This window comes from Uliginosibacterium flavum, assembly GCF_040566545.1.
GTDB lineage: Bacteria > Pseudomonadota > Gammaproteobacteria > Burkholderiales > Rhodocyclaceae > Uliginosibacterium > Uliginosibacterium flavum.
The window spans coordinates 1-56,485 of the sequence record NZ_JBEWZI010000015.1 but is presented as its reverse complement, the minus strand read 5'-3'; the positions used below and the strand labels follow the sequence as shown (position 1 = coordinate 56,485).

60 protein-coding genes and 4 tRNA genes (1 of these 64 cut by a window edge) are annotated in these 56,485 nt (G+C 57.0%); 13 read left to right on the top strand and 51 right to left on the bottom strand.

Annotated elements, in window-relative coordinates; translation table 11 throughout:
• Positions 1–121 carry the 5' end (the start) of a cache domain-containing protein gene (locus ABXR19_RS14040; protein ID WP_354601765.1) on the bottom strand. It extends 1,244 nt beyond the left edge of the window, so only the first 121 of its 1,365 coding nucleotides appear in the window; the start codon lies at positions 119–121; its stop codon lies off the left edge, out of view.
• A 515-nt stretch (positions 122–636) separates the two neighbouring features.
• Between ABXR19_RS14040 and ABXR19_RS14035 the strand changes: the two genes are divergently transcribed.
• The 3 genes from ABXR19_RS14035 to ABXR19_RS14025 all read left to right on the top strand — a co-directional run bounded on the left by ABXR19_RS14035 (position 637) and on the right by ABXR19_RS14025 (position 4,059).
• A complete protein-coding gene (locus ABXR19_RS14035) occupies positions 637–2,703 on the top strand; it encodes a carbon starvation CstA family protein (protein ID WP_354601764.1) in 2,067 nt (688 codons plus the stop codon).
• A gap of 116 nt (positions 2,704–2,819) precedes the next feature.
• Entirely contained in the window at positions 2,820–3,014 is a 195-nt protein-coding gene (locus ABXR19_RS14030; RefSeq protein ID WP_354601763.1) for a YbdD/YjiX family protein, read from the top strand.
• A 1-nt stretch (position 3,015) separates the two neighbouring features.
• A complete protein-coding gene (locus ABXR19_RS14025) occupies positions 3,016–4,059 on the top strand; it encodes a CobW family GTP-binding protein (RefSeq protein ID WP_354601762.1) in 1,044 nt (347 codons plus the stop codon).
• A gap of 161 nt (positions 4,060–4,220) precedes the next feature.
• Here the strand turns inward: ABXR19_RS14025 and ABXR19_RS14020 are convergent, their stop codons facing one another.
• Positions 4,221–4,850, bottom strand: coding sequence for a response regulator (locus tag ABXR19_RS14020; protein ID WP_354601761.1), 630 nt, complete (start codon positions 4,848–4,850; stop codon positions 4,221–4,223).
• 176 nt (positions 4,851–5,026) lie between these two features.
• Positions 5,027–5,533: a single-stranded DNA-binding protein gene (ssb, locus tag ABXR19_RS14015; RefSeq protein ID WP_354601760.1), complete on the bottom strand. Its 507-nt coding sequence runs from the start codon at positions 5,531–5,533 to the stop codon at positions 5,027–5,029.
• Between the two features lie 241 nt (positions 5,534–5,774).
• On the opposite strand from ssb, the gene uvrA reads away from it, so the two are divergent.
• Positions 5,775–8,597, top strand: a complete 2,823-nt coding sequence (gene uvrA, locus ABXR19_RS14010; protein ID WP_354601759.1) for an excinuclease ABC subunit UvrA — start codon at positions 5,775–5,777, stop codon at positions 8,595–8,597.
• Between the two features lie 252 nt (positions 8,598–8,849).
• Here the strand turns inward: uvrA and rplQ are convergent, their stop codons facing one another.
• The 45 genes from rplQ to ABXR19_RS13785 all read right to left on the bottom strand — a co-directional run bounded on the left by rplQ (position 8,850) and on the right by ABXR19_RS13785 (position 40,840).
• Positions 8,850–9,236: a 50S ribosomal protein L17 gene (gene rplQ / locus ABXR19_RS14005; RefSeq protein ID WP_354601758.1), complete on the bottom strand. Its 387-nt coding sequence runs from the start codon at positions 9,234–9,236 to the stop codon at positions 8,850–8,852.
• A 25-nt stretch (positions 9,237–9,261) separates the two neighbouring features.
• Positions 9,262–10,242, bottom strand: coding sequence for a DNA-directed RNA polymerase subunit alpha (locus tag ABXR19_RS14000; RefSeq protein WP_354601757.1), 981 nt, complete (start codon positions 10,240–10,242; stop codon positions 9,262–9,264).
• A gap of 39 nt (positions 10,243–10,281) precedes the next feature.
• Complete coding sequence (gene rpsD / locus ABXR19_RS13995) at positions 10,282–10,911, bottom strand: 30S ribosomal protein S4 (protein ID WP_354601756.1); 630 nt, start codon at positions 10,909–10,911, stop codon at positions 10,282–10,284.
• Positions 10,912–10,926: 15 nt separating this feature from the next.
• Entirely contained in the window at positions 10,927–11,316 is a 390-nt protein-coding gene (gene rpsK, locus ABXR19_RS13990; RefSeq protein ID WP_101941749.1) for a 30S ribosomal protein S11, read from the bottom strand.
• Between the two features lie 13 nt (positions 11,317–11,329).
• Entirely contained in the window at positions 11,330–11,692 is a 363-nt protein-coding gene (gene rpsM / locus ABXR19_RS13985) for a 30S ribosomal protein S13 (RefSeq protein ID WP_354601755.1), read from the bottom strand.
• Between the two features lie 62 nt (positions 11,693–11,754).
• Entirely contained in the window at positions 11,755–11,868 is a 114-nt protein-coding gene (gene rpmJ / locus ABXR19_RS13980; protein ID WP_305978316.1) for a 50S ribosomal protein L36, read from the bottom strand.
• Positions 11,869–12,077: 209 nt separating this feature from the next.
• A complete protein-coding gene (gene secY / locus ABXR19_RS13975) occupies positions 12,078–13,400 on the bottom strand; it encodes a preprotein translocase subunit SecY (protein ID WP_354601797.1) in 1,323 nt (440 codons plus the stop codon).
• A gap of 19 nt (positions 13,401–13,419) precedes the next feature.
• Positions 13,420–13,854, bottom strand: coding sequence for a 50S ribosomal protein L15 (gene rplO, locus ABXR19_RS13970; RefSeq protein WP_354601754.1), 435 nt, complete (start codon positions 13,852–13,854; stop codon positions 13,420–13,422).
• Positions 13,855–14,037 carry a 50S ribosomal protein L30 gene (gene rpmD, locus ABXR19_RS13965; RefSeq protein ID WP_354601753.1) on the bottom strand — a complete coding sequence of 61 codons (183 nt, stop codon included), beginning with the start codon at positions 14,035–14,037 and terminating at the stop codon, positions 13,855–13,857.
• 2 nt (positions 14,038–14,039) lie between these two features.
• Positions 14,040–14,564 (bottom strand): 30S ribosomal protein S5, encoded by a 525-nt coding sequence (gene rpsE / locus ABXR19_RS13960; RefSeq protein ID WP_354601752.1) that lies wholly within the window; start codon positions 14,562–14,564, stop codon positions 14,040–14,042.
• Between the two features lie 11 nt (positions 14,565–14,575).
• Positions 14,576–14,929: a 50S ribosomal protein L18 gene (gene rplR / locus ABXR19_RS13955; RefSeq protein WP_354601751.1), complete on the bottom strand. Its 354-nt coding sequence runs from the start codon at positions 14,927–14,929 to the stop codon at positions 14,576–14,578.
• A 12-nt stretch (positions 14,930–14,941) separates the two neighbouring features.
• Complete coding sequence (gene rplF / locus ABXR19_RS13950) at positions 14,942–15,475, bottom strand: 50S ribosomal protein L6 (RefSeq protein WP_354601750.1); 534 nt, start codon at positions 15,473–15,475, stop codon at positions 14,942–14,944.
• A gap of 12 nt (positions 15,476–15,487) precedes the next feature.
• A complete protein-coding gene (gene rpsH, locus ABXR19_RS13945; protein ID WP_354601749.1) occupies positions 15,488–15,883 on the bottom strand; it encodes a 30S ribosomal protein S8 in 396 nt (131 codons plus the stop codon).
• A 10-nt stretch (positions 15,884–15,893) separates the two neighbouring features.
• The gene (rpsN, locus tag ABXR19_RS13940) at positions 15,894–16,199 is read right to left on the bottom strand and encodes a 30S ribosomal protein S14 (protein ID WP_354601748.1); all 306 of its coding nucleotides are present in this window, start codon (positions 16,197–16,199) and stop codon (positions 15,894–15,896) included.
• Between the two features lie 7 nt (positions 16,200–16,206).
• Positions 16,207–16,746, bottom strand: a complete 540-nt coding sequence (gene rplE, locus ABXR19_RS13935; protein ID WP_354601747.1) for a 50S ribosomal protein L5 — start codon at positions 16,744–16,746, stop codon at positions 16,207–16,209.
• 9 nt (positions 16,747–16,755) lie between these two features.
• Positions 16,756–17,073 (bottom strand): 50S ribosomal protein L24, encoded by a 318-nt coding sequence (rplX, locus tag ABXR19_RS13930; RefSeq protein ID WP_354601746.1) that lies wholly within the window; start codon positions 17,071–17,073, stop codon positions 16,756–16,758.
• A gap of 9 nt (positions 17,074–17,082) precedes the next feature.
• Positions 17,083–17,451: a 50S ribosomal protein L14 gene (gene rplN, locus ABXR19_RS13925; RefSeq protein ID WP_354601745.1), complete on the bottom strand. Its 369-nt coding sequence runs from the start codon at positions 17,449–17,451 to the stop codon at positions 17,083–17,085.
• Positions 17,452–17,595: 144 nt separating this feature from the next.
• A complete protein-coding gene (gene rpsQ, locus ABXR19_RS13920; RefSeq protein WP_354601744.1) occupies positions 17,596–17,862 on the bottom strand; it encodes a 30S ribosomal protein S17 in 267 nt (88 codons plus the stop codon).
• Complete coding sequence (gene rpmC, locus ABXR19_RS13915) at positions 17,862–18,053, bottom strand: 50S ribosomal protein L29 (RefSeq protein WP_354601743.1); 192 nt, start codon at positions 18,051–18,053, stop codon at positions 17,862–17,864. The genes rpsQ and rpmC overlap by 1 nt, the downstream gene beginning before the upstream one ends.
• A gap of 5 nt (positions 18,054–18,058) precedes the next feature.
• Entirely contained in the window at positions 18,059–18,472 is a 414-nt protein-coding gene (rplP, locus tag ABXR19_RS13910) for a 50S ribosomal protein L16 (RefSeq protein ID WP_354601742.1), read from the bottom strand.
• Positions 18,456–19,244, bottom strand: coding sequence for a 30S ribosomal protein S3 (gene rpsC, locus ABXR19_RS13905; RefSeq protein ID WP_354601741.1), 789 nt, complete (start codon positions 19,242–19,244; stop codon positions 18,456–18,458). Before rpsC ends, rplP begins: the two co-directional genes overlap by 17 nt.
• A 1-nt stretch (position 19,245) precedes the next feature.
• Entirely contained in the window at positions 19,246–19,575 is a 330-nt protein-coding gene (gene rplV, locus ABXR19_RS13900) for a 50S ribosomal protein L22 (protein ID WP_354601740.1), read from the bottom strand.
• A 9-nt stretch (positions 19,576–19,584) separates the two neighbouring features.
• On the bottom strand, positions 19,585–19,860 hold the full coding sequence (gene rpsS, locus ABXR19_RS13895) for a 30S ribosomal protein S19 (RefSeq protein ID WP_354601739.1): 276 nt from the start codon (positions 19,858–19,860) through the stop codon (positions 19,585–19,587).
• Positions 19,861–19,869: 9 nt separating this feature from the next.
• Positions 19,870–20,694 carry a 50S ribosomal protein L2 gene (gene rplB / locus ABXR19_RS13890; protein WP_354601738.1) on the bottom strand — a complete coding sequence of 275 codons (825 nt, stop codon included), beginning with the start codon at positions 20,692–20,694 and terminating at the stop codon, positions 19,870–19,872.
• Positions 20,694–21,002 carry a 50S ribosomal protein L23 gene (rplW, locus tag ABXR19_RS13885; protein ID WP_354601737.1) on the bottom strand — a complete coding sequence of 103 codons (309 nt, stop codon included), beginning with the start codon at positions 21,000–21,002 and terminating at the stop codon, positions 20,694–20,696. Before rplW ends, rplB begins: the two co-directional genes overlap by 1 nt.
• The gene (gene rplD, locus ABXR19_RS13880) at positions 20,999–21,619 is read right to left on the bottom strand and encodes a 50S ribosomal protein L4 (protein WP_354601736.1); all 621 of its coding nucleotides are present in this window, start codon (positions 21,617–21,619) and stop codon (positions 20,999–21,001) included. The genes rplW and rplD overlap by 4 nt, the downstream gene beginning before the upstream one ends.
• 11 nt (positions 21,620–21,630) lie before the next feature.
• Entirely contained in the window at positions 21,631–22,272 is a 642-nt protein-coding gene (rplC, locus tag ABXR19_RS13875; RefSeq protein ID WP_354601735.1) for a 50S ribosomal protein L3, read from the bottom strand.
• A 126-nt stretch (positions 22,273–22,398) separates the two neighbouring features.
• The gene (rpsJ, locus tag ABXR19_RS13870; RefSeq protein WP_305978338.1) at positions 22,399–22,710 is read right to left on the bottom strand and encodes a 30S ribosomal protein S10; all 312 of its coding nucleotides are present in this window, start codon (positions 22,708–22,710) and stop codon (positions 22,399–22,401) included.
• 65 nt (positions 22,711–22,775) lie between these two features.
• The gene (gene tuf / locus ABXR19_RS13865; protein WP_354601723.1) at positions 22,776–23,966 is read right to left on the bottom strand and encodes an elongation factor Tu; all 1,191 of its coding nucleotides are present in this window, start codon (positions 23,964–23,966) and stop codon (positions 22,776–22,778) included.
• A 25-nt stretch (positions 23,967–23,991) separates the two neighbouring features.
• Entirely contained in the window at positions 23,992–26,088 is a 2,097-nt protein-coding gene (fusA, locus tag ABXR19_RS13860; protein ID WP_354601734.1) for an elongation factor G, read from the bottom strand.
• A 119-nt stretch (positions 26,089–26,207) separates the two neighbouring features.
• Positions 26,208–26,678: a 30S ribosomal protein S7 gene (rpsG, locus tag ABXR19_RS13855; protein WP_354601733.1), complete on the bottom strand. Its 471-nt coding sequence runs from the start codon at positions 26,676–26,678 to the stop codon at positions 26,208–26,210.
• A 22-nt stretch (positions 26,679–26,700) separates the two neighbouring features.
• Positions 26,701–27,078: a 30S ribosomal protein S12 gene (gene rpsL, locus ABXR19_RS13850; protein WP_354601732.1), complete on the bottom strand. Its 378-nt coding sequence runs from the start codon at positions 27,076–27,078 to the stop codon at positions 26,701–26,703.
• A 127-nt stretch (positions 27,079–27,205) separates the two neighbouring features.
• Positions 27,206–31,420: a DNA-directed RNA polymerase subunit beta' gene (rpoC, locus tag ABXR19_RS13845; RefSeq protein WP_354601731.1), complete on the bottom strand. Its 4,215-nt coding sequence runs from the start codon at positions 31,418–31,420 to the stop codon at positions 27,206–27,208.
• Between the two features lie 28 nt (positions 31,421–31,448).
• Positions 31,449–35,582 (bottom strand): DNA-directed RNA polymerase subunit beta, encoded by a 4,134-nt coding sequence (rpoB, locus tag ABXR19_RS13840; RefSeq protein ID WP_354601730.1) that lies wholly within the window; start codon positions 35,580–35,582, stop codon positions 31,449–31,451.
• A 185-nt stretch (positions 35,583–35,767) separates the two neighbouring features.
• Positions 35,768–36,139 carry a 50S ribosomal protein L7/L12 gene (gene rplL / locus ABXR19_RS13835; protein ID WP_354601729.1) on the bottom strand — a complete coding sequence of 124 codons (372 nt, stop codon included), beginning with the start codon at positions 36,137–36,139 and terminating at the stop codon, positions 35,768–35,770.
• 45 nt (positions 36,140–36,184) lie between these two features.
• The gene (gene rplJ / locus ABXR19_RS13830) at positions 36,185–36,685 is read right to left on the bottom strand and encodes a 50S ribosomal protein L10 (RefSeq protein ID WP_354601728.1); all 501 of its coding nucleotides are present in this window, start codon (positions 36,683–36,685) and stop codon (positions 36,185–36,187) included.
• A 291-nt stretch (positions 36,686–36,976) separates the two neighbouring features.
• A complete protein-coding gene (rplA, locus tag ABXR19_RS13825; protein ID WP_354601727.1) occupies positions 36,977–37,675 on the bottom strand; it encodes a 50S ribosomal protein L1 in 699 nt (232 codons plus the stop codon).
• Between the two features lies 1 nt (position 37,676).
• The gene (gene rplK, locus ABXR19_RS13820; RefSeq protein WP_354601726.1) at positions 37,677–38,108 is read right to left on the bottom strand and encodes a 50S ribosomal protein L11; all 432 of its coding nucleotides are present in this window, start codon (positions 38,106–38,108) and stop codon (positions 37,677–37,679) included.
• 93 nt (positions 38,109–38,201) lie between these two features.
• Entirely contained in the window at positions 38,202–38,735 is a 534-nt protein-coding gene (gene nusG / locus ABXR19_RS13815) for a transcription termination/antitermination protein NusG (protein WP_354601725.1), read from the bottom strand.
• Positions 38,732–39,079, bottom strand: a complete 348-nt coding sequence (gene secE, locus ABXR19_RS13810; RefSeq protein WP_354601724.1) for a preprotein translocase subunit SecE — start codon at positions 39,077–39,079, stop codon at positions 38,732–38,734. The genes nusG and secE overlap by 4 nt, the downstream gene beginning before the upstream one ends.
• A gap of 22 nt (positions 39,080–39,101) precedes the next feature.
• Positions 39,102–39,177 (bottom strand) — tRNA-Trp (locus ABXR19_RS13805).
• A gap of 88 nt (positions 39,178–39,265) precedes the next feature.
• The gene (tuf, locus tag ABXR19_RS13800; RefSeq protein ID WP_354601723.1) at positions 39,266–40,456 is read right to left on the bottom strand and encodes an elongation factor Tu; all 1,191 of its coding nucleotides are present in this window, start codon (positions 40,454–40,456) and stop codon (positions 39,266–39,268) included.
• A 48-nt stretch (positions 40,457–40,504) separates the two neighbouring features.
• Positions 40,505–40,579, bottom strand: a tRNA-Thr gene (locus tag ABXR19_RS13795).
• A gap of 10 nt (positions 40,580–40,589) precedes the next feature.
• Positions 40,590–40,663, bottom strand: a tRNA-Gly gene (locus ABXR19_RS13790).
• A gap of 91 nt (positions 40,664–40,754) precedes the next feature.
• A tRNA-Tyr gene (locus ABXR19_RS13785) sits at positions 40,755–40,840 on the bottom strand.
• Between the two features lie 263 nt (positions 40,841–41,103).
• Here ABXR19_RS13785 and ABXR19_RS13780 point away from each other — a divergent pair.
• Complete coding sequence (locus tag ABXR19_RS13780; RefSeq protein WP_354601722.1) at positions 41,104–41,811, top strand: class I SAM-dependent methyltransferase; 708 nt, start codon at positions 41,104–41,106, stop codon at positions 41,809–41,811.
• 46 nt (positions 41,812–41,857) lie between these two features.
• Here ABXR19_RS13780 and ABXR19_RS13775 read toward each other — a convergent pair whose 3' ends face one another.
• Positions 41,858–42,511, bottom strand: coding sequence for a response regulator transcription factor (locus ABXR19_RS13775; protein WP_354601721.1), 654 nt, complete (start codon positions 42,509–42,511; stop codon positions 41,858–41,860).
• A 293-nt stretch (positions 42,512–42,804) separates the two neighbouring features.
• Here ABXR19_RS13775 and ABXR19_RS13770 point away from each other — a divergent pair, with 293 nt between their 5' ends.
• The 5 genes from ABXR19_RS13770 (at position 42,805) to ABXR19_RS13750 (ending at position 48,751) form a co-directional block, all read left to right on the top strand.
• Positions 42,805–43,653, top strand: coding sequence for an ABC transporter substrate-binding protein (locus tag ABXR19_RS13770; RefSeq protein ID WP_354601720.1), 849 nt, complete (start codon positions 42,805–42,807; stop codon positions 43,651–43,653).
• Positions 43,650–45,569: a hybrid sensor histidine kinase/response regulator gene (locus ABXR19_RS13765; protein ID WP_354601719.1), complete on the top strand. Its 1,920-nt coding sequence runs from the start codon at positions 43,650–43,652 to the stop codon at positions 45,567–45,569. Before ABXR19_RS13770 ends, ABXR19_RS13765 begins: the two co-directional genes overlap by 4 nt.
• Before the next feature lie 33 nt (positions 45,570–45,602).
• Positions 45,603–46,034 carry a PhaM family polyhydroxyalkanoate granule multifunctional regulatory protein gene (locus ABXR19_RS13760; protein ID WP_354601718.1) on the top strand — a complete coding sequence of 144 codons (432 nt, stop codon included), beginning with the start codon at positions 45,603–45,605 and terminating at the stop codon, positions 46,032–46,034.
• Positions 46,031–47,116, top strand: a complete 1,086-nt coding sequence (locus ABXR19_RS13755; RefSeq protein WP_354601717.1) for an FIST signal transduction protein — start codon at positions 46,031–46,033, stop codon at positions 47,114–47,116. Before ABXR19_RS13760 ends, ABXR19_RS13755 begins: the two co-directional genes overlap by 4 nt.
• Positions 47,117–47,377: 261 nt before the next feature.
• Entirely contained in the window at positions 47,378–48,751 is a 1,374-nt protein-coding gene (locus tag ABXR19_RS13750; protein WP_354601716.1) for a phosphomannomutase/phosphoglucomutase, read from the top strand.
• Positions 48,752–49,054: 303 nt separating this feature from the next.
• Here the strand turns inward: ABXR19_RS13750 and ABXR19_RS13745 are convergent, their stop codons facing one another.
• Complete coding sequence (locus tag ABXR19_RS13745; RefSeq protein ID WP_354601715.1) at positions 49,055–49,723, bottom strand: MarC family protein; 669 nt, start codon at positions 49,721–49,723, stop codon at positions 49,055–49,057.
• Between the two features lie 84 nt (positions 49,724–49,807).
• Positions 49,808–53,218: an EAL domain-containing protein gene (locus tag ABXR19_RS13740; RefSeq protein ID WP_354601714.1), complete on the bottom strand. Its 3,411-nt coding sequence runs from the start codon at positions 53,216–53,218 to the stop codon at positions 49,808–49,810.
• A 225-nt stretch (positions 53,219–53,443) separates the two neighbouring features.
• Between ABXR19_RS13740 and ABXR19_RS13735 the strand changes: the two genes are divergently transcribed.
• The 3 genes from ABXR19_RS13735 (at position 53,444) to ABXR19_RS13725 (ending at position 56,092) form a co-directional block, all read left to right on the top strand.
• Positions 53,444–53,773 carry a cupin domain-containing protein gene (locus tag ABXR19_RS13735; RefSeq protein ID WP_354601713.1) on the top strand — a complete coding sequence of 110 codons (330 nt, stop codon included), beginning with the start codon at positions 53,444–53,446 and terminating at the stop codon, positions 53,771–53,773.
• Between the two features lie 152 nt (positions 53,774–53,925).
• Complete coding sequence (locus tag ABXR19_RS13730; protein WP_354601712.1) at positions 53,926–54,147, top strand: rubredoxin; 222 nt, start codon at positions 53,926–53,928, stop codon at positions 54,145–54,147.
• Between the two features lie 10 nt (positions 54,148–54,157).
• Positions 54,158–56,092: a PhoX family protein gene (locus tag ABXR19_RS13725; RefSeq protein WP_354601711.1), complete on the top strand. Its 1,935-nt coding sequence runs from the start codon at positions 54,158–54,160 to the stop codon at positions 56,090–56,092.
• Positions 56,093–56,485: the final 393 nt, after the last annotated feature.

Below are 56,485 nucleotides of genomic sequence, written 5' to 3'. Positions count from 1 at the left end.
CCGCCCGGGTTTCGGCATCGGCAAGCGCACGCGCCTCGATGCGCACCACCGAGGCAATCGCCGCAATCGCCAACAACAAAGGGGCGACGGCCAGCAGAACAACCTTGAGTCGAAGATTCATGGCCGCCATGCTAATCCGCCAGCGGGGCGGCTGGCTATCGGGGAATACGGGCGAAGGACTGGGGACTGGGGACTGGGGACTGGGGACTGGGGACTGGGGACTGGGGACTGGGGACTGGGGAAGTGTGGCCTGAGAGGCTCGCCAGTCAAGCGTCTTCAGCACTCCAGCCTGAAGACGCTTACTGAGCGTGGCTCTGCGAGCAAGCCTCCGAGTTCCCGGTTCCCAGTCCCAAGTTCCGGACGGAGTCAACATTATCGCCATACCCGCGACTTGCGACTTGCGACTTGCGACTTGCGACTTGCGATCAGGGTTCCCCGCTACGTAATCGCACGCATGCAATCTGCGTAGTCATGCTGATGTGCGGCCTGCTGCAGAAAGCCATACTCACGGCACTCCGGCAATGGGCGTATCCGCCTCGCGCCGGGCTAGGGGCGCAACACCGCAGCAAGCTGTGCCAGGCCCACACCACAACCCTTGCGTTCGCACCCCGGTGCGACGACACAGGAGGAGACAAAATGAACAACATCCTGCCCAAACTGGGCTGGGCCGCGCTGGCTGCAATTGGCGCGATTTGCCTGTCCTACGTAGCACTGTCACGCGGTGAAACGATCAATGCCCTTTGGGTCGTGTCGGCCGCCGTGTGCATTTATCTGGTGGCTTACCGTTTTTACGGCAAGTTCATCGCCAACAAGGTGCTCGGCGTGGATCCGACGCGCATGACGCCAGCCGTCAAGAAGAATGACGGCCTGGACTTCGTGCCAACCAACAAGAACGTGCTTTTCGGTCACCACTTCGCCGCCATCGCCGGCGCTGGCCCACTGGTCGGCCCGGTGCTGGCGGCGCAGATGGGCTATCTGCCCGGTCTGCTGTGGATCGTGGCCGGGGTTGTGCTAGCCGGTGCGGTGCAGGATTTCATCGTGCTCTTCGTGTCCACACGGCGCGATGGCCGCTCGCTGGGCGATCTGATCAAATCCGAACTGGGTACGATTCCCGGCGTGATCGCGCTGTTCGGCACCTTCCTGATCATGGTCATCATCCTCGCGGTGCTGGCGATGATCGTGGTGAAAGCGCTGGCCGACTCGCCCTGGGGCACCTTCACGGTGTTTGCGACGATTCCAATCGCCATCTTCATGGGCGTGTACATGCGCTACATCCGTCCGGGCAAAATCGGCGAAATCTCGCTGGTCGGTTTCGTGCTGCTGATCGCTTCGATCCTGCTCGGCGGGCAAGTCGCAGCCAGCCCGACCTGGGCTGCAATGTTTACCTTCACCGGCGTGCAACTGACCTGGATGCTGATCGGCTACGGCTTCGTCGCCGCATCCCTGCCGGTATGGCTGCTGCTGGCACCGCGTGACTATCTGTCGACCTTCCTGAAGATCGGCACCATCCTCGGCCTGGCCATCGGCATCGTCTTCGTCGCCCCGGTCATGCAGATGCCGCATATCACCAGGTTCATCGACGGCAGCGGCCCGGTGTGGGCAGGCAGCATGTTCCCCTTCCTGTTCATCACCATTGCCTGTGGCGCGGTATCCGGCTTCCATGCCCTGATCGCCTCGGGCACCACACCCAAGCTGCTGGATAACGAGAAGCACGCGGCCTTCATCGGCTACGGTGGCATGCTCATGGAGTCTTTCGTGGCAGTGATGGCACTGGTCGCCGCCTCGGTGATTGATCCGGGCGTGTATTTCGCCATGAACAGCCCGGCTGCCGTCCTCGGCAAAACGGCTGTCGAAGCCGCGCAGGTGGTCTCCAACTGGGGCTTCGTGATCACCCCGGATGTGCTGATACAAACCGCGGCAGACGTGGGCGAGAAGACCATCATCTCGCGCGCCGGTGGTGCCCCGACCCTGGCCGTGGGCATGGCTCACATCATCTCGGGTGCGATTGGCGGCAAGGCGATGATGGCCTTCTGGTATCACTTCGCGATCCTGTTCGAAGCTCTCTTCATCCTGACCGCCGTTGATGCAGGCACGCGTGCCGGCCGCTTCATGCTGCAGGATCTGCTGGGAGCGTTCATCCCGAGCTTCAAACGCACCGAAAAACTGGGGCCGAATCTGATCGCCACGGGTCTGTGCGTGGCGGCCTGGGGATACTTCCTGTACCAGGGCGTGGTCGATCCGCTGGGCGGCATCAATACACTGTGGCCACTGTTTGGCGTGGCGAACCAGATGCTCGCCGCCGTGGCGCTGATCTTGTGTACCGTGGTGCTGTTCAAGATGAAACGCGAACGCTATTCATGGGTAACCATCGCCCCGGCCACCTGGCTGCTGATCTGCACCCTCACAGCTGGCTGGCAGAAGATTTTTGACGCCAGCCCGAAGGTGGGCTTCCTGGCACAAGCCGCACGCTTCAGCGCCGCTGCTGATCGTGGCGAGTTGCTCGCCCCGGCCAAGAGCGCGGTACAGATGCAACAGATCATTTTCAACCAGTATCTGGACGCAGCACTGTGCGGCCTCTTCCTGGTGGTGGTGATCTCGGTGCTGGTGTTCGGCATTCGTGCCTGCATGAAGGCCTACGCAAGCAACCATCCGACCTCAAAAGAAACCGCCTATGAGGCAATGCCTGAAAGTTCAGCGGTGTAATCTCTGAACTTGCGGTGGCTGCGTCCTGCGGCCACCGTTCAGGTTTTTCCGGCCTGCTTCCTGCACAGGGAGCACACCAGAAAAATTTGACCCATCACTCATCCCGGATCGCTCGCGTGTTCAACGACCTCGCAAAACTCGGCAAATATCTTGGCGATACCGCCCGCCTCATGGTCGGCCAGCCGGACTATGACGTGTACGTGCAGCACACCCGACTCCAACACCCCGACCTGGAACCCATGAGTTACGAAGAGTTTTTCCGCAATCGTCAGGATGCGCGCTTTGGCGGCGCCGTCGGAAAGTGCTGCTGACATGACGCCTACACCAGTCACCGTCCTCTCCGGCTTTCTCGGCGCCGGCAAAACCACCCTCCTCAACCGCCTGCTTGCAGCGAACCCTGGTGAGCGCATCGCCATCGTCGAAAACGAATTCGGCGCTGCCGGCATCGACGGCCAGTTAATCGCGCCCGGCGCCTCAACCATCATCGAACTCTCCAACGGCTGCATCTGCTGCAGCGTGCGGGGCGAACTCTCCACGGCGCTGATCGAACTGCTGGCCAGACGCACCCGTGGCGAGATTTACTTCAATCGCCTCGTCATCGAAACCACGGGACTGGCCGACCCCGGCCCTGTCGTGCAAACCTTCTTCTGGGAAGAAGCGCTGCGCGAACACTTCCAGCTGGATGCAGTGATCACCCTGATCGACGTCTGCCATGCCAACGAGCAACTGGATCGCGAAGCCGTGGCTGCAGCGCAGGTGGCCTATGCCGACTGGCTGATCCTGACGAAGACTGACATCGCCGACACGGCCAGCCTGCCGGCGCGCCTGCGCACCATCAACGCCCGCGCCGAAATCATCGACGTGCAGGATCTCGATGCGCATTGGCCGCGCCTGTTGAACACGGGTGGCTTCAGCCTGAACGAACACGGCCTGCCGCCGATGCGCCAGACAGGCTGGAAACAAGCGGGGAAAAACACGAATGCGCTGGGCCAGAGCAAACCAGCCCGCTCCTGGGATGACACGATTGAATCGGTGCTGCTGGAGACGGAAGGCACGGTCGATCTGGATGCCATCTCGGGCTTCGTCGAAAGATTGATCGAGACGCACGCCAATGATCTGCTGCGCTACAAAGGCATCCTGGCGATTGAAGGAGACTCGCGCCGGTTGGTCTTTCAGGGCGTGCATCGCATCGCCGGTTTCGACTATGGCCGGGTCTGGGAAATCGACGAAGCACGCAACAGCCGCATAGTGCTGATAGGCCGAGACCTGCCCAGAGAGCAGCTACTGGCGGACTTCTTCAAGGCACTATCGCCAACAAGTCCGGCCAGCAAGGGCCTCAGAGCATCAACTTTGTAGAACGCCACTGCGTGCGGTTCTACAGGCAGCACCCAAAAATGCAAAACGACGACTGTGGTCGCCGTTTGTTCAAAACCGATACGAAATCGGACGCATCTCTACAAGCACCCCTGAAACTCAGTCCTCAGCACTCATTGCTCAGTCCTGCATGCAACGCACGCTCAGGCACGCACGCGGCGCTGCATCTGCATCAGTTTGGCCTGGATATAGCCCTTGAGCTCGCGGAAGGGAATCGGCTTGCCGTAAATCAGCACATCTTCGGGCAAACCACCCTGCTCGTCGATATCCTCGACCGACAAGCCCGTCACGACGATGATATCCATGTGCGCCAACTGCGGATCGGCACGCAGACGACGGATCATGGCGAAGCCATCCAGATCCGGCATCATCAAATCCGCCACGAGCAAATCGGGCGCGCTGCGGCCGATTTCCATCAAGCCTTCGAAGCCGGACGGCACGATCTTGACCTGGATCGGCATATCCCAGGTGGCTACGGTCTTCTCGTAGAGCGCCTGCATCAGGCGATCATCTTCCGCGATCAGAACCCGCAGGATGGTTTGCGGCGGCTGCGCCACTGGCGCGGGAACCCCGGTCTGACGTTTGCGCAGGAAAGATTCGACGGAACTGATACGAATGCGACGATGGCCGCCGGTGGTTTTCCAGGCATCCAACAAGCCGGTTTCCACCATTTGCTGCACGGTACCCAGCGAGACGCCGAGCATTTGCGCTGCATCGCTGGTGCTGCAGAATTCACGATCCGGCTTGGCGCCGGTCTGGACTGCATCGGACATGCAAGAACCCCGTAATTTGAAAACAGATCGCCAGAAATCGGCGCTATGACAGCTCATTCACTACGTCATAATTGTGGCGCATTGTAACGCATGGGCGGCGCGTTCATGCCAACGATTGGCCGGACGGCGGCAAACCCCGGCCTTCTTGGAAAGGCCGGAGCGTGTCACAGGGTTTTTTAAAACGGAATGTCGTCGTCGAAGTCACCGAAACCACTGGAGGCCGGGCTTGATTGTGGCTGAGCCTGTGCGGGCGCTTGTTGTGGACGAGCGCGCGGGGCCTGCTGCGGCGCTTCGCTGCGCGACTGGTTGTAGTCATCACCACCGCGTGCGCCACCGCCCTCGGCGCCATCACGACCACCCAGCATCTGCATTTGATCAGCACGAATCTCGGTCGTGTATTGATCGACGCCTTCCTTGTTGGTCCACTTGCGCGTACGCAGGCTGCCTTCGATATACACCGGGCGACCCTTCTTCAGGTATTGGCCGGCGATCTCGGCCAGACGGCCATTGAAAACGACGCGGTGCCACTCTGTCGCCTCTTTTTTCTCGCCAGTTGCCTTGTCCTTCCACGTATCCGTGGTCGCGACCGTAATTGTGCAAAAAGCGTCACCACTGGGCGCGTAGCGCGTTTCCGGGTCTTTGCCGAGGTTGCCTACGATGATGACTTTATTGACTGATGCCATGCTCTTTGCTCCTTCAATTCTAAAGTTGCGGCCCTGCTCTCAAGATACGTTCAGGGCCGATTCGGGTGGTTTGCCGCCGCATGACGGGCGAAACGGCAAGGCGTGATCCTACCCTGAACCAGAGCCCGAAGGTAGTCGGGATGCGCAACGACTGCCGTCGGCTTGCTGCGGCACAAAAAAGACTTGGCCGAGCCACGCCAGCTCGATATATTGGACCGTTATCTTGCTGGCAGCTCAGGCCATGGAATGGATCCGTATTCGTGGGGCGCGTACCCACAATCTGAAGAACATCAACCTCGATATCCCGCGTAACCGCCTGACGGTGATTACCGGTCTGTCTGGCTCTGGCAAGAGTTCGCTGGCCTTCGATACGCTGTACGCAGAGGGCCAACGCCGCTACGTGGAAAGCCTGTCGGCTTATGCGCGCCAGTTCCTGCAGCTGATGGAAAAGCCAGACGTCGACCTGATTGAGGGCCTCTCGCCCGCCATCTCCATCGAACAAAAAGCCACCAGCCACAATCCGCGCTCCACCGTTGGCACGATTACCGAGATTCACGACTACCTGCGTCTGCTCTTCGCGCGCGCCGGCACGCCGCATTGCCCGGACCACCATCGCCCGCTGGAAGCGCAGACCGTGTCACAAATGGTCGATCACGTGCTGGCACTGCCGGAAGGGACGCCGCTGATGATCCTTGCGCCGATCGTCAGCGAACGCAAAGGCGGCCACGAGGAGCTCGTTGCCGAATTGCGCGCGCAAGGCTTTGTGCGCCTGCGTGTGAATGGCGTAATTTGCGAGATGGACCACGTGCCGGAGCTGGCAAAAACCAGCAAGCACAGCATCGATCTGGTGGTAGACCGCGTCAAGATCCGCCCCGACTCCCGCCAGCGACTCGCCGAGAGCTTCGAAACCGCACTCGCTCACGCTGAAGGGCGCGCCATCGCACTGGAAATGGAGAGCGGCAAGGAACATCCCTTCTCCGCGCGCTATGCCTGCCCGGTGTGCGGCTTCGCCGTCCAGGAGCTTGAGCCGCGCCTGTTCTCGTTCAACAATCCCGCAGGCGCCTGCCCGGGCTGTGATGGTCTGGGCACCCACGACTTCTTCGACCCCGGCCGTGTCGTCGCGCATCCGGAGCTATCTCTGGCTGCCGGCGCGATCAAGGGCTGGGATAAGCGCAACCAGTTCTATTTCCAGATGCTGCAGAGCCTGGCTGCCAGCTACGAATTCGATACCGAGACAACTTTTAACGAACTGCCAAAGGCGATCCGTGAAGTGGTCCTGCACGGCTCCGGCACGCGCACGATCCCGTTCAAGTACATGTCCGAATCCGGGCGCACAGTCAAAAAGGAACACAGCTTCGAAGGCATCATCCCGAACCTGGAACGCCGCTACCGTGAGACCGACTCCATTGCGGTGCGCGAAGAGCTGAGTAAATACCGTTCGGCACGCCCCTGCCCGTCCTGCGGCGGCAGCCGTCTGCGCCGCGAGGCCCGCCATGTGCTGATTGGCGATAAATCCCTGCCTGAAATTGCTGCGCTGCCCATTGGCGACTGCCAGGCCTTCTTCGCCAGCACGAGCCTGAGCGGACAAAAGGCGCTGGTTGCCGAAAAAATAATGAAAGAAGTGGCTACACGACTGCAGTTCCTGATGGATGTCGGTCTGGATTACCTGAGCCTGAACCGCTCCGCCGACACACTGTCGGGGGGAGAGGCGCAGCGCATTCGTCTCGCGTCACAGATCGGCTCCGGCCTGACCGGCGTGATGTACGTGCTGGACGAGCCCTCTATCGGCCTGCATCAACGCGACAATGATCGCCTGCTGGGCACCCTGCGGCGCCTGCGCGATATTGGCAACACCGTAATCGTCGTCGAGCACGACGAAGACGCCGTGCGCATGGCCGACTATGTGGTTGACATGGGCTTGGGTGCCGGCGAACACGGCGGAGAAGTCATCGCGCACGGCACGCCCGCAGAAGTCGCAGCCCATCCGGACTCCATTACGGGAGCCTTTCTGGACGGACGTCGCCAGATAGCCGTGCCGAAGAAGCGCGTCCAGCCTGATTCTTCACGCATACTTAAATTGACAGGCGCGAGCGGCAACAATCTGAAGCACGTCACGCTGGAACTGCCTGTCGGACTGATGAGCTGCATCACGGGGGTCTCCGGCTCAGGGAAATCAACCCTGATCAATGACACGCTCTACGCCATTGCCGCTCACGGCATCCACGGCAGCTCACAGGAACCCGCGCCTTACGAGAGCATTGAGGGATTGCAGCATTTCGACAAGGTCATCAGCGTCGACCAGGCGCCGATCGGGCGCACCCCACGCTCCAATCCGGCCACCTATACCGGTCTGCTGACCCCGATTCGTGAACTGTTTTCCGGCGTACCCGAATCACGGGCTCGCGGCTATGGGCCCGGGCGCTTTTCCTTCAACGTTAAAGGAGGACGCTGCGAGGCTTGCCAGGGTGATGGCATGCTGCGTGTCGAAATGCACTTCCTGCCCGACGTGTTCGTCCCCTGCGATGTCTGCCACGGCAAACGCTATAACCGTGAAACCCTGGAAATCCGCTACAAGGGCAAGAGCATCGCTGACGTGCTTGAAATGCGCGTGGAAGAAGCCCAGCGCTTTTTCGATGCGGTACCTACCGTGGCACGCAAGCTCGACACCCTGATGGAGGTTGGCCTCGGCTATATCCGCCTGGGCCAAAGTGCCACGACACTCTCGGGCGGCGAAGCACAGCGCGTGAAACTATCCCTTGAATTGTCCAAGCGCGACACTGGCCGCACCCTCTACATCCTGGATGAACCGACGACCGGCCTGCATTTTCACGACATCGAAATGCTGCTCAAAGTGTTGCAGCGCCTGCGCGAGCACGGCAACACCATCGTGGTGATCGAGCACAATCTGGATGTGATCAAAACCGCAGACTGGGTCGTTGATCTCGGCCCGGAAGGGGGTGACAAAGGCGGTGAGATTCTGGTCTCGGGCACCCCCGAAACGGTTGCGGCGCACCGGGGAAGTTACACCGGAAAATACCTGCACAATCTTCTGAGTCGGCGCTGAATCGATAAGCCGTCCCAAAAAACCGAATTGAAGCGCGCGGGCAGTAACACTTCCCGCCAGTAGCATCACGCACAGCCTTGCTCGGCCAGGCTCTTCAGACAGCAGCCTGAAGAGCCAAGCTGGGTGAGGCTCTACGGGCAGGCGCAACTCCATTCTGAACAACAATCGGCCGCCATAATCACGGCATCGAAACTCTCAAGCACAAAACAAAAAGCCCGCTAAAAGCGGGCTTTTTGTTTGACTGATTACCGCTTACTCAGCAGCAACAGCTTCAAGACCTTCCGGGCGATCCAGCAGCTCAACAATCGCCATAGGCGCATTGTCACCTACACGGAAACCGCACTTCAGAATACGCAGGTAACCACCTGGACGAGTCTGAAAACGGGGGCCCAGTTCGTTAAACACCTTGAGCACCATTTCGCGATCACGCAGACGGCTGAACGCCAAGCGATGATTTGCCAAAGAAGGCGTCTTGCCCATGGTGATCAAGGGCTCAACCACGCGGCGCAATTCCTTGGCTTTGGGCAGAGTTGTCCTGATGACTTCGTGACGCAGCAAAGCGTTCGAAAGATTCTGCAAAAGCGCCTTGCGGTGGGCGCTGGTGCGATTGAGCTTACGGAGTCCGTTACCGTGACGCATTTTATCTATTCCCTATTCCTGCTGCTCAGCTGATCTTCTCGAGACCTGCGGGCGGCCAGTTTTCCAGTTTCATGCCCAGCGTGAGGCCACGCGAAGCGAGCACATCCTTGATTTCATTCAGCGACTTGCGACCCAGATTCGGGGTCTTGAGCAACTCGGTTTCAGTACGCTGAATCAGATCACCGATGTAATAAATGTTCTCGGCTTTCAGACAATTTGCCGAACGAACCGTCAGCTCCAGGTCATCCACCGGACGCATCAGAATCGGATCAATCTGCGGGAGCTTTGCTTCAATCGCAGCAACCGGAGTACCTTCCAGATCAGCAAAAACAGACAGCTGATCCATCAACACACGGGCAGCAAAGCGGATGGATTCTTCCGGCTCCACAGCACCGTTGGTCTCGATATCAATGACCAAACGATCCAGGTCAGTACGCTGCTCAACGCGAGCGCTTTCAACTTGGTAGCTAACACGACGCACCGGGCTGAACGAAGCGTCGAGCACAATGCGCCCGATCACCTTGTTATCACCATTCAAGGGACGAACATTGCCAGGCACATAGCCACGACCCTGCTCGACCTTGATCTGCATGTCGATTTTTCCACCCGGGGCCAAGTGAGCAATCACGTGGTCCGGATTGATAATCTCTACGTCGTGAGACGTTTCAATATCGCTGGCCTTGACCACGCCTTCGCCCGACTTGGACAGACGCAGAACAGCCTCCGTACGATTGTGCAACTTCAGCACAACGCCCTTCAGGTTCAGCAAAACATCAACCACGTCTTCACGTACGCCATCAAGCGTGGAGTACTCGTGAAGCACGCCGTCAATTGATACTTCGGTGGGGGCACAACCCGGCAACGAAGAGAGCAAAATGCGACGCAATGCATTACCGAGCGTATGCCCATAACCGCGCTCAAACGGCTCCATCACCACAACGGCGTGAACCGGGGAGATGCTCTGGACATCGATAATGCGAGGCTTCAAAAGGCTATTACTCTGCATGTCCTATCCTTGTCACGAGTGATTCTGGTTGATCCCGCATTAACGCGAGTAAAGTTCGACAACCAAGCTCTCGTTAATGGTCGAGGAAAGTTCAGCGCGCTGCGGAAAAGCCTTGAAAATGCCCTTGCCTGCTGCAGCATCCACTTCAATCCATTCCGGGAAGCCGCGGCCAGCAGCAGCAGCCAGAGCCGCCTTGGTACGCAAGTGAGCGCGCGTTGCATCAGTCAATTGCACCACGTCACCAGGACGCAGCGTGTAAGACGGGATATTGACCCGCTTGCCATTGATCAACACACCGTTGTGACGCACAACTTGACGAGCTTCGGCACGCGAACCGCCGAAACCCATGCGGAATGCAACCGTATCCAGACGCCCTTCGAGCAACTGCAGCAGGTTCTCACCTGTCGCGCCCTTACGACGATCTGCTTCGAAATAGGTCTTGCGGAACTGACGCTCAAGAACGCCATAAATACGGCGAATCTTTTGCTTTTCACGCAGTTGCTGGCCATAGCCAGACAAACGCTGACCCGACTTCTGACCATGTTGGCCTGGTGCATATGCACGGCGTTCAATGGCACATTTGTCGGTAAAACACTTTTCAGCCTTCAGGAACAACTTTTCGCCTTCACGGCGGCACTGACGGCACTTCGGATCGAGATTGCGAGCCACGTTCGATACTCCTAATTAGATGCGGCGACGCTTCGGCGGACGACAACCGTTATGCGGCACAGGGGTGATATCGGTAATCGACGTAATCTTGAGGCCCAGTGCATTCAATGCACGCACAGCAGACTCACGACCCGGACCCGGCCCCTTGATACGCACTTCCAGATTCTTCACACCACACTCTTGCGCTGCTTTACCAGCGGCCTCTGCAGCCACCTGCGCAGCGAACGGAGTGCTCTTGCGTGAGCCCTTGAAGCCTGCACCACCCGAAGTTGCCCACGACAGTGCATTGCCCTGACGATCGGTGATCGTCACGATAGTGTTATTAAAGGATGCATGAATATGCGCAATACCTTCAGCAACGTTCTTTTTTACTTTTTTGCGAATCTTCGCAACGGTCTTTGCCATGATCTACCCCAGATTACTTCTTGCCAGCCATGGTCTTACGCGGACCCTTGCGAGTACGGGCATTGGTGCGGGTACGCTGACCACGAACCGGTAGACCACGACGATGACGAACGCCACGATAGCAACCAAGGTCCATGAGACGCTTGATATTCATTGTGATCTCGCGGCGAAGATCACCTTCAACCGTGAACTTACCTACTTCTTCACGCAAACGATCCATCTGAACTTCAGTCAGATCTTTCATCTTGACACTGCGGGCTACGCCAGCAACATCACAGATTTTTTGCGCGCGAGTGCGGCCAATGCCGTAAATCGCGGTGAGAGCGATTTCAGCATGCTTATGATTCGGAATATTGACACCAGCAATACGGGCCATGAACTTACCCTTTTAGCGCGAAAACGCGAAGCGCGAAAGTTTAACGAAAACGGGGCTCAAAATCAACCCTGACGCTGTTTGTGACGCGGATCTTCACAGATCACGCGAACTACGCCTTTGCGGCGAACGATCTTGCATTTGCGGCAGATCGGCTTGACAGAAGCTTGTACTCTCATTTTTTGACTCCTAATTACCGTTCTACATATTTGAGCGGTTTGCGACGCCAATTGCCCCAAAGCACTACAGGCCAAAATGCGTCATTTCAAAGAACATCAATCTTGAAACAGCAAATACACTCAATTTTGACTCTGAATCTGCTCTCGATAGTACCGGCACAATGTGCCTGCAAACCCTGCAGAACCATCACCTTCTTTACTGCAAGTTACTACCGAGCCAAACCAGGACCACCCTTGAAATTCGCCTTCTTCAGGAGTCCTTCGTATTGATGGGACATGACATAAGCCTGAACCTGCGCCATAAAATCCATCGTAACCACAACAATAATCAGCAGTGAAGTGCCGCCAAAGTTAAAAGGCACTTCCCAGCGCAGCCTCAAAAGCTCAGGCACCAAACAAACAAAAGTGATATAGATCGCGCCGATCAAAGTCAAACGCATCAAAATCTTGTCGATATAACGCGCTGTCTGATCACCAGGACGAATCCCAGGCACAAACGCACCACTTTTCTTCAGGTTGTCTGCAGTCTCTTTGGAGTTGAAGACAAGTGCGGTATAGAAGAAACAGAAAAATACGATCGCAGCCGAGTAAGTCAGAATATAAATTGGCTGGCCTGGCGACAACGCATTTGAAAGGTCCTTCAGCCACAACATTCCATCACTCGCCCCAAACCACTGCGCTACAGTGGCAGGAAACAGAATGATTGATGAAGCAAAAATCGGTGGAATCACTCCGGACATATTCAGTTTGAGTGGCAAATGCGAACTTTGACCACCGTACAACTTGTTGCCCACTTGACGCTTGGCGTAATTCACCAGAATCTTGCGCTGGCCACGCTCCACAAAAACAACAAAAGCCGTTACAACCACTACCAATGCAAGGATAAACAATCCTGCTACGGGGTGAATTGATTGTTTGGAAACCAAGTCAAGCAACTGGGTTATTGCGCTAGGCAAGCCCGAGGCAATACCTGCAAAAATCAAAATCGAAATCCCGTTGCCAATCCCGCGTTCAGTAATTTGTTCGCCCAACCACATCATGAACATCGTCCCTGTCACCAAGGTCGAGATTGCAGTCAGGCGAAACATGAACCCCGGATCAATTACCAGGTTCGGTTGCTGCTCAAGCATCATCGAAATCCCGAAAGCCTGAAATAGCGCCAAACCAACGGTTCCGTAGCGAGTGTATTGCGTAATCTTGCGCCTGCCAGCTTCACCCTCCTTTTTAAGGGCTTCCAGCTGAGGTGATGCAATCGCCATTAACTGCATCACGATCGAAGCCGAAATATACGGCATGATACCTAGAGCAAAAATCGTAAACCGCTCCAGCGCGCCGCCAGAAAACAGGTTGAACATGCCAAGAATGCCGCTTTTCTGTTCGGCGAAATTCTTGGCAAGCTCAGCCGGATCAATCCCGGGCACCGGAATGTGTGATCCGATGCGATACACCACCAAAGCCCCAAGAAGGAACCATAGACGACGTTTCAAATCGGCAAACTTGCCGCCATTCCCAAGCACAGGTGCAGTAGCCACGCGGATATCCCGTTTATTGTTACTCGGCGATCGAACCGCCAGCAGCCTCGATTGCAGCACGAGCGCCTTTTGTAGCACCAACGCCACGCAAGATCACCTTGCGATCAATACTGCCGGACAGAATAACCTTGGCCGTAAGCGCTTCAATTGAAACGATGCCAGCCTGCTTCAGCGACAACAAATCAATTTCGTCAATCGGCAAAGCTGCAATTTCGCTGAGACGTACTTCAACGTTGCGACCAGCCGTCAATGACACGAAGCCACGCTTGGGCAAGCGGCGCTGCAAAGGCATCTGACCGCCTTCAAAACCGACTTTGTGAAAACCACCAGCGCGCGATTTCTGACCTTTGTGACCACGGCCACACGTCTTTCCCAGGCCACAACCAATGCCACGACCTACACGGCGACGGGCGGTATTGGAACCCTCAGCGGGTTTAAGCTTATTAAGTTCCATTTATCCCTCGCACTTCAGCAGATACGTAACTTTATTGATCATGCCGCGCACAGCCGGCGTATCTTCCAGTTCGACACAGTGATTGATACGACGCAGACCCAAACCACGCACGGTAGCGCGGTGTGGCTGTTTTGTGCCAATCAGACTCTTGACGAGCGTGACGCGAATCTTCTTGTCAGCCATGATTACCCCAAAATCTCTTCAACGGTCTTGCCACGCTTAGCTGCGATTTGAGCAGCAGTGCTGGTTGCAAACAGGCCATTAAGTGTTGCACGCACGACATTGTAAGGATTGGTGGAGCCAAGACATTTGCAAATTACATCCGTCACACCCATCACTTCAAATACTGCACGCATCGCACCACCGGCAATAATGCCGGTACCGCTAGGCGCTGGCTGCATCAAAACAACTGCAGCGCCATGCTTGCCAACCACTGAGTGCTGCAAGGTTCCCTTGCGCAGATTGACCTTAGCCATCTTCGCACGAGCCTCATTCATTGCCTTTTGAACGGCAACGGGCACTTCACGTGATTTACCTTTACCCATACCGATGCTGCCATCGCCGTCACCAACAACGGTAAGTGCAGCGAAACCGAGAATCCGGCCGCCCTTCACTACCTTGGTGACGCGATTAACCGCAACCATTTTTTCGCGTAGGCCATCATCGCGCTCTTCGGAAGCCTGAACCTTCTTTGCTTGTTGCTTAGCCATGAATATCTCGCTCAGAACTTCAGTCCGCTTTCACGCGCCGCCTCAGCGAGCGCCTTCACGCGACCGTGATACATGTAACCCGCACGATCGAATGCTACCGATTGCACGCCCGCAGCAACTGCACGCTCGGCGATAAGCTTGCCAACCGCGGTAGCCGCGCTGACATTGCCACCGTTAGGCGTAACACCTTTCACCACCGCCTCCGCTGTAGAGGCAGAAGCCACTACGCGCGAACCACACTCGGAAATGATTTGCGCATAGATATGGCAATTCGAACGAAACACCGTCAGCCGAGCAACTTTTTGCTCCGCGATACGAGCCCGGGTTTTGCGAGCTCTGCGCAAACGCGCTTCTTTCTTGTTCATATTCGTCCGCCCTTACTTCTTTTTGGTTTCCTTCAGGAGCACCACTTCATCCGAATAACGAACACCCTTGCCTTTATAAGGCTCTGGTGCGCGATATGCGCGGATTTCAGCGGCCACCTGACCAACCTGCTGCTTATCGACCCCTTTAATGACGACTTCCGTCTGGGTCGGAGTCTCTACCTTTACACCGGCGGGCATCTGATGCACCACAGGATGGGAGAAACCAAGCGTCAGATTCAGCTTGTCACCTTGAGCCTGGGCACGATAACCCACGCCTACCAAGTTGAGCTTGCGCTCAAAGCCCTTGGTGACACCAACAACCATATTATTCAGCAGCGCGCGGGTTGTACCTGACATGGCATTACCATTATCACCACCAACCACAGCAACAGCCTTCAAAGAATCACCTTCACGCTCAAGCGTAACCGACGAATGAAGACGCTGCGTCAAGGAACCCAAAGGCCCTTTGACGGTAAATTCCCCAGCACCAACATCCACCTGAACGCCAGCAGGCAATACGACTGGATTTTTTGCGACGCGTGACATATTTATTCCTCCTTATGCCACGACGCAAAGCACTTCGCCGCCAACCTTGGTAGCACGCGCACGACGATCCGTCATGACACCACCAGGAGTGGAAACGATTGCTACGCCCAAGCCGTTCATAACCTTGGGCAGGTCATCGCAGCCTTTATAAACGCGCAGACCAGGCTTGCTAACCCGCTCAATGCGTTCGATAACCGGACGGCCCGCATAATACTTCAGACTGATCGTCAGCTCGCGGGAAGAACCCTCGCCACGAACCACAAAATCGTCAACATAACCTTCGTCCTTCAACACCTGGGCGATTGCAACCTTTAGCTTCGAAGAGGGCATTGAAACCGCCCCCTTTTGAGCTTGTTGAGCATTGCGAATGCGCGTCAGCATATCGGCAACCGGATCAGACATACTCATCTCGATCTCCTTACCAGCTAGCCTTGGTCATGCCGGGCACTTCGCCCCTGAAAGCCACTTCACGCAGCTTATTACGGCACAGACCAAATTTACGGAACACACCACGGGGACGTCCAGTCAGAGCGCAACGATTGCGTTGACGACTTGGACTAGCATTACGCGGCAGCTTTTGCAGCTTCAGACGCGCTTCCATACGCTCTTCTTCAGAGCTTGAAGCATCGCCAATTACGGACTGGAGAGCAGCGCGCTTGACAGCAAATTTCTCAACTGTCTTGCGGCGTTTTTCTTCGCGATTGATCAAAGCCAATTTCGCCATGTCACCCTCAGTTCTTGAACGGAAATTTGAACGCGACCAGAAGCGCACGCGCCTCATCATCCGTTTTCGCCGTCGTGGTAATACTAATATTCAAACCACGCAACGCATCGATCTTGTCGTACTCGATCTCGGGGAAAATGATTTGCTCTTTCACCCCCAGATTGTAGTTACCCCGACCGTCAAAACCTTTGGCAACCACACCACGAAAATCGCGGATGCGCGGCATTGCCACAGTGATTAAACGATCCAGAAACTCAAACATTTGCGGACCACGCAAAGTCACCATGCAGCCAATTGGATAACCTTCACGAATCTTGAAACCCGCGATAGATTTTTTAGCCTTGGTAATTACCGGCTTCTGACCCGCAATCTTGGTCATATCACCAACAGCATTATCCAAAACTTTTTTGTCGCCAACTGCCTCGCCAACACCCATATTGAGCGTCACCTTGGTAATTCGCGGCACTTCCATGATTGACTTGTAGGCAAAGCGTTGACTCAATTGAGCCACCACATCTGACTTGTAAAACTCTTGAAGACGAGCCATGACTATCCCTTACGCACCGACCAGTTCGCCATTTGACTTGAAGAAGCGAACTTTTTTGCCATCTTCAAGCACCTTGAAACCAACACGATCAGCTTTTTGCGTAGCAGGATTAAAGAGTGCCAGATTCGAAACCTGAATCGGCATTTCTTTTTCAACAATCCCGCCAACCTGACCCTTGATCGGATTCGGCTTGGTGTGTTTCTTAACGCGATTCACACCCTCAACAACCACGCGCTCAACATCAACACGAGTCAGCACAACACCGCGCTTACCCTTATCTTTGCCAGCCAGGACGACCACATCGTCCCCTTTGCGAATCTTATCCATCTTCGCTCCTTAGAGGACCTCAGGGGCCAGCGAAACAATTTTCATGAAACGCTCATTACGCAACTCACGCGTAACCGGCCCAAAAATACGCGTACCGATCGGCTCAAGCTTGGCGTTCAGCAGCACAGCCGCATTCTTGTCAAACTTAATCAAAGAGCCGTCACTACGACGTACACCCTTGGCAGTACGAACCACCACGGCGTTATATACATCGCCTTTTTTGACACGGCCACGAGGAGCCGCATCCTTGATACTTACCTTGATAACATCGCCAATGCCGGCATAGCGGCGTTTGGAACCACCCAAAACCTTGATGCACATAACTGCACGCGCACCGGTATTGTCGGCGACTTCAAGAATCGTCTGCATTTGGATCATTTTTTTACTCCATCCAACTTGAACACACCAAGTGCCCAGTCTTGGATCCCGTCCGGGAAAAGGCCCCGCATGAAGCGGGAAATCGAGCTAAGCAGTATAGCTTAGCTCGAGATCTTGATGCAAGTGTTTACGCAAATATTTCGATCAGGCCTGCGCCTTTTCGAGCACACGCGTCACACGCCATGCCTTAGTCTTTGAAATCGGAGCGCACTCCTCAATCTCAACCAGGTCACCATCAGCGGCTACGCCATTGGCTACATCGGCATGATACTTTTTGGACTGCACCATGATTTTGCCGTAAAGCGGATGCTTGACGCGACGTTCAACCAGAACGGTCACCGTCTTGTCCATCTTGTCGCTTACAACACGGCCGCTCAAAGTGCGACGCACTACAACTTTTTGCTCACTCATTACGCCACCGCCTTTTCACGCAGAAATGTACGAACGCGCGCAATGTCGCGACGCACACGCGGCAACTGGGACGTATTGTTCAGTTGTTGCGTGGCAATCTGCATCCGCAGGGAGAACTGCTCTTTCAGCAGCGCAACCAATTCTTCCTGGAGCTCGGTAGCGCTCTTGGAGCGCAACTCATTCGCCTTCATTTTTCTTACCCCACAAGCCGTGTTACAAACGCGGTCTCAATTGGAAGCTTCGCGGCAGCCAAACGGAAAGCCTCGCGAGCGAGAACTTCGTCAACGCCATCCATCTCATACAGAACTTTGCCCGGCTGAATCTCTGCAACCCAATACTCCGGATTACCTTTACCGTTACCCATTCGAACCTCAGCGGGTTTCTTGGAGATGGGCTTGTCCGGGAAAATCCGAATCCAGATCCGGCCGCCGCGCTTGATGTGTCGCGTCATCGCCCGACGAGCAGCTTCGATCTGACGGGCCGTCAAACGACCACGGCCAATGGCCTTCAGACCAAACTCACCGAAACTTACCTTCGCGCCACGAGTCGCAACGCCGGTATTCCGACCCTTTTGCTCCTTGCGGTACTTCCTTCTATTCGGCTGCAGCATCGCTAGCTCCTGCGTTTGTCACAGTACCTGTCTTGCGCACAGCACGACGGGGAGCCGGCTTGGCATCACCATCATTACGTGCAGGACGGCGGTTCTTGCGACCTTCGTTCTCGTTAGGCTCAGCAGCTACGGGCTGTTCGCCCTTGGCAACCATATCGCCCTTGTAGACCCATACCTTGATTCCGATGATGCCGTATGTCGTACTGGCTTCGGATGTACCGTAGTCGATATCTGCACGCAATGTGTGCAAAGGAACACGACCTTCACGATACCACTCGGTACGAGCAATCTCAGCGCCATTCAAGCGGCCGGCACTCATGATCTTGATACCCTGAGCACCCAAACGCATTGCATTCTGCATGGCGCGTTTCATCGCACGGCGGAACATGATGCGCTTCTCGAGCTGCTGTGCAATCGAATCCGAAATCAATTGCGCATCCGTTTCCGGCTTGCGAATTTCTTCGATATTGACATGCACCGGCACGCCCATAATCTTTTGCAATTCAGCTTTCAGGCTTTCAATATCTTCGCCCTTTTTGCCAATCACCACGCCTGGACGGGCGCTGTAAATGGTGATGCGCGCGTTTTTAGCCGGGCGCTCAATCAAAACACGGCCAACAGAAGCGTGAGACAACTTCTTTTTCAGATAGTCACGAACCTTGATGTCTTCCAACAACATCTTGGCGTAACTCTGACTGTTGGCGTACCAGCGAGAACTCCAATTCCGTGTCACAACCAGGCGGAACCCGATTGGGTGGATTTTCTGTCCCATATTACTCCCCGACGGTCAGATAGATGTGGCAGGTTTGCTTCTCGATCCGATTACCGCGGCCTTTGGCGCGAGCGGTAAAACGTTTCAGAGAAGTTCCCTTTTCCACGTGAATGGTCTTGACCTTGAGCGTGTCGATGTCAGCACCGTCATTGTGCTCAGCATTAGCAATCGCTGATTCGAGCACTTTCTTGATGATGGTCGCACCCTTCTTCGGGCAAAAAGCCAGAACATTGAGAGCATGTCCAACCGGCTTGCCGCGCACCAGGTCAGCCACAAGGCGTCCCTTCTGAGCGGAGAGGCGGACACCGCGCAAACTTGCATTGGTTTCCATGATTTCCCCTTACCTCTTCGCCTTCTTGCTGGCGGCGTGACCCTTGAAGGTACGCGTCAGCGCAAACTCACCCAGCTTGTGACCAACCATATTTTCAGTCACATAAACCGGAATGTGTTGTTTGCCATTGTGAACAGCAATCGTCAGACCAACAAACTCGGGAAGAATCGTTGAACGACGTGACCAAGTCTTAATTGGTCGCTTATCGGTGGAACCGGCAGCAGCTTCAACCTTCTTGATCAGATGGTCGTCTACAAACGGCCCTTTTTTAACGGAACGTGCCATGACTACCTCTTATCGCTTGTGACGACGCTGAACGATCATGCTGTCAGTACGCTTATTGCTGCGCGTACGATAGCCCTTGGCCGGCTGGCCCCACGGGCTGACAGGCACACGACCTTCGCCGGTTTTGCCTTCACCACCACCGTGCGGGTGATCCACCGGGTTCATCACCGTACCGCGAACGGTCGGGCGAATACCGCGCCAACGCTGCGCACCGGCCTTGCCGATTTTGCGCAAGTTATTTTCTTCATTGCCGACTTCGCCAATCGTCGCACGGCATTCAATATGCACGCGACGGATTTCGCCAGAACGGAGACGCACCTGAGCGTAAGTACCTTCTCGCGCCAGAAGCTGAGCTGAAGTACCTGCGGCACGAGCCAATTGAGCGCCCTTGCCAGGCAACATTTCCACACAGTGGATCGTGCTACCAACAGGGATATTGCGGATCGGCAGTGCATTGCCTGTCTTGATGGGAGCCTCAGAACCACTCAATAGCTCTTGACCAACAACCAAGCCCTTCGGTGCAATAATGTAACGACGCTCACCATCCACGTAGCACAACAGCGCAATATTCGCGGTACGGTTTGGATCGTATTCAATACGCTCAACCTTGGCGACGATGCCATCTTTGTTACGCTTGAAATCGATGAAACGATAATGCTGCTTATGACCGCCGCCTTGATGACGAACCGTAATACGACCATCCGTATTGCGGCCAGCATGCCTCGACTGACTCTCAACCAAGCCAGCAAAAGGCTTACCTTTATGCAGACCAGGATTAACAACCTTGACAAGGCCACGACGCCCCGGAGAGGTAGGCTTTACTTTAACCAACATTACGCAATCCCTCCGTCAACGAAGTTAATCTCTTGGCCCGGCTTGAGGCAAACAAAAGCTTTTTTCCAGCCCTTGCGCTGACCAACCGAACGGCCCGAGCGCTTAACCTTACCCTTGACGTTCAGAATCTGAACGGATGCCACCTGAACTTTGAACAATAGCTCAACAGCAGCCTTCACCTCGGGCTTGGTAGCGCTTGTCGCCACACGAAACACAACCTGCTCATTCTTTTCGGCAACGCGTGTTGCCTTTTCTGAAATCTGCGGCGCGAGCAGCACCTGCAGAAGTCGCTCTTGGCTATAGCTCATTGCCACATCTCCTCAATCTTGGCGATCGCAGCACGAGTCACGATAACGCGCGGATAGCGCACCAGCGACACTGGATCAGCCTCGTGGGCCTCAAGCACCAACACATTATGCAGATTGCGTGACGACAACCACAGATTTTCATCCATCGTATCGGTAATCAGCAGAGCAGATTCGGCACCAAAACCCTTCAGCTTTTGAGCCAAAAGGCGAGTCTTGGGAGCATCAAGAACAATACTCTCAACCACAACCAGACGATCTTCACGCACCAGTTGCGACAGGATCGATGCGATACCTGCGCGGAACTGCTTACGATTCACCTTCTGGGTAAAATTCTCATCCGGACGATTCGGAAAAATACGGCCGCCCCCACGCCACAGCGGCGAGGATGTCATACCAGCACGAGCATTACCCGTACCCTTTTGACGGAAAGGCTTCTTGGTAGAGTGCTTGACTTCACCACGATCCTTTTGTGCACGATTGCCCGAACGGGCATTCGCCTGATAGGCCACCACCAATTGGTGAACCAGCGCCTCGCTATACTCACGACCGAAAATAGCATCGGAAGCTTGCACAGTTGCGGACGCCTGACCCTGATCATTAATCAGCTTGAGTTCCATGACGTCCCCTCTCAGTTAGCCTTGACAGCCGGACGCACGATCACGTCCCCACCATCATGACCCGGCACAGCGCCCTTGATAAGCAACAGGCCGCGCTCCACATCCACGCGCACCACCTCGAGGTTTTGCACGGTCGACTTGACCGCCCCCAGATGACCCGCCATCCGCTTACCCGGAAAAACTCGACCCGGGTCCTGCGCCATACCAATGGAACCAGGCGCGTTATGGCTACGGGAGTTACCGTGAGACGCACGCTGCGAGCTGAAATTGTGACGCTTGATTGCACCAGCAAAACCCTTACCGATAGAGGTGCCGGTCACATCGACCTTCTGCCCCACGGTAAAAATCTCAAGGCTGATCACATCACCGGCTTTATAGCCAGCAAGCTGCTCAGCGCCGATACGGAATTCGCGCATTACGCTACCAGCCTCAACCCCTGCCTTGGCCGCATGGCCGGCAATAGATTTGGTAACGCGACTGGCACGCCGTTGACCAAAAGCCACCTGAATGGCGGAATAACCGTCCACGTCAGCTGTCTTGATCTGGGTCACTCGATTGTTCGACACGTCAAGCACAGTCACTGGAACGGATGCGCCGTCCTCAGCAAAAATGCGAGTCATGCCGACCTTGCGACCGACAAGGCCTAGACTCATGTTTTTCTCCTATGACCCGGTTTCGATTGACCGAGTCGCTATTGACACCACAACAGACAAATCCGCATTCAAAACGCGAAGCGCAAGAGTTTATCTCAAAGTGGCAAAAAAATGCAAGCGCAAGTATTACTGCAGCTTGATTTCGACATCTACGCCCGCCGGCAGATCCAGCTTCATCAAGGCATCAACAGTCTTATCTGTCGGATCAATGATGTCCATCAAGCGCAAATGGGTCCGGATTTCAAACTGGTCGCGAGACGTCTTGTTGACGTGCGGCGAACGCAGAATGTTGAATCGTTCGATTTTTGTCGGCATCGGCACGGGGCCGCGCACTACAGCACCTGTACGCTTGGCGGTCTCAACAATCTCCTGAGCAGATTGATCGATCAGGCGATAGTCGAAAGCCTTAAGGCGGATGCGGATTTTCTGGTTTGCCATTTCTATTCCTAAAGAGCACAAAGAACAAACGGCGCGCCTAGTCAGACGCGCCGCACTTACAAAACTTACTCGATAACCTTGGCAACAACCCCTGCGCCAACGGTACGGCCGCCTTCGCGAATAGCGAAGCGCAGACCTTCTTCCATGGCGATCGGGCAGATCAACTTGACGGTGATCGACACGTTATCGCCAGGCATGACCATTTCGGTGCCTTCAGGCAACGCGATGGAGCCAGTCACGTCCGTCGTACGGAAGTAGAACTGCGGGCGGTAGTTGTTGAAGAACGGGGTGTGACGACCACCTTCGTCCTTCGACAGTACGTAGATCTCGCCCGTAAAGTGGCTATGCGGCTTGATGGAGCCCGGCTTGGCCAGAACCTGACCACGCTGGATGTCTTCGCGCTTGGTGCCACGCAGCAGCACGCCTACGTTGTCGCCAGCCTGGCCTTGATCGAGCAGCTTGCGGAACATTTCAACACCGGTACAGATGGTCTTGACGGTGTCTTTGATGCCGATGATTTCGATTTCTTCGCCGACTTTAACTACGCCACGCTCAACACGACCAGTCACAACGGTGCCGCGACCGGAGATAGAGAAGACGTCTTCGATCGGCAGCAGGAAGGGCTTGTCGATGGCACGTTCCGGCGTCGGGATGTAGGAGTCCAGCGCTTCAGCCAGAGCCATAATGGCCACTTCGCCGAGCTCGCCCTTGTCGCCTTCCAGCGCCTTGAGTGCGGAACCCTTGATGATTGGCACGTCGTCGCCCGGGAAGTCGTACTTGGAGAGCAGTTCGCGCACTTCCATTTCGACGAGTTCGAGCAGCTCGGCATCATCAACCATGTCGCACTTGTTCAGAAACACGATGATGTACGGCACGCCAACCTGACGCGCCAGCAGGATGTGCTCGCGGGTCTGGGGCATGGGGCCGTCAGCAGCAGAACAGACCAGGATCGCGCCATCCATCTGGGCGGCACCGGTGATCATATTCTTCACATAGTCAGCGTGACCCGGGCAATCAACGTGGGCGTAGTGACGGTTTGCGGTTTCGTATTCGACGTGAGCAGTATTGATCGTAATACCACGCGCTTTTTCTTCCGGCGCTGCGTCAATCTGGTCATACGCCTTGGCCGAACCACCAAACTTCGATGCCAGCACGGTCGTGATAGCTGCAGTCAGCGTGGTCTTACCATGGTCAACGTGACCAATCGTACCGACGTTTACGTGCGGCTTGGTGCGTTCAAACTTTTCCTTGGCCATTTCTAGCTCCTTAAATCAAAAATAGTTATTTCTTGTTGATGATGGCGTCAGCGACATTCTTCGGCGCTTCGCTGTAATGCTTGAATTCCATGGAGTACGTTGCGCGGCCTTGCGACAAGGAACGCATCGTTGTCGAGTAACCGAACATCTCCGCCAACGGCACCTCGGCTTTAATAGCTTTGATCCCACCAGGCTGATCTTCCATACCCAACACCACACCACGACGACCTGACAGATCGCCCATGATATTGCCCATGAAGTCTTCCGGCGTCTCTACTTCGACAGCCATCATCGGCTCAAGCAACACTGGACTGGCGCGACGGCAACCCTCTTTAAAGGCCATGGACGCAGCCATCTTGAACGCGTTTTCATTCGAGTCCACGTCGTGGTAAGAGCCGAAATGCAAGGTGCACTTGACATCAACCACCGGGAAGCCTGCCAACACGCCATTCGGAATACTTTCGCGCAAGCCTTTTTCGACAGCAGGAATATATTCACGCGGAACAGTACCGCCCTTGACGGCATCAACGAATTCAAAACCCTTGCCCGTTTCGTTAGGCTCGATCTTGATGACTACGTGACCATACTGACCACGACCGCCCGACTGCTTGACGAATTTACCTTCAGCATCCTCAACCACTTTGCGAATCGTTTCGCGATAAGCAACTTGCGGCGCACCGACATTTGCCTCAACGCCAAATTCGCGTTTCATGCGATCAACAAGAATTTCAAGGTGCAACTCGCCCATGCCAGAAATAATCGTCTGGCCGGACTCTTCGTCAGTGCGAACGCGGAAAGAAGGATCTTCTTGAGCCAAACGCCCCAGAGCGATACCCATCTTTTCCTGGTCAGCCTTAGTCTTCGGCTCCACGGCAACGTGAATCACCGGATCAGGGAAGATCATGCGTTCAAGGGTAATTTCCGCAGCCGGATCACAAAGGGTTTCACCGGTCGTCACTGACGACAAGCCGATGCACGCCGCGATATCGCCCGCATACACCTCAGAGATCTCCTGGCGATCATTGGCGTGCATCTGCACCAAACGACCAACACGATCCTTCTTACCCTTGATCGGGTTGTACACCGAATCTCCGGACTTCAGAACACCTGAATAGACACGGATAAACGTCAACTGACCAACATACTTATCCGTCATCAACTTGAAAGCCAAGGCCGAGAACTTCTCGTTATCGTCGGCATCGCGAGTGACGGCATTTCCATCCTCATCCAAACCATCGACAGGAGGAATATCTACCGGCGAAGGCATGTATTCAATAACGGCATCAAGCATTGCTTGAACACCCTTGTTCTTAAAGGCCGTACCACACATCATCGGAACAATTTCGCTCTTGATGGTGCGCGCACGAATCGCGGCCTTAAGATCGAGTTCCGACATGTCACCTTCTTCAAGGTACTTGTTCATCAACTCTTCGGAAGACTCTGCTGCGACTTCCAGCAAGTTCTCGCGCCACTCCTTGGCGGTTGCGAGCAACTCAGCAGGAATCTCTTCGTAGGTGAATTTAGTGCCCTGCGATGCCTCATCCCAGAACACAGCCTTCATCTTGACCAGATCAATCACGCCTTGAAAATTATCTTCGGCGCCGATTGGCACCTGCAGAGGCACCGGATTTGCACCCAAACGAGTGCGCATCTGATTGTAGACCTTAAAGAAGTCCGCGCCTTGGCGATCCATCTTGTTCACAAACGCCAAGCGCGGCACACCGTATTTGTTAGCCTGACGCCAAACGGTCTCAGACTGCGGCTGAACACCACCCACAGCGCAATAAACCATACATGCGCCATCCAGCACGCGCATGGAGCGCTCAACCTCAATAGTAAAGTCTACGTGCCCAGGAGTATCGATAATGTTGATGCGATGCTCATCAAAATTGCCGCCCATCCCCTTCCAGAAGCAAGTCGTTGCTGCGGAGGTAATGGTGATACCACGTTCCTGCTCCTGTTCCATCCAGTCCATGGTGGCCGCGCCATCATGCACTTCACCGATCTTGTGGTTCACGCCGGTATAGAAAAGGATACGCTCGGTAGTAGTAGTCTTGCCGGCGTCGATGTGTGCAGAGATGCCGATATTGCGATATCTCTCGATGGGGGTCTTGCGAGCCACGGTTTCAGCCTTTTTAAGTTGAAGCGGGGTGAAAAAACGAAATTTTTTGTGTGTTGCGGACAGGCTTCAAATAAATCGAGCCCTATACAGGGCCCGACCTACATCTACGCGCCAATCAATCAGAACCTGAAGTGCGAGAACGCCTTATTGGCATCAGCCATACGATGAACTTCGTCACGCTTCTTCATGGCCGCGCCGCGACCTTCTGCAGCCTCCAATAACTCACCGGCAAGCCGCTGAGCCATGGATTTCTCGGAACGCTTGCGTGCCGATTCGCGCAACCAGCGCATCGAAAGAGCCATCCGACGGGACGGACGCACTTCAACAGGAACCTGATAATTAGCACCACCAACGCGACGGCTTTTTACTTCGACAACCGGCTTCACGTTAGCAATGGCCGCCAGAAAAACTTCCAGCGGATCCTTGCCCGACTTGGTAGAAATATTGGCAAACGCGCCATACACGATACGCTCGGCTACAGACTTTTTGCCGCTATCCATGATGACGTTAATGAACTTGGAAACATCCTGGGAACCAAATTTCGGATCTGGCAGAATTTCACGCTTAGGCACTTCGCGACGACGGGGCATGTCTATCTCCTTTCGTCAGTAATTAGGACTTCTTCGGGCGCTTGGCGCCGTACTTGGAGCGGGATTGCTTACGGCCCTTGACCCCTTGAAGGTCAAGCGAACCGCGCACAATGTGATAACGCACACCCGGCAAATCCTTTACACGCCCGCCGCGAATCAGCACCACCGAGTGCTCTTGCAGGTTGTGGCCTTCACCACCGATATAGGAGATAACCTCAAAGCCGTTGGTCAAACGAACCTTGGCAACCTTACGAAGCGCAGAGTTCGGCTTCTTCGGGGTCGTAGTGTAAACACGGGTACACACGCCGCGCTTTTGCGGACAGGCTTCCAGTGCAGGCACCTTGCTCTTGGAGACGGGAGCTTCCCGACCCTTGCGAACGAGTTGATTAATGGTTGGCATTACATTTCCTCGGATCTCACCACCAGTCAGTAAAACTGACACGGGCCGCGATCAAACAGTTCAGGCCGTCTACGATTGGACGACCCCCTTAAAGACGCGGGAGTATATGCGACCCCCGCGACTCACGTCAAGCAGCCTCGGGAGCCTCTCCCTCAACTGCTGAAACAACATCATCCGCTCCGGGCTGATTGAGTCCCCCGAAATGAATGCCCGCAGGCTGAGCACGGCGGGTGCGATGATAGGCCAAGCCTGTACCCGCCGGAATCAAACGGCCAACGATAACGTTCTCCTTCAGGCCGCGCAGATCGTCCTTCTTGCCCATGATTGCGGCTTCAGTCAGAACTCGCGTTGTTTCCTGGAAGGATGCTGCCGAGATGAAGGAGTCCGTAGACAAGGAAGCCTTTGTAATCCCCAGCAGCATGTATTCGAACGTCGCAGGCAACTTCCCTTCCGCATTGATCTTGTCGTTCTCATCCAGAAACTCTGAACGCTCAACCTGCTCTTCGCGGATGAATCGGGTATTGCCCGGATCGCTGATAACAACACGGCGCAGCATCTGACGAACGATGACTTCAATGTGTTTATCGTTGATCTTCACACCCTGCAAACGATACACGTCCTGCACCTCGTCGATGATGTAACGCGCAAGCGCCTCAACACCTTGCAAACGCAAAATGTCGTGCGGATCTGCTGGCCCATCAACGATCAACTCGCCGCGCTGAACGACCAAGCCGTCATGAACCAGCACATGCTTATCCTTGGGAATCAGGAATTCATGCACTTGACCATCAGGTTCGGTAATAACCAGACGCTGCTTGCCCTTGGTGTCCTTACCGAACGACAGCGTTCCGGTAACTTCTGCCAGCATTCCTGCATCTTTCGGGGCGCGAGCCTCAAACAACTCAGCCACGCGTGGCAGACCGCCGGTAATGTCTCGCGTCTTGGCCGATTCTTGCGGAATCTTGGCTAGTACATCACCGACAGCGACTTCCTGACCATCCTTCACCATGATCAGCGAACCGACTTGGAATGTGATGGTCACGGGATGGTCTGTGCCTGCCATCTTCACCTCTTCACCCGCAGCATTCAGCAATTTCACCTGAGGGCGAACGCCTTTACTTGCACTGACACTGCGGCGCTTGGCATCAATAACCACCAAAGTCGACAGGCCGGTCACTTCATCGATCTGTTTGGTAACCGTAGAGCCTTCTTCTACGTTCTCAAACTTGATAGTGCCGGAATACTCGGTAATGATCGGACGGGTATGTGGATCCCAAACAGCCAATTGCGCACCAGCCTTAACCGTCTTGCCGTCATCGACCAACAAGGTGCAACCGTAAGTAAGCTTATGGCGCTCACGCTCGCGACCAGCATCATCCGCCACCACAACTTCAGCCGAACGGGAAATAACAATTTTCTCGCCCTTCGGGTTGGTTACGTAGCGCATATTCCCGGCAAAACGAACCGTACCAGCAGACTTGGCTTCGACAGAGCTCGCCACGGCCGCGCGAGATGCCGCACCGCCAACGTGGAAGGTCCGCATTGTCAGCTGGGTACCCGGCTCACCAATTGATTGGGCGGCGATAACACCAACAGCCTCACCGACATTGACCAGATAGCCACGGCCCAAATCACGGCCATAGCACTTGGCACACAACCCATATCGTGTGTCACAAGTCAGCGGAGCGCGCACGCGCACCTCATCGATACCCAAGGCGTCGATCTGGTCGCATGAGTCCTCATCAAGCAGGCTGCCGGCGTGAATCAGCGTTTCCTGTGTTTCAGGATTCACCACATCATCAGCTGCGACCCGGCCAAGAATGCGCTCGCGCAAGGGCTCCACAACTTCACCACCCTCGATCATCGCTTTCATCACGAAACCATTGGTCGTTTCGCAATCATCCTCGATGACCACCAGATCCTGGGTCACATCAACCAAACGACGCGTCAGATAGCCAGAGTTCGCAGTTTTCAGAGCGGTATCCGCCAAACCCTTACGCGCACCGTGAGTCGAAATGAAGTACTGAAGAACGTTCAGACCTTCACGGAAATTGGTGGTAATTGGCGTTTCAATGATGGAGCCATCAGGCTTTGCCATCAAACCACGCATACCGGCCAGCTGACGAATCTGCGCAGCAGAACCGCGTGCGCCGGAGTCCGCCATCATGTAGATGGAATTGAAGGACTCTTGCTTCGTCGCTTTGCCTTCGCGATCAACAACGGGCTCCTGGCCCAGCTGCTCCATCATCGCCTTGGCCACCTGATCGCCGGTACGACCCCAGATATCCACCACTTTATTATAGCGTTCGCCATCGGTCACAAGTCCCGAAGCATACTGCTGAGCGATTTCCTTCACTTCGTGCTCAGCCGCCGTAATGATGGTTTCCTTGGTACTTGGAACCAGCATGTCTTTCACGGCAATCGAGATGCCTGCGCGCGTTGCGAGCTTGAACCCGAACTGCATCAACTTGTCAGCAAATATGACGGTTTCGCGAAGGCCACAACGACGGAAGGACGTGTTAATAAGCTTGGAAATTTCTTTTTTCTTCAAGGCCTTATCGATAACCGAAAACGGCAGGCCTGCAGGAAGAATTTCCGATAACAATGAACGGCCTGCTGTCGTGAAGTAGCGTGTCAGTTTTTCAGTCTTATTGCCTTCGGCGTCAACCTCAACTTCACGAATACGCACCGTTACTTTGGCGTGCAATGAAATCTGCGCTGACTCGTACGCACGCTTGACTTCCGAAACGTCGGAAAACAGCATGCCCTCACCGGCACAGTTAACGCCAGCACGGGTCGCATAGTACAAACCCAGCACCACGTCTTGCGACGGAACGATGATCGGTTCGCCATTGGCGGGCGACAGAACATTGTTCGACGCCAACATCAGGGTACGGCATTCCATCTGCGCTTCGAGCGACAATGGAACGTGCACAGCCATCTGGTCACCGTCGAAGTCGGCATTGAAGGCCGCGCAAACCAGCGGGTGCAGCTGGATGGCCTTGCCTTCGATCAGCGTCGGTTCGAAAGCCTGAATACCCAAACGGTGCAGTGTCGGCGCACGGTTGAGCATCACCGGATGTTCACGGATCACCTCTTCGAGGATATCCCATACCACCGGCTCTTGCGACTCAACCAACTTCTTGGCTTGCTTGATGGTCGTAGCCAAGCCCATCAGTTCAAGCTTGTTGAAGATGAAGGGCTTGAACAACTCAAGCGCCATCAGCTTCGGCAAGCCGCACTGGTGCAGCTTGAGCTGCGGACCTACGGTAATCACGGAACGACCGGAGTAGTCCACGCGCTTACCCAGCAGGTTCTGACGGAAACGACCACCCTTACCCTTGATCATGTCAGCCAGCGACTTCAACGGACGCTTGTTAGCACCAGTCATGGCCTTGCCACGACGACCGTTGTCGAGCAGCGAGTCAACAGCTTCCTGAAGCATGCGCTTTTCGTTGCGCACGATGATCTCAGGGGCCTTCAACTCCAGCAGACGCTTCAGACGGTTGTTACGGTTGATGACGCGACGATACAGATCGTTCAGGTCGGAGGTCGCAAAGCGACCGCCATCCAACGGCACCAGCGGACGCAGATCCGGCGGCAGCACCGGCAGCACTTCCATGATCATCCAGTCAGGCTTGATACCGGATTGGGTGAAGGCTTCCAGCACCTTGAGGCGTTTGACGATCTTCTTGATCTTGGCTTCTGAGCCCGTGGTCTCAAGCTCACTGCGCAAACGATCAATTTCCTTATGGATATTGATGTTGCGCAGCAGACCCCGAATACCCTCGGCGCCCATCATGGCTACGAATTCATCACCGTACTCTTCGGTCTTGGCCAGGAAGTCGTCTTCGGTCAGCAACTGGGCTCGAGCCAGTGGGGTCATCCCCGGCTCGACGACCACAAAGGCCTCGAAATACAGCACGCGCTCGATATCGCGCAAAGTCATGTCGAGCACCATACCAAGACGACTCGGCAGGCTCTTCAGGAACCAGATATGAGCGACCACCGATGCAAGCTCGATATGGCCCATGCGTTCACGACGCACCTTGGACAGCGTAACTTCAACGCCACACTTTTCGCAGATAACGCCGCGATGTTTGAGGCGCTTGTACTTACCGCACAGGCACTCATAATCCTTTACTGGGCCGAAAATCTTGGCGCAGAACAGACCGTCACGCTCAGGCTTGAAGGTACGGTAATTAATGGTCTCAGGCTTTTTGACTTCGCCGTAAGACCATGAACGGATCTTGTCCGGCGAAGCGAGTCCGATGGTAATTGCATCGAACTCTTCCGCATTGGGAAGGCTTTGCTTGAAGAGGTCAGCGAGCAGGCTTTTCATCTATCTGTTACTCCATTCCGGTCGCAGGTCAATAACGCTCGAGATCAATATCGATGGCGAGTGAACGAATTTCCTTCACCAGCACGTTGAAGGACTCCGGCATGCCGGCATCAATCTTGTGCTCGCCCTTGACGATGTTTTCGTAAACCTTCGTACGACCATTCACGTCATCGGATTTCACGGTGAGCATTTCCTGCAAGGTATAGGCTGCGCCATACGCCTCCAGTGCCCACACTTCCATTTCGCCAAAACGCTGACCGCCGAATTGCGCTTTACCGCCCAAAGGCTGCTGGGTAACAAGCGAATAAGGTCCGGTCGAACGCGCATGCATCTTGTCATCGACAAGGTGATGCAGTTTGAGTACGTGCTTATAACCCACAGTCACCTTGCGTTCGAAAGCTTCACCATTCCGGCCATCGATCAGAGTCACTTGTCCGCCGACGTCCATACCAGCAAGCTTGAGCATGCCGATGATGTCTTCTTCCGCTGCTCCGTCAAAAACCGGAGTAGCAAAAGGTACGCCCTTACGCAGATTTCCGGCGAGGTCAAAAATCTCGGCATCATTCAGCTCGCCCAAATTTTCGCTCTTGCCACTGCCGTTATAGATCTCGTTGAGCAGACTACGTACTTCCTTGGCAGTCGCCTGAGCGCGCAACATTGCATCGATTTTGTTACCCAATCCCTTGGCAGCCCAGCCCAAGTGGGTTTCCAGGATCTGACCGATGTTCATCCGGGAAGGCACGCCCAGCGGGTTCAGCACGATATCGACAGAGGTTCCATCCTCCATGTGCGGCATATCTTCAACCGGCACAATTTTGGACACCACACCCTTGTTACCGTGACGGCCGGCCATTTTGTCACCCGGCTGCAAGCGGCGCTTGACGGCCAGATAGACCTTAACCATTTTCTGCACGCCAGGAGGCAACTCATCGCCTTGAGTCAGCTTCTTGCGCTTGGCCTCGAACGCAAGATCAAAGTCTTTACGCGTTTTCTCCAAGCCTTCGCGCAACTGCTCCAGCTGAACAGCTACAGCGTCGTCGGCCATACGAATATCAAACCAGTTGTAGGGCTCGATATCCTTCAGGTACTCCTTGCTGATTTTAGTGCCCTTGGCGAGTTTCTTTGGACCGCCATTGGCTGATTGACCAACAATCAGGCGCTCGATCCGCTCGAAAGTATCACGCTCAACAATACGCATCTGATCAGCCAGATCGAGACGGAAGCTCTTGAGCATGTCATCGATAATGGACTGAGCGCGCATGTCACGCTCAATGCCTTCGCGAGTAAACACCTGCACGTCAATCACCGTGCCATTCATGCCGGATGGCACACGCAGTGAAGTATCTTTAACGTCAGAAGCTTTTTCACCAAAAATCGCGCGTAGCAATTTCTCTTCCGGCGTGAGCTGGGTTTCACCCTTTGGAGTGACCTTGCCCACCATCACATCCCCAGCCTCGACCTCTGCACCGATGTACACAATACCGGCTTCATCCAGACGTCCTAATTGGGCTTCGCCCAAGGAAGCAATGTCGCGGGTAATATCTTCCGGCCCGAGCTTCGTGTCACGTGCAACGACTGTCAGCTCCTCAATATGAATCGAGGTGAAACGATCTTCAATCACGACACGCTCTGAGATAAGGATCGAATCCTCAAAGTTGTAGCCATTCCAAGGCATGAACGCGACCAGCATGTTCTGCCCGAGCGCCAACTCACCCAGATCAGTGGATGCGCCATCAGCAATCACGTCGCCCTTGGCCAAACGATCACCAATCCGCACGATAGGGCGCTGATTGATATTCGTATTTTGATTAGAGCGGGTGTATTTGATCAGATTGTAGATATCAACGCCCACTTCGCCTGGCACGGTCTCATCGTCGTTAACACGAATCACCACACGATTGGCGTCGATGTAATCCACCACACCACCACGCAAAGCCTGCACGGTCGTTCCAGAGTCGACCGCTACAGTGCGCTCAATACCGGTACCAACCAGTGGCTTTTCCGGACGCAGGCAAGGTACGGCCTGACGCTGCATGTTGGCGCCCATCAGCGCGCGGTTCGCATCGTCATGCTCAAGGAAGGGGATCAATGATGCAGCGACCGACACGATCTGTGACGGAGACACATCCATATATTGAACCTGGCTGGGATCAACCAGCATGGTTTCGCCCTTATAACGCGCAGAGACCAGCTCGCCCTGCAGAACGCCGCCTTCAGTCATCTGAGCATTGGCTTGGGCAATGATGTACTGCCCTTCCTCAATTGCCGACAGATAATCAATATCCATGCTCACCTTATTGTCCGCGACGCGGCGATACGGTGTTTCCAGGAAACCATGGCGATTGGTCGTCCCGTAAATAGCCAGAGAATTGATCAGACCGATATTCGGACCTTCAGGCGTTTCGATCGGACACACGCGACCATAGTGAGTCGGGTGTACGTCACGCACCTCAAAGCCAGCACGCTCGCGTGTCAAACCGCCCGGTCCAAGAGCCGATACGCGACGCTTGTGAGTGATTTCCGACAGTGGATTCGTCTGATCCATAAACTGCGAAAGCTGCGATGAACCGAAAAATTCCTTGATTGCGGCCGAAATCGGCTTGGCGTTAATCAAGTCATGCGGCATCAGATTGTCGCTCTCAGCTTGACCCAAGCGCTCCTTGACAGCCCGCTCAACGCGAACAAGGCCCGCACGGAACTGGTTCTCGGCCAACTCGCCAACACAACGTACACGACGATTGCCAAGGTGATCGATATCGTCAATCTCACCGCGCCCATTGCGCAGCTCAAGCAGAACGCCGATCACTGCGAGAATGTCGTCGTTACACAGAACACCAGAACCCTCTTCACCTTGCGGGCCGACCTTGGCGTAAAACCGCTTGATCCACTCCGGTGACTTATCGTCAACTTTCTCAGGATAAGCGCGGCGATTGAACTTCATGCGGCCGACAGCCGACAGGTCGTAGCGGTCTTCCGAATAGAAAAGGCTCTGAAACAGCGACTCAACCGCATCTTCAGTCGGCGGCTCACCAGGACGCATCATGCGGTAAATGGCGACGCGGGCCTGCCATTGATCCAGAGTCTCATCCGAACGCAGAGTCTGCGATAGATAACCGCCCCGATCCAGATCATTGATATAGAGCGTCTTGAAGCTCTTCACACCGGCGATTGACAACTTGGCGATCAGATCTTCAATCAGCTCGTCGTTGGCGCGGGCCAGCACTTCGCCGGTCTCTGGATCAACCACATCGTGAGCCAGAACACGACCCAACACAAAGTCTTCAGGCACGACAACCGAACTGATACCCGCAGCTGCGATATCACGCGCATGCTTGGCATTGATGCGTTTGTCTTTGCCAACAATCAAATTACCTTTGCTGTCCGCGATATCAAAACGCGCTACTTCCCCGCGCAGTCGATCAGCAACAACTTCAAAATAGATCTCGTTGCCTGCGAATTCGAAGGTTTCGAAATCATGGAAAGTGCTCAGGATTTCTTCATTGCTCATGCCAATGGCTTTGAGCAGGATCGTCACCGGCATCTTGCGCCGACGGTCGACGCGGAAGAACAGCGAGTCCTTGGCATCGAATTCAAGATCCAGCCAAGAACCGCGATAAGGAATGATTCGCGCGGAAAACAGAAGCTTTCCCGAGCTGTGGGTCTTGCCACGGTCATGCTCAAAGAACACACCCGGCGAACGGTGCAGCTGCGACACGATGACACGCTCGGTGCCATTGATCACAAAAGAACCTGTGGTCGTCATGAGCGGAATTTCGCCCATATAGACCTCCTGCTCCTTGACTTCCTTGATGGTTTCTTTGGACGCCTCGCGGTCCATGATCACCAGGCGTACACGAGCACGCAGCGGAGAAGCAAAGGTCAAACCACGCTGCTGGCATTCTTTTACATCAAATGCCGGCTCGCCCAGAATGAAGTGAACGAACTCGAGACGGGCATAGCCCGAATGCGAGCTGATCGGGAAAATCGATGTAAATGCAGCCTGCAAACCCTCGTTGCGCCGCGACTGGGGCGGTACATCGGCCTGCAAAAAGGCAGTAAAAGACTCCAGTTGGGTTGCCAACAGGAAAGGGACATCCAGAACAGCTGGCCGTTTGGCAAAGCTCTTACGGATTCGTTTTTTTTCAGTATAGGAGTACGCCATGGAAGCTCCGGGTCAAGAGTCCAGCAACAGAGGACACAAGACAGCGTTGAGGGCGGGGGATTCCGCCAAGTCAGTGCTGTATTCTGGCCACTGCCAATTAGCAACATTCCGTTTTCACGGTGATGCCGAAAAACGACAAAAGGGTTGGTGGCCTCGACCACCAACCCTGCTTGCAAAAAACGAGATTACTTGATCTCGACCTTTGCGCCAGCATCTTCCAACAATTTCTTGAGGGCTTCTGCGTCAGCTTTCGGAATCGCTTCCTTGACGGACTTCGGAGCGCCATCAACCAGATCCTTGGCTTCTTTCAAGCCCAGACCCGTTGCAGCACGCACAACCTTAATAACTTCAACCTTCTTCTCGCCGCAAGCCAACAGGTTCACGGTGAATTCAGTCTGCTCTTCAGCGACTGCAGCAGCAGCGCCGCCAGCGGCCGGAGCCGACATTGCAGCAGCAGACACGCCAAACTTCTCTTCAACAGCCTTAACCAGTTCGCTCAGTTCCAGCACGGACATGGTGTCGAGTGCCGCCAGAAATGCGTCTTTATCGAATGCCATTTTAATTTCCTAAATTTGAATGTAATTACGTTGATTCGGCTTGCTTCAGGCAGCAGCAACTTCGCCTTTTTTCTCAGCAACAGCGGCAATAACGCGCGCAAAGCTGGAAATCGGGGATTGCATAACGCCCAACAGTTGTGCCAGCAGCACTTCACGGCTCGGGATCGAAGCCAGCGCTTGCACGCTTGCCTTATCCAGCACCTTGCCACCGTACGAACCTGCACGCAGAACCAGCTTGTCGTTGGTTTTAGCGAAGTCATTCAGAACCCGCGCCGGAGCCACTGCATCGGAACTGATCGAATAGATCAACGGTCCGGTCAGGTGGTCAGCGAGGCCAGCGAAAGCGGTGTCAGCCACAGCTCGCTTTGCCAAGGTATTCTTCAACACACGCAGATACACGCCCTGTTCGCGAGCCTTGGCGCGCAGCACGGTGAGGTGTCCTACCTCAATGCCACGATACTCGGCTACAACGATGGTCTGAGCGCTCGCTACCTGTGCAGACACCTCGGCAACTACAGCCTTCTTGTCTTCTAGATTTAGACTCAAGGTCAGCTCCTTACTCTAACGAACGTCACGGCGAAATGCCGCACGTCCAACAACGGCGACCTCAAATTCAGGGGCTGTTCAGAAAATCAAACAACCAGAATCCTGTTTCCGGGTAACACCATCTGCGCTGGGTGGATAACGAAAAATTTTCGTAACCCTTATTAAGGCATTGCTTGTGGCTTGCCCCCAACGGTCTTTGACAACCCTGCCATTACACACAAAACAGCTATGTAAAAAGCAGTCCCAAAGTTCAAAAAGGCGCGGCACACTCTGCGCCGCGCCAAGTATTTTTTACTGCGCGTTAACCGAACCTGGCTCAATGCGAACGCCTGCACCCATCGTCGAGGACAGAGCGATCTTGCGCACATACACCCCCTTGGATGCTGCCGGCTTGGCTTTCACCAAAGCATCAACCAAAGCGCTGAGATTCTGCTGCAGCGCTTCAACGGAGAATGATGCGCGACCAATCGTGGCATGAATAATGCCGCCCTTGTCGGTGCGATACTGCACCTGACCAGCCTTGGCATTCTTGACTGCCGTGGTCACATCCATCGTCACCGTACCGACCTTCGGATTCGGCATCAAACCGCGCGGGCCGAGGATCTGACCCAGAGCACCCACCACACGCATTGCGTCCGGAGTAGCGATACACAGATCGAAATCGATATTGCCAGCTTTGACTTGCTCAGCCAGATCATCAAAACCAACCACGTCGGCACCAGCAGCCTTGGCTTCCTCAGCCTTCGGGCCTTGAGCAAACACAGCGACGCGAACAGTCTTACCCGTTCCTGCTGGCAGCACGACCGAACCGCGCACAACCTGATCCGACTTCTTGGGGTCTACGCCCAGATTGACGGAAACATCCACAGACTCGTCGAATTTGGCCGTAGCATTTTGCTTGACCAGACCCAGAGCTTCTTGGGTTGCATACAACTTATTGCGATCAACACCAGCGCGCAGCGCCTTCACTCGTTTGGATTGATTAGCCATATCACACACCCTCCGTGGTTAGGCCCATGCTGCGAGCAGAGCCAGCGATGGTGCGAACAGCTGCATCCAGATCGGCAGCCGTCAGATCTTTCATCTTGGCCTTGGCAATTTCTTCCAGCTGAGCGCGCGTCACCTTACCAACCTTGTCGGTATGGGGCTTCGGCGAACCCTTCTGAATCCCGGCAGCCTTCTTGAGCAGCACGGTCGCCGGCGGAGTCTTCATGATGAACGTGAAAGACTTGTCCGCAAAAGCGGTGATCACGACAGGAATCGGCAGACCCGGCTCCAGACCTTGGGTCTGTGCATTAAAGGCCTTGCAGAACTCCATGATGTTCAGACCGCGCTGACCGAGAGCGGGGCCGATTGGGGGCGAAGGATTAGCCTTGCCCGCAGGCACTTGCAGCTTTACGTAGCCAACGATTTTCTTTGCCATGATGGCTCCTTGAAGTGAGTGTTAACGCATCAGCATCTGATGCTCCTCATGCCGGAAATTGAAACGAGAGGCTCCGACACCCTCCCTTGCTTGTCAGGTTTTTTCAACCTGACTGAATTCAAGCTCTACCGGTGTTGAACGGCCAAAAATAGTGACCGAGACATGCAAACGGCTCTTGTCGTAGTTCACACTTTCGACACTGCCATTGAAGTCCGTAAATGGCCCATCCTTGACGCGCACAAACTCACCCACCTCAAACAGGACTTTGGGTCTGGGCTTTTCAACACCTTCCTGCATCTGATGCAGGATTTTTTCAACTTCTTTCTCAGAGATCGGAGTCGGCTTGTTAGCTGTACCACCGACAAATCCCGTCACCTTGGAAGTACTCTTAACCAAGTGCCAAGAGTCATCATCCATCTCCATTTCAACCAGCACGTAACCCGGGAAAAACTTGCGCTCGGTTACGCTCTTCTGGCCACCCTTCATCTCGACGACTTCCTCAACGGGAACGAGAATCTGACCGAACTTATCCTGCATACCTGAACGCGCAACACGCTCAATCAAGGCACGCATAACAGACTTCTCGAAGCCGGAATAAGCGTGCACGACATACCAACGCTTACTCATTGCTGCCACCCCAAGATTGCGGCAATCAACTTGCCAACAACTGCATCAACCAGCCACAAAAACAAAGCCATAACAACCACAAACGCGAATACAACAAGCGTGGTCTGAGTAGTTTCTTTGCGTGTCGGCCAAACGACCTTCTTGGCCTCAGTGATCGCTTCGCCACCAAAAGCGCCTAGACGACGCCCCGGTTCAGTAAACCAGCCCACCGCAGCGCACGCTGCAACCCCCGCGAGCACACACAGGACACGGAAAATCATCGCCTGCCCGGACAGCAGGTAATACCCCGCCAGGCCCGCGGCCAGCAACAACACCGCGAGTGCGAACTTCAGTTTATCCGCCATGGAAGACTTGCCTTTGTATTTATGGCAGGGGCGGAGGGTCTCGAACCCCCAACCTTCGGTTTTGGAGACCGACGCTCTGCCAATTGAGCTACACCCCTGCAGCAGAGACTACAAAGCGCCCTGAGGAAATCCCCAGAGCGCTATCAAAATCCAGCACCCAAAATCACTGGATTTTCTGGTTAGCGATTACTCGATAACCTTGGCAACAACACCAGCGCCAACGGTACGGCCACCTTCGCGAATAGCGAAGCGCAGACCTTCTTCCATGGCGATCGGGCAGATCAACTTGACGGTGATCGACACGTTATCGCCAGGCATGACCATTTCGGTGCCTTCAGGCAACGCGATGGAGCCAGTCACGTCCGTCGTACGGAAGTAGAACTGCGGGCGGTAGTTGTTGAAGAACGGGGTGTGACGACCACCTTCGTCCTTCGACAGTACGTAGATCTCGCCCGTAAAGTGGCTATGCGGCTTGATGGAGCCCGGCTTGGCCAGAACCTGACCACGCTGGATGTCTTCGCGCTTGGTGCCACGCAGCAGCACGCCTACGTTGTCGCCAGCCTGGCCTTGATCGAGCAGCTTGCGGAACATTTCAACACCGGTACAGATGGTCTTGACGGTGTCTTTGATGCCGATGATTTCGATTTCTTCGCCGACTTTAACTACGCCACGCTCAACACGACCAGTCACAACGGTGCCGCGACCGGAGATAGAGAAGACGTCTTCGATCGGCAGCAGGAAGGGCTTGTCGATGGCACGTTCCGGCGTCGGGATGTAGGAGTCCAGCGCTTCAGCCAGAGCCATAATGGCCACTTCGCCGAGCTCGCCCTTGTCGCCTTCCAGCGCCTTGAGTGCGGAACCCTTGATGATTGGCACGTCGTCGCCCGGGAAGTCGTACTTGGAGAGCAGTTCGCGCACTTCCATTTCGACGAGTTCGAGCAGCTCGGCATCATCAACCATGTCGCACTTGTTCAGAAACACGATGATGTACGGCACGCCAACCTGACGCGCCAGCAGGATGTGCTCGCGGGTCTGGGGCATGGGGCCGTCAGCAGCAGAACAGACCAGGATCGCGCCATCCATCTGGGCGGCACCGGTGATCATATTCTTCACATAGTCAGCGTGACCCGGGCAATCAACGTGGGCGTAGTGACGGTTTGCGGTTTCGTATTCGACGTGAGCAGTATTGATCGTAATACCACGCGCTTTTTCTTCCGGCGCTGCGTCAATCTGGTCATACGCCTTGGCCGAACCACCAAACTTCGATGCCAGCACGGTCGTGATAGCTGCAGTCAGCGTGGTCTTACCATGGTCAACGTGACCAATCGTACCGACGTTTACGTGCGGCTTGGTGCGTTCAAACTTTTCCTTGGCCATAATCTACCCCAGTCAACCCGAGCAAAAACAGTTAAAGAAACAAAAGAATGGTGCCCTTGACGTGGATTGAACACGTGGCCTCTCCCTTACCAAGGGAGTGCTCTACCACTGAGCTACAAGGGCACTAAAAACCTGGAGCGGGTGAAGGGAATCGAACCCTCGTCATAAGCTTGGAAGGCTTCTGCTCTACCATTGAGCTACACCCGCCCTACTAAAATCTGCCTCGTCGATCACTCGACCCGCACTACAACCACTGCGACGCCAATTAACAACATCTTGCAGCGGCTTGCTTCTAATCTGGTGGAGGCGGTTGGATTCGAACCAACGTAGGCGTTAGCCAGCAGATTTACAGTCTGCCCCCTTTAGCCACTCGGGCACCCCTCCGTGAAGAAGGCAGGAATATAGAGATGAAACAAAAGCAAGTCAAGCCCTGTTTGCCGACAACGAACAGAAAACTGGGGTTACCTGCTTTTTCTTTCTACTCTCACGGGCGCTTCTCCAACCCGGCAAGCCCCGGTAGCATACAAAACATCCTCACTTAAACCGCGCCTCACCCAATGCCTCCTGCACTCATCAAAGCCTTGGCCGCTCAAACCGCCGGACTCATCTTTGTGTATGCCCTCGCGCGCAACGGGATACTTCCTAGCATGAGCCTACTCGGCCTCGCCTGCCTGCAGGGAGGCCTGGCAGCCATCGTTTCCGCACTGCTGCTTGCTCCGCGCTGGTGGTGGCCCATTCATCTGGTTTTCGTCCCGGCACTGGTGCTGGCAATTCAACTACAGCTACCGATTTCCATCTACGCGGCTGGCTTTTTCATCCTGCTACTGACGTATTGGTCAACATTCCGCACCCAAGTCCCCTTGTTTCTTTCCAACCGCATCACGGTACACCGACTCGCGGCATGGCTCGCGGACGACCAGGCGCTGAAAGTGCTGGACCTTGGCAGTGGAACCGGAAGTTTTGCACTGTCCCTTGCTCAGTTGCGCCCAGACTGGAGAGTCACAGGCATCGAATCCGCCCCCGGCCCCTTTGTCATCTCGCGCTGGCTGGGCCGAAAAGCAAACAATCTCACCCTGCTGCGCGCTGACTTCTGGCCGCACTCACTCGCCAGTTACGACGTTGTATATGCGTTTCTTTCGCCAGTTCCCATGCCATCGCTTTGGCAAAAGGCACGCAAAGAAATGCGTCCAGGCAGCCTGCTGATCAGCAATAGCTTCCCAATCCCGGGGATCACGCCCGACAAGATCCTGTCCATTAACGACCGTCGCCAGACGCAACTCTTCGTATACCGGATTCCCTCGGGAAAAACACACAAGGGGGCTACAGGAAACACTGCTGAAGTTATCCGCTTTTAACTGCAGAAACCAGCACACTGCGGAGCACGCCCGCGCGAAACCAAAATCAGGCGCGCAAGCCTTGGCGTGCAAGCACAACCAGCGCCTGAGCGCGGTTAGGCACGCCCAGCGCCCTCAGGATTGCCGAGCAATGCACTTTGATGGTGCCCTCGGCCAACCCCAGCAAATCAGCAATTTCACGATTGGTGCGGCCTTCAATCATCAGCTCCATGACACGCGTCTGTGCAGCGGTCAGGCCATATTGCTCCGCCAGCGAATCCATACCGCGACGACGCCCCGTCCGTGGCTGCGACGGCATTGCGCTCAGGTTGTCGGGCATGACCACCCCACCCTCGAGCACAGAGCGGATCGCATTCACCAACTGCTCGGACGACATTGCCTTGGAGATAAAACCTGCAGCCCCGGCCTTGAGCGCCCGCTTGACGGAAGCCTCATCAGCCAGCGCCGACACCACAACCACCGGAATTGTCGGAAAGCGATGCGCCAGCACGGAAACCAGAGAGAAGCCGCTCATATCCGGCAACATCAGATCCGTAAGCACCAGATCATATTCGTTGCCAGCCTCCACCAGCGCCATTGCCTCAGCCGCACAAGCGGCCTGTGCATGGTGACAAGGAATTTCCAGCTGGCCGAGCGCACGCACCAGTGCTTCGCGCACCAGAGCGTGATCTTCAATGACCAGTACGCGACAAGATTCCATGGGGATAGTAGGACGATCCAACAAACAAAAGAGCCTGCATATTACGCTGGCGCAGCGTGCCCGACAGAATCGTAACGAAAGGACTACCCGACAGGGCAGGATTTTAGGGGGCGATTTCCTTTCTGACATACCCCCGAGTCCCTCGCCGTCTTGTATGCTCTCGCGTTGCAACAAAACTCCCCGTACACCTTCGTCCCCTGATGTTCCGCACGGTGCACTCCCACTTCCTGTCAATCACCTGCGCACTCCGATCGGCACTCATGTGCCTGCTGGTTTTGGCCGCGTCACCCCTGATGGCAGCGAACATTGTGGTGGTGTTGAGCGAGCCTGCGCCGGCCTATCAGGCCTATGCCCAAGGTTTCCGGGCCAGCCTCGAGAAGCGCGGCAGCACCATCGAGATCCAAATACTCGAGCTGAGTCAGCTCACCAACCAGCCCTTGCCCGAAGCAAGCCTGCTGATCGCTGTGGGCAGCCGGGCGGCAGAAGCTCTGGGCACCCGGAACCAGCATCAACCACTGTTGCTGGCAATGCTGCCCCGAACCAACCTTGATCGCTTGCAGAGTCCGCAAGCAAAAATTGGCGGCGTCTATATCGATCAACCCGCCGCGCGCTACATCGCACTGGCCCGCGCGGCGATCCCGGATCTCGAACACATCGGTCTGCTCGTTGGACGTGACAGCAAAGACGCTGCCGCGCGCCTGATGGCCGCCGCCCGCGATGCCCGCCTGCGCGCGCAAGCCGAGACCATCAGCTCTGAAGCCGACATCTATCCGGCCATGCAGCGCCTGTTTGCCGATAGCGGGGCATTGCTTGCCACCCCCGACACCTCCGTCTTCAACTCGCAAACCATTCCCAGCATCCTGCTCAGCGCCTACCGGCGCGGCGTACCGGTAATCGGTTTTTCACCCGCCTACATCAATGCTGGCGCTATGGTGGCGCTGTACTCAACCCCCGAACAACTTGCCGCACAGTCTGCGGACATCAGCCTGCAGTTTCTTGCTGGAGGAAGCATGCCCGCACCGCAGTACCCGCGCCACTACACCATCGGAATCAACGAACGGGTGGCTCGTTCGCTGGGACTATCGCTTGAAGGAGAAGCCTTGATCAGGGAACGCCTGGAACGCCTGGAGCGCCAACCATGAGACTCAGCTGGGATATGGATATCCGCACCCGTGTGCTGATCGTGGCGCTCGTCCCCACCATCGTACTCGGCCTGCTGCTGACCACGCTGCTCACCTTCTCGCGCCTGAACGATCTTGAGGAAGCGCTCACCCAACGCGGCCAGGCCACCGCCCGCCAACTCGCCTCCGCGGCCGAATACGGACTGTTCTCAGGCAACCGGGACGTACTGCAACGCCTTGCTGCCTCGGCGCTGGAATCGGCCGACATTTACGGCGTCGCCATCTACGACCGTGACAACAGCCTGATGGCCGTAGCGGGCCTGCAAGTCCACTCCGCCTCGAACGTCAGCCCGCCCAGCAAAGCGGAGGTGATGGAAATCAGCAGCCAGATGCTGCGCATTGTCGAACCGGTGCGCCACGCCCCCTCGCTCGAAGAAGACCCCTACACCCTGACCGGCGGCAGCCTGTATCAACCTTTGGGCGAAGTCGTCGTCCTGATCTCGCGCGAAACCCTGGACAACCGCAAGCTCAACCAGATCGTCACCGCGCTATTCATGCTGCTGGCGGTACTGGCCGGCAGCATTGCGTTGGCGGTGTTGATGAGCCGCTCGGTCAGCACGCCGATCCAGCGAATTGCCGCCGCCATGTCGGATATCGGCAGTGGTGATCTGGCCACCCGTGTGCCAATCGAGGGGCGTGGCGCCCTGCGCCGACTGGCCGAAGGCATCAATGAAATGGCAGCCCATCTGTCGATTGCCCGGGGCAATCTGGAGCAGCGCATTTCCGGTGCGACCCTGCAGTTGCGCGAACGCACCGAAGATGCGGAACGCGCCAACATGGCCAAATCACGCTTTCTCGCGGCCGCCAGCCACGACTTGCGCCAGCCCATGCACGCCCTCGGTCTGTTCATCGCCGACCTGTCGCGCAAGGAGCACACCGACGACACGCGCCTGCTTATCGAACGCATCGCCGCCTCGGCCGAGGCCATGGAAAACCTGCTCGACAGCCTCCTCGACATCTCCAAACTTGATGCCGGCGTCGTCAGCTCCAACCCGCGCTCCTTTGCGCTCGGCCCGCTGTTTGAACGCATTGGCGCCGACTATGGGCACGCCGCCAAAGAACGCGGCCTGCGCCTGCGCGTGCGGCCCACCAAACTCTGGATTCACAGCGACCCGATGCTCTTCGAGCGCATCCTCATCAACCTGGTCGGCAATGCTCTGCGCTACACCCCGCGCGGCGCCATCATGATCACCGCGCGCCGGCGTGGCGATCACGTGCTGGTCGAGGTGCGTGACAGCGGCGTGGGTATCGCGCCGGAAAATCAGTCCAATATCTTCCTCGAATTTGTCCAGCTCGAAAATCCGGCGCGCGATCGCAGCAAAGGACTCGGGCTTGGCCTGGCCATCGTCCGTCGTCTGGCCGATCTGCTCTACCACCCCATCACCCTGCGCTCCGAACCGGGTCGTGGCTCAGTTTTCGGCGTCGTCGCACCCAGCGCGCCGGCTGAAGCGAACCAGGAGCCGGCATTGAACCCCGAACAGAATTTCATTGGCCGCATCGTCGCCATGGTGGATGACGACGCGCTGGCCCAGGAAAGTCTGGCCGGTCTGCTGCGCGCTTGGGGCTGCTTCGTGGTGGCCAGCGACAGCCTGCCCGGCTTGCTCAGCGCGCTGGAAGAGCTCGAAGTCGAGCCTGAAATCATGGTCAGCGACTTCCGCCTGCCCGGCGAACACACCGGTCTGGACATCATCGCCCACCTGCGCGAGCGCTTCGGCGCCGACTTGCCCGCCCTGCTCCTGTCCGGCGACACCGGACCGGAAACCTTGCGTCTGGCCACCGCCCAGCGCGTACCGCTGCTGCACAAACCGGTGCGCCCGGCGAAGCTGCGCGCCTCCCTCGCCCATTTGCTCCAGCACGCCGCCGAACGCAGCGTATGATCAAACTATCCGCCCCCTGAAAGGAAGCCCGAGATGTCCAGCGATCAACAAGAAGACGGTTTCGAATTCATCCGCAACATGTGGGGCAACATGGGTTTCGGCCTGCCCGGCATGGTCACGCCGACGATGGATGTCGACGAACTCGAACGCCGCATCAAGGATCTGCAAGCCGTTGAAGGCTGGCTCAAGATCAATCTTGGCACCCTGCAAATGACCATCCAGGGCCTTGAAGTACAGCGCTCCACCATCGCCGCGATGCAGGCCATGAGCAAGGCGCACGCCGACAACGAAGGCAACAACCCCTTCGCGAATCCGGCACTGTGGGCTTGGCCTTTCAACAACGGCGCGCAGCCAGCGTCTACAGACACTCCTTCCGCAGAGCCGCCCGCAGCCGACGTCTCCGAAGCCCCTACCCCGAAATCCAAGCCCAAAGCGGCTTCCAAGCAATCCCCTCGCAAACCATGAATTCACCACGCTTCGCCAGCGCGTGGGCCACAGCCGCCGGCTGGGAAGACGCGCTGCATGCCGTAATTGCCGAATTGCCGCGCCTGCCGCAGGCCAACCTCGGCTTTCTCTACGTCTCCGATCACTTTGCCTTCGCCATCGACACCATTCTGGGGCAATTGCGCGCCCAGACCGGCGTCCTTGAATGGGTCGGCGCCACTGGCGTCGGCGTCATCGGCACGCAGGGCGCGGCCCTCGACGCACCCGGCATTTCCGTGATGCTCGGCGCCTTCCCGCTCGACAGCTTCCGCGTCTTCTCCGGGCGCCGTCCGCTGCCGCGCGATTTCGCCCCCTACGCCGCCCTCGTCCACGCCGATCCACTCACCCCGGACATGAGCGAACTGGTGCAGGACATGGCCCTCAAGGTGCGCGGCGGGCGCATTGCCGGCGGCCTCGCCAGCGCGCGCCAGCAAGCCTTCCATATCGCTGGTGAAGCACTCACCGGCGGGCTCTCGGGCGTCGCCTTCAACGAACACATCCAGACCCTGACCGGCGTCAGCCAGGGCTGCGCGCCGCTGCCCGGCAGCTGGCGCGTCACCCAGGCGCAAGACAGCCTGATCGAACGCATCAACGGCCGCCCCGCCGTCGAAGTCTTCCGCGAAGCCGCCGGCACGCTCGGCACCGACCTGCGCCGCGCCGTCAGCACCCTCCTGGTCGGCCTGACCGATGCCGACGACGACCGGCGCCAGTTCGCCGCGCGGCGCATCGTCGCGCTTGATGTGCGCAGCGGACGCATTGCCATCACCGAATCCATTGCCAAGGGCCAGAACATCGTCTTTCTCAAACGCGACGAAGAAACCGCCCGCAGCGAACTTGCCCACATGCTTGCCGAACTGAAAGCAGCCTGCCCACATCCACCCAAGGGCGGCATCTACGTCAACTGCGCCTCTCGCGGCGGCGTCATGTTCGAGCGTGACGACAGCGAACTCGAAATGATTCGCGAGGTCTTCGGCCCGATTCCACTGGCCGGCTTCTTTGCGGCGGGCGAAATCGCCGGCGATCACCTCTTCGGCCAGACCGGCACGCTCACCCTGTTCCTCTAAGCCAGTCGAAATCCTGTAACGCAAAGACGCCAAAAAGCAGAAGGGCGCAGCGGAAGCAGAGAGTTCAGCCACCCGAATTTGTCGGGCAGTGGCCGAAATCTTGCTTATCCTTTGCAGCCCTCTGCGTCTTTGCGGTGAGCCGCGCAGGGCCAAGGAAAATCCATTTAATTACCGCCTGTCCTGCACGCATTCCGGCATCGAACAGAAATCTGCGCACCGTATAATCCCGCCCACTTATCCCATTCCACAGGAAGCCACAGCATGCCAGCGCCCGCCCCCGAAATTTTCAAGGCCTACGACATTCGCGGCATCGTCGGCAAATCCCTCACCGTTGAAACCGTGCGTGGCATTGGCCAGGCACTGGGCTCGGAAGCCCTCGTGCGCGGGCAGACGAGCATCGTCATCGGCCGTGACGGGCGCCTGTCCGGAGCCGATTTCGCCATCGCGCTGGCCGAAGGCATCACCAGCACGGGCATCGACGTCATCGACGTCGGCGTCGTCGCCACCCCGATCACCTATTTCGCTGCTTACGAACTGGACGCCCACAGCTGCGTTTCGATCACTGGCAGCCATAACCCGCCCGAATACAACGGCCTCAAAATGGTCCTCGGCGGTCAAACCCTGTACGGCGACATGATCCAGGATCTGCGCCGCCGCATCGTCGAAAACGACTTCGCCAAGGGCGCGGGCAAGATCACCCATACCGACGTGCGCCCGGCCTACATCGCCCGCATCCTGTCGGACGTGAAGCTGGCCCGGCCGATGAAAATCGTGCTCGATTCGGGCAACGGCGTCGCCGGCAACACAGCCCCGGAACTCTTCAAACGCCTCGGCTGCGAGCTGACCGAGCTGTTCAGCGAAGTCGATGGCAACTTCCCCAACCACCATCCCGATCCGTCCAAGCCCGAGAATCTGCAAGACGTGATCGCCGCGCTCAAGGCCGGCGACGCCGAGATCGGTCTGGCCTTTGATGGTGACGGCGACCGCCTCGGCGTGGTCACCAAAGATGGCGAAATCATCTATCCGGATCGCCAGATCATGCTCTTCGCCGCTGACGTACTCAGCCGCGTGCCTGGCGGCCAGATCATTTTCGACGTGAAATGCACCCGCAACCTCGCCCCGTGGATTCGCAAACACGGCGGCGTGCCCCTGATGTGGAACACCGGCCACGCCCTGGTTAAAACCAAACTCAAGGAAACCGGCGCCCCGCTGGCCGGCGAAATGAGCGGCCACATGTTCTTCAAGGAACGCTGGTACGGCTTCGACGACGGCCTGTACACCGGCGTGCGCCTGCTCGAAATCCTCTCGCGCAGCCCTGACGCCAACGCCATCCTCAAGGCCCTGCCGGACGCGATCTGCACCCCCGAGCTGAACATCAAGATGCAGGAAGGCGAGCCGCTGGCGCTGGTCGAGAAACTCAAAACCATGCAGTTCGACGGCGAAGTCGAGCGCATCACCATTGACGGCCTGCGCGTCGAATTCGCCGACGGCTTCGGCCTGGCGCGTTCGTCGAACACCACGCCCGTCGTGGTGCTGCGTTTCGAAGCCGACACCCAAACGGCTATCGAACGCATCCAGGGCGAATTCCGCAGCAAGATCAGCGCCGCCTGGCCGGGCATCGAACTACCGTTCTGATCTGCCCGAGAAAAGCAAAAGGCCAGCCTGCGGGCTGGTCTTTTTACATCTACATGCCTCAAGAGCCGCATGCAGCGGCGCTTTTCAGCCACCCCATCCGCAGAGGCTTATGAAAAAATACTCTTCAGCATGTCCGCCCGCAAAACAAGTCAGGTAGCGGCTCTGCAAGCGCCCAGTTTCGTAGGGTGCGCATTGCGCACCGACCCTTCTGGACGCCCGATCCGCGTGCGCGGCGCGTACCCTACCCGGCTGTATCAATCCAAAGCAGACATTTGCTGAGACTCAAGGCCCCACAAGCGTCGATCACGGTATCAGGTGGTTGAGATCAGCCCAGCCGGTCCACATGATCTCGATGCCGATGCACAGCAGGATGAATGCCAGCAGACGCATCATCACCATCGTGCCGACTTCACCGAGGCGAAACAGCAGGCTCGCGCCGTGGCGATAGCATAGATACACCACCGTTACAGTGAGCGCAGCCCCCAGGACGGCGACCACGACGCCTTGCAGGTAGAGCATCGGCGTGCCAGGGATGTTTGCGCCGAGCGCGATGGACGCCGCAATGGAGCCCGGCCCGGTGGTGAGCGGGAAGGTGACGGGGAAGAAACTGCGCCGCACAATCTCCGAATGCGGCATGTCCGCGGCCTGCTCCGCCACTGCCTTATGCATGTCGTCAGCATCGGCGCTGCCGAGCATGCGCCACGCCGTCGATGCCACCAGCAAGCCGCCGCCGAGCCGCACGATGGCGAGCGAGATGCCGAAGACCTCCAGAACATAGGTGCCAACCAGCATCGACACCACCAGAATGCACCAGCAATTGATCGCGACCTGACGCGCCATCTTCCGCACCACGACAGGATTTCTGCCTGCCGTGGTAGTAAACACAGCCGCGCCGCTCAACGGGTTGATGATGGGCAGCAGCGTGAGCGGCACCAGCACAAGAGATTTCAGGAAGGGACTAAAGAACTCCACGGGTCCTCCGGTGGGAGCATGCGATACGGCAGCGGCCAAGTCTAAGGCAAATCGAGTGCTTGTGAGCTCCGGGCCTCACCGCGATCAGCCTTGCAGCAACTTCAAAAACGCCTCTGCCGGCACCGGTTTGCTGCGCAGATAGCCTTGATACATGTCGCAGCCATGTGCCTGCAGAAAGGCCAGTTGTTCGGCGGTTTCGACGCCTTCGGCCAGCACCTTGAAGCCCAGGGTGTGCGCCATGTTGATGATGGTCAGGGTGATTTCACAATCATCGCGATCATGCGGGATGTCGTCGACGAAGCTCTTGTCGATCTTCAACACATCCAGCGGGAAGCGCTTCAGGTAAGCCAGCGAGGAATAGCCGGTGCCGAAATCATCGATGGCGAGGCGAATCGCGCGGGAGCGCAACCACTCCAGCAGTTCGGTGATTTCTTCGCGCTCGCCCATCAGGGTTGATTCGGTCAGCTCCAGTTCCAGCGAGGCGGCCGGGAAACCGGTGGTACGCAACACGTCTTCGACCTGGGCACCGAAGTGTCCGTGGCGGATCTGATGGCCCGACACGTTCACCGCCAGCACCAACGGGGCGATGCCGGCATCCAGCCATTCCCGGCCCTGACGGCAGGTTTCCTGCAGCACCCAGGCACCGATCTCGCGGATCAGTCCGGTTTCCTCGGCAATCGGAATAAAGCGGGCTGGCGGGATCAGGCCTTCCTCGGGGTCGAGCCAGCGCACCAGCGCCTCGGCGCCGACGATGCGGCCACTGGCGATGTCCACCAGCGGCTGGTAGAACACGCGGAACTCCTGCCGGGCCAGGGCCTGACGCAAACGCGCATCCAGGTGAATCCGATCACGCGCGGCGTCGGTCATGCTCTCCGAGAAATACTGATAGTGCCCGCGCCCTTCGGCCTTGACCCGGTACATGGCTGCGTCGGCTTGCTGCAACAAACTCTCGGCACTGTCGCCATGGCCGGGGAAGAGGCTGATGCCGATGCTCGCGCCGCTTTGCACCTCCACGCCATTGGCCAGATGGAAAGGCTGGCGTAGCGCCTCGATCACCTCTTCGGCGACGCGGGCGGCATCTTCCAGGCGATTCAGGCCTTCGAGCAGAATCGTAAACTCGTCGCCCCCCAGACGAGCGAAGAAATCCTTGCCGCGCAAACGCTCGGTCAGCCTTGCGGCGACCTGTTGCAGCAAGGCGTCACCCACCAGATGCCCGAAGCTGTCGTTGATGTCCTTGAAGCGGTCCAGATCGAACATCAGCAGGGCCAGCACGCCGCCATCCCGGCGTGCGGTAGCCAGCGCATGATCAAGGCGCGAGAACAGCAGAAGCCGATTGGGCAGATGCGTCAGCGGATCGTGATGCGCCAGGTAATCGAGGCGCTCCTCGGATGCCTTGAGAGTAGAAATGTCGGTGAACACCTGGACGTAATTGACGACATTGCCACTCTCGTCGCACACCACGCTGACGCTCATCAGCCGGGGGAACAGCTCGCCACTCTTGCGCCGCCCCCACAACTCGCCCTGCCAGCTGCCCTGCTTGGCGATCTGGGCCTGAATCTCCTCAATCGACACTTCCTCCTTGCCGCTTCCGAACAGAAACGACAAAGGTTTTTTCCCGACCACCTCATCTGCGCGGTAACCCGTCAGGCGAACAAAAGCCGCATTGACCCGCACGATCATCAGCTCCGCATCGGCGATCACCACCCCTTCCTGCGAATTTTCGAACACCGCAGCGGCCTGCCGTAATGCGGCCTCCGTGCGCTTGCGCTCCGAAATATCGGTGTGCGTGCCAGACATGATCAAGGGCTGGCCGTCGGTATCCCACTGCACGATCTTGCCGTGCGTCAGCAGCCACTTCCATTCACCCGATGCTGTCCGCATCCGGATTTCAACGTTATGCGCAGGCAATTCCCCGGCAAGGTGGGCGGCAATCGAGCGATGTGCCTTGTCCAGATCCGCCGGATGCACGTACTCACTCCAGCGGGGCAGCGAAACATCGAGGTCCTTGGGCGAGTAACCCAGCATGATCGCAAAACGCGGGCTGACGTCAAACTGACTGGTCTGGACATTCAACTCCCAGAAACCCTGATCCGAGCCCTCGATCACCCGCGCGAAACGCGCCTCGCTCGCCCGCAGCGCGTCTTCCGCCTGTTTCTGCGCAGTCAGATCCTGCATGGCGCCGCGCACCTTGACCAGACGCCCCTCGGCATACACCGGCATGGCCACCGTACGCACCCACTTGCGCTTGCCGGTGGGCGTGATCAACTCCAGTTGCAGGTCGTAGGGCGTGCCGTCCTGCATCAAGCGAGCCAGAGCAGACTCAAGGAGCAAACGCCAGCGCCCCTCGCAGAACTGCATCCAGTACGCCATGTCAGGCAGCGCCTGAGGCCCCACCTCATAGATGTTGGCCAGCTCCTGCGTCCACACGCCTTGCAAGCTCAGCGCATCAATTTCCCAGCCGCCTACGTGCGCCAGAGCCCCCATCCCCTGCAACAACTCGTTCATGTGGCGCACGCTTTCCTCCATGCGCCGCCGCTCGGTTTCATCACGCAACACCAGCACCAGACCCACGCATGCTCCGTCAGCCAGTCGCACCGCGACGCCCTGCACATGAATCGGAATACGCTGCTGCGTGCGATCCAGCAACACCGCGTTGCACACAAAACGCGCCCCCGGGCCCGTGATCTGCGCGCGCAGATCCCCCAGAGGGTGCTCTCCCGCCTCATCCAGCGGAGCGAATACCACCGCCAGAGGCTGACTCACGGCAGCGTCCCCAAACCAGCCCGTAAGCTTTTCGGCGGCCGCATTCAGATAGGTGATCCGCCCCTCGGCATTCGTCGCGATGATCGCATCGCCGATACTCCCCAGAATCACCGAGCGCTGCTGCCCGCTCACCTCCAGCCGCAGCCATGAGCGACGCAGCACTTCGCACAGCACGCTGACCAGCGCGCCGTTAACAATCAGAAAACACCACTGGAAAAAATCCTGAGGCGTAGCAAAACTGAAACTGAAGCGTGGCTGCGTCAGGAAAAACTGCTCGCCGAAAGCACAGATCGCAGTAGCACACAGCCCCGGCCCGAGCCCGCCTGTGGCCGCGCCCAGAATGATCGGCAGCATCAGGATGATCAACAAGGGGCGCTCGCCCGGACGCATGCCGATGCCTTCCAGCAGCGCCAGAAAAACCATGCTCATCAAGACGGAAAAACCGTAACTCACCCAGCGTGGCCAGCCCAGCAAAGCCTGTTGGCGCATCTGCGTTACATCCAGTTTCGCCGCCCCTGCGCCCTCTGCCGGCACCGCTCGCAAAGCGACGTACAGGATCAGGGAAGTGACCAGCACAAAGCTCACCCCCTTGGCGTTCGACAACCAGAGAATCCGCGAAATATCGGTGAACTGGGCCAGCAGCTGATCGGACAGGAAAATCCAGGCCAGCGCAAAAACGGCATAGCCCACCGTGGCACGCAGAATGAAACGCTGACGAACGGAAAAAGCCATCGAGCCCTCACAAAAACCACCCGCGCTGCAGCACGGGGCCATCCATCGCATCGGGCAAAGCGGATCAGCGTTGCGCAATCCGCTCCGGGCGTGACATCAAGTCCGCCGCAGCATACGCAGCCCGCGCAGGCGTGACAATCGGGTAAAGCGGGCACATCCCCCGGCAATTCAATAAATCTTTGTCGTATAGTTAGGGCCTGTTCAACGTTCATCTGGAGAACCGGCATGCCCATCCTCACCAAGCCCGACTGGGAAGACCTCGGCGGCGGCATCAAACGCCGCATCACCGCCGATGGCGAAAAGCTCATGCAGGTGGAAGTCCACTTCCAGCCCGGCGCTGAAGGCTATACCCACAATCACCCGCACGAACAGACCACTTATGTCGTCTACGGCGGCGGCACCTACACCATCGAAGACCGCGCCTACGAAATGCGCGCCGGCGACATCATCCTTGTGCCCGGCACCCTGCCGCACGGTTTCCTCGCCATGCAGGGCGAAGAAACCCTGCTGCTGGATTCCTTCAGCCCGCCGCGCGAAGATTTCCGCAAGAAATAAACGACCTGCCTGAAGAGCCGCCCCCCGCGGGCCTCTACAGTCATATGGCCTGAAGATTCGCGCCCATGGCGGCTCTTCAGGCAACCCTCCCACAGACTGTATTCGCAGCCTGTCACATTCCTGTAAAGCACTATAGGCAGCATGGCTAAACCATGAGTAGCACGCCTGTCCGCGCCAACAACCCCACCCCACCCTTTGCCCGCCGCAAGAACGGCAAGCTTGAGCTATGGGTCTGCAGCCGCTGCGGCCATGTCTATGACGGCAACGCCGGGGAGCCGCTGACCAGCACGCCTCCCTTCACGCCTTTTGAAACCCTCCCCGCAAGCTGGCTGTGCCCGCACTGTGCGGCGGAGAAACGCTATTTCTTCTTCTGAGGATGCAGACATGAATGACCCGAAAGCCCCGCTGTCGACACCGCTTGCCGACCTGATCGACGCGCGCCTCTCACGCCGCTCGGCATTGAAAGGCCTGTTGGCGGGCGCCAGCGGCGCCGCCCTGATGGGCTCCGGTCTGGCCGAAGCTGCCGGAGCCTCCAGCGATCCATCCTCGCTGCAGTTCGCCCAGCCACCGCACAAGATCGAGCAATACCAGCAGGTCTCCACCGGCCATCGCGGGCAAGTGCTGATCCGCTGGGGCGACAAGGTACTGGCCGATGCGCCTGCTTTCGACCCGCTCAATCAAAGTGCCGCCGCGCAGGAAAAACAGTTCGGCTACAACAACGACTTCGTCGCCTTCATGCCGCTGCCGCGTGGCTCGAAGAACAGCGGCCACGGCCTGCTCTGCGTCAATCAGGAATACACCAATCCGGAACTGATGTTCCCGGGGCTGACCAAGACCGGTGCGGTCAAACAGATGAACCAGGCTCAGGCCGAAATCGAGATGGCGGCCCACGGCCATTCCGTGGTCGAAATCCGCAAGACTGCAGAAGGCTGGCAAGTCGTCGAAAGCAGCCAGTACAACCGCCGCATCAGCGCCCTCAGCACGCCGATGACGATCACCGGCCCTGCCGCCGGACATGCCCGCCTCAAGACCAAGGCCGACCCGACGGGCCGCCACATCATCGGCACCATCAACAACTGCGCCGGCGGCGTCACCCCCTGGGGCACCGTGTTGATTGCCGAAGAAAACTTCAACAACTACTTCGGTGGCGACCCGGAAGGCCTGCCCGAAGCCGCCAACTACAAGCGCCTGGGCATCAAGGGCAAGTCGGCCTATAGCTGGTCGCGCTTCCATGAGCGTTTCGACATCGAAAAGGAACCGAACGAGCCGAACCGCTTCGGCTGGGTCGTCGAAATCGATCCGTATGATCCGAAATCCGTGCCCGTCAAGCGCAGCACCCTGGGCCGCTTCAAACACGAAGCCGCCACCTGCGTGGTGGCGCCGAACGGCCAGGTGGTGGTCTATTCAGGCGACGACGAGGCTTTCGAATACATCTACCGCTTCGTCACCGCCGGAAAATACAACGCCAATAACCTGGCCGCCAACCGCGACCTGCTCGACACCGGCGTACTGTCAGTCGCGAAGTTCAGCGAAGACGGCAGCCTGCGCTGGTTGCCGCTGGTGTTCGGCCAGGGCCCGCTGACCCCGGCCAACGGTTTCCAGTCGCAAGCCGATGTACTCATCGAAACCCGCCGCGCCGCCGACCTGGTCGGTGCCACGCCGATGGATCGCCCGGAAGATGTGGAGGCCAATCCGGTGAACGGCCGCGTCTATGTGATGCTCACCAACAACACCACGCGCAAGCCCGAGCAGATCAACAAGATGAACCCGCGCGCCAGCAACGCCTACGGCCACATCCTTGAACTGCTGCCGCCCGGCACCCAGGGCAACGATGGCGCCCCCATCGCCCAGCACACGGCCGACGAATTCCGCTGGGAAGTCCTGCTGCTCGCCGGCAACCCGAGCGAGCCCAAGCACGGCGCCAAATACCATCCGGATACCGCCGAGAAGGGCAACTGGATGGCCGCCCCCGACAACTGCTGCTTCGACAACCGTGGGCGCCTGTGGATCACCACCGACCAGGGCTCGGCGCAGAGCAAGAGCGGCATCCCGGACGGCGTGTATGCCTGCGACGTAAGCGGCGCCGGCCGCGCGCTGCCGAAGTTCTTCTACGCCTGCCCGAAAGACGCGGAAATGTGCGGCCCGGCCTTCACCCCGGACAACCGCACCCTCTTCGTCGCCGTACAACACCCGGGCGAAGATGCCGACTCCACCTTCAACGCACCCTCCACCCGCTGGCCGGATTTCAGCCGCAGCATGCCGCCGCGCCCCTCGGTGGTGGCCATCACCCGCAATGATGGCGGTGTGATCGGCGGCTAAGGCCACCGCTAGGCACTGCTCGTAGAGCCTCACCTGGCGGACCTGTACAGACAGGCCGCCGGCACAAGCGCATCAGGCAAGGCGCTCCAGACACAATGCCTGCACAGCCAATCCACATGCGGCCGTGCAGGCATTGTCGTTTTTGACAGCACAAGAAAATGCCCGCACAAGGCGGGCTGGAGAGTGAAGCAGGGAAAAGTACTTCGGGCGGCAGAATGCGTAGGGTGCGCATTGCGCACCATTCCCACACCGCAATCATCGCCGGAGCCGACTCAATGGCGCCGTGCGTAGGCATGGTCCCGATCCGCGTGCGCGGTGCGCATACATGGACGCCCCCGTTTGCAAAGCCAATCTTTTCATTGATGACGACTCACGGAGTCGATTGCAGCCATA

Excerpts from the sequence above, each read along its gene's own strand:
- ABXR19_RS14035 (WP_354601764.1), top strand. The coding sequence starts at position 637 with ATGAACAACATCCTGCCCAAACTGGGCTGGGCCGCGCTGGCTGCAATT.
- ABXR19_RS14025 (WP_354601762.1), top strand. The coding sequence starts at position 3,016 with ATGACGCCTACACCAGTCACCGTCCTCTCCGGCTTTCTCGGCGCCGGC.
- ABXR19_RS14020 (WP_354601761.1), bottom strand. The coding sequence starts at position 4,850 with ATGTCCGATGCAGTCCAGACCGGCGCCAAGCCGGATCGTGAATTCTGC.
- ssb (WP_354601760.1), bottom strand. The coding sequence starts at position 5,533 with ATGGCATCAGTCAATAAAGTCATCATCGTAGGCAACCTCGGCAAAGAC.
- uvrA (WP_354601759.1), top strand. The coding sequence starts at position 5,775 with ATGGAATGGATCCGTATTCGTGGGGCGCGTACCCACAATCTGAAGAAC.
- rplQ (WP_354601758.1), bottom strand. The coding sequence starts at position 9,236 with ATGCGTCACGGTAACGGACTCCGTAAGCTCAATCGCACCAGCGCCCAC.
- ABXR19_RS14000 (WP_354601757.1), bottom strand. The coding sequence starts at position 10,242 with ATGCAGAGTAATAGCCTTTTGAAGCCTCGCATTATCGATGTCCAGAGC.
- rpsK (WP_101941749.1), bottom strand. The coding sequence starts at position 11,316 with ATGGCAAAGACCGTTGCGAAGATTCGCAAAAAAGTAAAAAAGAACGTT.
- rpsM (WP_354601755.1), bottom strand. The coding sequence starts at position 11,692 with ATGGCCCGTATTGCTGGTGTCAATATTCCGAATCATAAGCATGCTGAA.
- rpmJ (WP_305978316.1), bottom strand. The coding sequence starts at position 11,868 with ATGAGAGTACAAGCTTCTGTCAAGCCGATCTGCCGCAAATGCAAGATC.
- rplO (WP_354601754.1), bottom strand. The coding sequence starts at position 13,854 with ATGGAACTTAATAAGCTTAAACCCGCTGAGGGTTCCAATACCGCCCGT.
- rpmD (WP_354601753.1), bottom strand. The coding sequence starts at position 14,037 with ATGGCTGACAAGAAGATTCGCGTCACGCTCGTCAAGAGTCTGATTGGC.
- rpsE (WP_354601752.1), bottom strand. The coding sequence starts at position 14,564 with ATGGCTAAGCAACAAGCAAAGAAGGTTCAGGCTTCCGAAGAGCGCGAT.
- rplR (WP_354601751.1), bottom strand. The coding sequence starts at position 14,929 with ATGAACAAGAAAGAAGCGCGTTTGCGCAGAGCTCGCAAAACCCGGGCT.
- rplF (WP_354601750.1), bottom strand. The coding sequence starts at position 15,475 with ATGTCACGCGTCGCAAAAAATCCAGTCGTATTGCCTGCTGGCGTTCAG.
- rpsH (WP_354601749.1), bottom strand. The coding sequence starts at position 15,883 with ATGAGTATGTCTGATCCGGTTGCCGATATGCTGACGCGCATTCGCAAT.
- rpsN (WP_354601748.1), bottom strand. The coding sequence starts at position 16,199 with ATGGCGAAATTGGCTTTGATCAATCGCGAAGAAAAACGCCGCAAGACA.
- rplE (WP_354601747.1), bottom strand. The coding sequence starts at position 16,746 with ATGGCTCGTCTTCAAGAGTTTTACAAGTCAGATGTGGTGGCTCAATTG.
- rplX (WP_354601746.1), bottom strand. The coding sequence starts at position 17,073 with ATGGATAAGATTCGCAAAGGGGACGATGTGGTCGTCCTGGCTGGCAAA.
- rplN (WP_354601745.1), bottom strand. The coding sequence starts at position 17,451 with ATGATCCAAATGCAGACGATTCTTGAAGTCGCCGACAATACCGGTGCG.
- rpsQ (WP_354601744.1), bottom strand. The coding sequence starts at position 17,862 with ATGAGTGAGCAAAAAGTTGTAGTGCGTCGCACTTTGAGCGGCCGTGTT.
- rpmC (WP_354601743.1), bottom strand. The coding sequence starts at position 18,053 with ATGAAGGCGAATGAGTTGCGCTCCAAGAGCGCTACCGAGCTCCAGGAA.
- rplP (WP_354601742.1), bottom strand. The coding sequence starts at position 18,472 with ATGCTGCAGCCGAATAGAAGGAAGTACCGCAAGGAGCAAAAGGGTCGG.
- rpsC (WP_354601741.1), bottom strand. The coding sequence starts at position 19,244 with ATGGGACAGAAAATCCACCCAATCGGGTTCCGCCTGGTTGTGACACGG.
- rplV (WP_354601740.1), bottom strand. The coding sequence starts at position 19,575 with ATGGAAACCAATGCAAGTTTGCGCGGTGTCCGCCTCTCCGCTCAGAAG.
- rpsS (WP_354601739.1), bottom strand. The coding sequence starts at position 19,860 with ATGGCACGTTCCGTTAAAAAAGGGCCGTTTGTAGACGACCATCTGATC.
- rplB (WP_354601738.1), bottom strand. The coding sequence starts at position 20,694 with ATGTTGGTTAAAGTAAAGCCTACCTCTCCGGGGCGTCGTGGCCTTGTC.
- rplW (WP_354601737.1), bottom strand. The coding sequence starts at position 21,002 with ATGAGCTATAGCCAAGAGCGACTTCTGCAGGTGCTGCTCGCGCCGCAG.
- rplD (WP_354601736.1), bottom strand. The coding sequence starts at position 21,619 with ATGGAACTCAAGCTGATTAATGATCAGGGTCAGGCGTCCGCAACTGTG.
- rplC (WP_354601735.1), bottom strand. The coding sequence starts at position 22,272 with ATGAGTCTAGGCCTTGTCGGTCGCAAGGTCGGCATGACTCGCATTTTT.
- rpsJ (WP_305978338.1), bottom strand. The coding sequence starts at position 22,710 with ATGGCAAACCAGAAAATCCGCATCCGCCTTAAGGCTTTCGACTATCGC.
- tuf (WP_354601723.1), bottom strand. The coding sequence starts at position 23,966 with ATGGCCAAGGAAAAGTTTGAACGCACCAAGCCGCACGTAAACGTCGGT.
- rpsG (WP_354601733.1), bottom strand. The coding sequence starts at position 26,678 with ATGCCCCGTCGTCGCGAAGTGCCTAAGCGTGAAATTCTGCCAGATCCG.
- rpsL (WP_354601732.1), bottom strand. The coding sequence starts at position 27,078 with ATGCCAACCATTAATCAACTCGTTCGCAAGGGTCGGGAAGCTCCCGTC.
- rpoC (WP_354601731.1), bottom strand. The coding sequence starts at position 31,420 with ATGAAAAGCCTGCTCGCTGACCTCTTCAAGCAAAGCCTTCCCAATGCG.
- rpoB (WP_354601730.1), bottom strand. The coding sequence starts at position 35,582 with ATGGCGTACTCCTATACTGAAAAAAAACGAATCCGTAAGAGCTTTGCC.
- rplL (WP_354601729.1), bottom strand. The coding sequence starts at position 36,139 with ATGGCATTCGATAAAGACGCATTTCTGGCGGCACTCGACACCATGTCC.
- rplA (WP_354601727.1), bottom strand. The coding sequence starts at position 37,675 with ATGGCTAATCAATCCAAACGAGTGAAGGCGCTGCGCGCTGGTGTTGAT.
- rplK (WP_354601726.1), bottom strand. The coding sequence starts at position 38,108 with ATGGCAAAGAAAATCGTTGGCTACGTAAAGCTGCAAGTGCCTGCGGGC.
- nusG (WP_354601725.1), bottom strand. The coding sequence starts at position 38,735 with ATGAGTAAGCGTTGGTATGTCGTGCACGCTTATTCCGGCTTCGAGAAG.
- secE (WP_354601724.1), bottom strand. The coding sequence starts at position 39,079 with ATGGCGGATAAACTGAAGTTCGCACTCGCGGTGTTGTTGCTGGCCGCG.
- tuf (WP_354601723.1), bottom strand. The coding sequence starts at position 40,456 with ATGGCCAAGGAAAAGTTTGAACGCACCAAGCCGCACGTAAACGTCGGT.
- ABXR19_RS13780 (WP_354601722.1), top strand. The coding sequence starts at position 41,104 with ATGAGCCTACTCGGCCTCGCCTGCCTGCAGGGAGGCCTGGCAGCCATC.
- ABXR19_RS13775 (WP_354601721.1), bottom strand. The coding sequence starts at position 42,511 with ATGGAATCTTGTCGCGTACTGGTCATTGAAGATCACGCTCTGGTGCGC.
- ABXR19_RS13770 (WP_354601720.1), top strand. The coding sequence starts at position 42,805 with ATGGCAGCGAACATTGTGGTGGTGTTGAGCGAGCCTGCGCCGGCCTAT.
- ABXR19_RS13765 (WP_354601719.1), top strand. The coding sequence starts at position 43,650 with ATGAGACTCAGCTGGGATATGGATATCCGCACCCGTGTGCTGATCGTG.
- ABXR19_RS13760 (WP_354601718.1), top strand. The coding sequence starts at position 45,603 with ATGTCCAGCGATCAACAAGAAGACGGTTTCGAATTCATCCGCAACATG.
- ABXR19_RS13755 (WP_354601717.1), top strand. The coding sequence starts at position 46,031 with ATGAATTCACCACGCTTCGCCAGCGCGTGGGCCACAGCCGCCGGCTGG.
- ABXR19_RS13750 (WP_354601716.1), top strand. The coding sequence starts at position 47,378 with ATGCCAGCGCCCGCCCCCGAAATTTTCAAGGCCTACGACATTCGCGGC.
- ABXR19_RS13740 (WP_354601714.1), bottom strand. The coding sequence starts at position 53,218 with ATGGCTTTTTCCGTTCGTCAGCGTTTCATTCTGCGTGCCACGGTGGGC.
- ABXR19_RS13735 (WP_354601713.1), top strand. The coding sequence starts at position 53,444 with ATGCCCATCCTCACCAAGCCCGACTGGGAAGACCTCGGCGGCGGCATC.
- ABXR19_RS13730 (WP_354601712.1), top strand. The coding sequence starts at position 53,926 with ATGAGTAGCACGCCTGTCCGCGCCAACAACCCCACCCCACCCTTTGCC.
- ABXR19_RS13725 (WP_354601711.1), top strand. The coding sequence starts at position 54,158 with ATGAATGACCCGAAAGCCCCGCTGTCGACACCGCTTGCCGACCTGATC.